The organism is Neochlamydia sp. AcF84, assembly GCF_011087585.1.
In the GTDB taxonomy this organism is placed as follows: domain Bacteria; phylum Chlamydiota; class Chlamydiia; order Chlamydiales; family Parachlamydiaceae; genus Neochlamydia.
The window spans coordinates 1-57,297 of the sequence record NZ_VJOT01000082.1; the positions used below are offsets into that span (position 1 = coordinate 1).

At 37.6% G+C, this 57,297-nt stretch carries 47 protein-coding genes; 32 read left to right on the forward strand and 15 right to left on the reverse strand.

Going from position 1 to position 57,297, the window contains the following annotated elements:
- Positions 1-1,495: 1,495 nt before the first annotated feature.
- The 4 genes from NEOC84_RS09425 to umuD all read right to left on the reverse strand — a co-directional run bounded on the left by NEOC84_RS09425 (position 1,496) and on the right by umuD (position 7,699).
- Positions 1,496-3,616 carry a hypothetical protein gene (locus NEOC84_RS09425; RefSeq protein WP_166158589.1) on the reverse strand — a complete coding sequence of 707 codons (2,121 nt, stop codon included), beginning with the start codon at positions 3,614-3,616 and terminating at the stop codon, positions 1,496-1,498.
- A gap of 190 nt (positions 3,617-3,806) precedes the next feature.
- Entirely contained in the window at positions 3,807-5,894 is a 2,088-nt protein-coding gene (locus NEOC84_RS09430) for a sodium-translocating pyrophosphatase (RefSeq protein WP_166158592.1), read from the reverse strand.
- A gap of 100 nt (positions 5,895-5,994) precedes the next feature.
- Complete coding sequence (locus tag NEOC84_RS09435; RefSeq protein WP_166158595.1) at positions 5,995-7,278, reverse strand: Y-family DNA polymerase; 1,284 nt, start codon at positions 7,276-7,278, stop codon at positions 5,995-5,997.
- Positions 7,256-7,699 (reverse strand): translesion error-prone DNA polymerase V autoproteolytic subunit, encoded by a 444-nt coding sequence (gene umuD, locus NEOC84_RS09440; protein ID WP_242678254.1) that lies wholly within the window; start codon positions 7,697-7,699, stop codon positions 7,256-7,258. The genes NEOC84_RS09435 and umuD overlap by 23 nt, the downstream gene beginning before the upstream one ends.
- A 942-nt stretch (positions 7,700-8,641) precedes the next feature.
- On the opposite strand from umuD, the gene NEOC84_RS09995 reads away from it, so the two are divergent.
- Positions 8,642-10,447, forward strand: coding sequence for an ABC-F family ATP-binding cassette domain-containing protein (locus NEOC84_RS09995; RefSeq protein WP_347566671.1), 1,806 nt, complete (start codon positions 8,642-8,644; stop codon positions 10,445-10,447).
- Between the two features lie 426 nt (positions 10,448-10,873).
- On the opposite strand, the gene NEOC84_RS09450 is transcribed toward NEOC84_RS09995, so the two are convergent.
- The 3 genes from NEOC84_RS09450 to NEOC84_RS09460 form a co-directional block, all read right to left on the reverse strand.
- Positions 10,874-11,215, reverse strand: coding sequence for a phage holin family protein (locus NEOC84_RS09450; protein WP_166158598.1), 342 nt, complete (start codon positions 11,213-11,215; stop codon positions 10,874-10,876).
- Between the two features lie 12 nt (positions 11,216-11,227).
- The gene (locus tag NEOC84_RS09455; RefSeq protein WP_166158601.1) at positions 11,228-11,395 is read right to left on the reverse strand and encodes a hypothetical protein; all 168 of its coding nucleotides are present in this window, start codon (positions 11,393-11,395) and stop codon (positions 11,228-11,230) included.
- An 815-nt stretch (positions 11,396-12,210) separates the two neighbouring features.
- Entirely contained in the window at positions 12,211-13,695 is a 1,485-nt protein-coding gene (locus tag NEOC84_RS09460) for a hypothetical protein (RefSeq protein WP_166158604.1), read from the reverse strand.
- A 191-nt stretch (positions 13,696-13,886) separates the two neighbouring features.
- Between NEOC84_RS09460 and NEOC84_RS09465 the strand changes: the two genes are divergently transcribed.
- From NEOC84_RS09465 to NEOC84_RS09480, 4 genes are all read left to right on the forward strand, one after another.
- Positions 13,887-14,060: a hypothetical protein gene (locus tag NEOC84_RS09465; RefSeq protein ID WP_166158607.1), complete on the forward strand. Its 174-nt coding sequence runs from the start codon at positions 13,887-13,889 to the stop codon at positions 14,058-14,060.
- A gap of 15 nt (positions 14,061-14,075) precedes the next feature.
- Positions 14,076-14,234 (forward strand): small basic protein, encoded by a 159-nt coding sequence (locus NEOC84_RS09470; RefSeq protein ID WP_079979899.1) that lies wholly within the window; start codon positions 14,076-14,078, stop codon positions 14,232-14,234.
- Positions 14,235-14,355: 121 nt separating this feature from the next.
- Positions 14,356-14,820: an rRNA maturation RNase YbeY gene (gene ybeY / locus NEOC84_RS09475; RefSeq protein ID WP_347566672.1), complete on the forward strand. Its 465-nt coding sequence runs from the start codon at positions 14,356-14,358 to the stop codon at positions 14,818-14,820.
- 105 nt (positions 14,821-14,925) lie between these two features.
- Positions 14,926-16,188 (forward strand): hemolysin family protein, encoded by a 1,263-nt coding sequence (locus NEOC84_RS09480; protein ID WP_347566673.1) that lies wholly within the window; start codon positions 14,926-14,928, stop codon positions 16,186-16,188.
- A gap of 473 nt (positions 16,189-16,661) precedes the next feature.
- Here NEOC84_RS09480 and NEOC84_RS09485 read toward each other — a convergent pair whose 3' ends face one another.
- Entirely contained in the window at positions 16,662-19,904 is a 3,243-nt protein-coding gene (locus NEOC84_RS09485) for a hypothetical protein (protein ID WP_166158610.1), read from the reverse strand.
- A 732-nt stretch (positions 19,905-20,636) separates the two neighbouring features.
- On the opposite strand from NEOC84_RS09485, the gene def reads away from it, so the two are divergent.
- Both def and NEOC84_RS09495 read left to right on the forward strand, forming a co-directional pair.
- On the forward strand, positions 20,637-21,260 hold the full coding sequence (def, locus tag NEOC84_RS09490) for a peptide deformylase (RefSeq protein ID WP_242678255.1): 624 nt from the start codon (positions 20,637-20,639) through the stop codon (positions 21,258-21,260).
- A gap of 285 nt (positions 21,261-21,545) precedes the next feature.
- Positions 21,546-21,995: a hypothetical protein gene (locus NEOC84_RS09495; RefSeq protein WP_166158613.1), complete on the forward strand. Its 450-nt coding sequence runs from the start codon at positions 21,546-21,548 to the stop codon at positions 21,993-21,995.
- Between the two features lie 45 nt (positions 21,996-22,040).
- On the opposite strand, the gene secG is transcribed toward NEOC84_RS09495, so the two are convergent.
- Both secG and tpiA read right to left on the reverse strand, forming a co-directional pair.
- Complete coding sequence (gene secG, locus NEOC84_RS09500) at positions 22,041-22,337, reverse strand: preprotein translocase subunit SecG (protein ID WP_166158616.1); 297 nt, start codon at positions 22,335-22,337, stop codon at positions 22,041-22,043.
- Complete coding sequence (gene tpiA, locus NEOC84_RS09505; protein ID WP_166158619.1) at positions 22,334-23,125, reverse strand: triose-phosphate isomerase; 792 nt, start codon at positions 23,123-23,125, stop codon at positions 22,334-22,336. The genes secG and tpiA overlap by 4 nt, the downstream gene beginning before the upstream one ends.
- A gap of 345 nt (positions 23,126-23,470) precedes the next feature.
- On the opposite strand from tpiA, the gene xseA reads away from it, so the two are divergent.
- The 17 genes from xseA (at position 23,471) to NEOC84_RS09590 (ending at position 42,332) form a co-directional block, all read left to right on the forward strand.
- Positions 23,471-24,826, forward strand: coding sequence for an exodeoxyribonuclease VII large subunit (xseA, locus tag NEOC84_RS09510; protein ID WP_166158622.1), 1,356 nt, complete (start codon positions 23,471-23,473; stop codon positions 24,824-24,826).
- The gene (locus NEOC84_RS09515; protein WP_166158625.1) at positions 24,819-25,070 is read left to right on the forward strand and encodes an exodeoxyribonuclease VII small subunit; all 252 of its coding nucleotides are present in this window, start codon (positions 24,819-24,821) and stop codon (positions 25,068-25,070) included. Before xseA ends, NEOC84_RS09515 begins: the two co-directional genes overlap by 8 nt.
- A 19-nt stretch (positions 25,071-25,089) precedes the next feature.
- Positions 25,090-26,991: a 1-deoxy-D-xylulose-5-phosphate synthase gene (locus NEOC84_RS09520; protein WP_166158628.1), complete on the forward strand. Its 1,902-nt coding sequence runs from the start codon at positions 25,090-25,092 to the stop codon at positions 26,989-26,991.
- Positions 26,992-27,000: 9 nt separating this feature from the next.
- Positions 27,001-27,852 carry an NAD(+)/NADH kinase gene (locus tag NEOC84_RS09525; protein WP_166158631.1) on the forward strand — a complete coding sequence of 284 codons (852 nt, stop codon included), beginning with the start codon at positions 27,001-27,003 and terminating at the stop codon, positions 27,850-27,852.
- Positions 27,853-28,521: 669 nt separating this feature from the next.
- Positions 28,522-28,707 carry a hypothetical protein gene (locus tag NEOC84_RS09530; RefSeq protein ID WP_166158633.1) on the forward strand — a complete coding sequence of 62 codons (186 nt, stop codon included), beginning with the start codon at positions 28,522-28,524 and terminating at the stop codon, positions 28,705-28,707.
- Positions 28,708-29,019: 312 nt separating this feature from the next.
- A complete protein-coding gene (locus tag NEOC84_RS09535; RefSeq protein WP_162180922.1) occupies positions 29,020-29,187 on the forward strand; it encodes a hypothetical protein in 168 nt (55 codons plus the stop codon).
- A gap of 424 nt (positions 29,188-29,611) precedes the next feature.
- A complete protein-coding gene (locus NEOC84_RS09540) occupies positions 29,612-30,745 on the forward strand; it encodes a DUF11 domain-containing protein (RefSeq protein WP_242678260.1) in 1,134 nt (377 codons plus the stop codon).
- Between the two features lie 270 nt (positions 30,746-31,015).
- Positions 31,016-31,336: a hypothetical protein gene (locus NEOC84_RS09545; RefSeq protein ID WP_166158639.1), complete on the forward strand. Its 321-nt coding sequence runs from the start codon at positions 31,016-31,018 to the stop codon at positions 31,334-31,336.
- Positions 31,337-31,361: 25 nt separating this feature from the next.
- Positions 31,362-31,946: a nucleoside triphosphate pyrophosphatase gene (locus NEOC84_RS09550; protein ID WP_166158642.1), complete on the forward strand. Its 585-nt coding sequence runs from the start codon at positions 31,362-31,364 to the stop codon at positions 31,944-31,946.
- Positions 31,936-33,645 carry a HEAT repeat domain-containing protein gene (locus tag NEOC84_RS09555; protein ID WP_166158645.1) on the forward strand — a complete coding sequence of 570 codons (1,710 nt, stop codon included), beginning with the start codon at positions 31,936-31,938 and terminating at the stop codon, positions 33,643-33,645. Before NEOC84_RS09550 ends, NEOC84_RS09555 begins: the two co-directional genes overlap by 11 nt.
- A 459-nt stretch (positions 33,646-34,104) precedes the next feature.
- Positions 34,105-36,291: a hypothetical protein gene (locus tag NEOC84_RS09560; protein ID WP_166158648.1), complete on the forward strand. Its 2,187-nt coding sequence runs from the start codon at positions 34,105-34,107 to the stop codon at positions 36,289-36,291.
- Positions 36,292-36,373: 82 nt separating this feature from the next.
- Positions 36,374-37,732 (forward strand): UDP-glucose/GDP-mannose dehydrogenase family protein, encoded by a 1,359-nt coding sequence (locus NEOC84_RS09565; protein WP_166158651.1) that lies wholly within the window; start codon positions 36,374-36,376, stop codon positions 37,730-37,732.
- Positions 37,733-37,782: 50 nt separating this feature from the next.
- Entirely contained in the window at positions 37,783-38,658 is an 876-nt protein-coding gene (locus tag NEOC84_RS09570) for a polyprenyl synthetase family protein (RefSeq protein WP_242678256.1), read from the forward strand.
- Positions 38,659-39,351: 693 nt separating this feature from the next.
- Complete coding sequence (locus NEOC84_RS09575; protein WP_242678257.1) at positions 39,352-40,038, forward strand: sugar transferase; 687 nt, start codon at positions 39,352-39,354, stop codon at positions 40,036-40,038.
- 411 nt (positions 40,039-40,449) lie between these two features.
- Entirely contained in the window at positions 40,450-40,707 is a 258-nt protein-coding gene (locus NEOC84_RS09580) for a hypothetical protein (protein WP_166158657.1), read from the forward strand.
- A gap of 1 nt (position 40,708) precedes the next feature.
- A complete protein-coding gene (locus NEOC84_RS09585) occupies positions 40,709-41,086 on the forward strand; it encodes a (2Fe-2S) ferredoxin domain-containing protein (protein WP_166158660.1) in 378 nt (125 codons plus the stop codon).
- Positions 41,049-42,332 (forward strand): replication-associated recombination protein A, encoded by a 1,284-nt coding sequence (locus NEOC84_RS09590; RefSeq protein WP_166158663.1) that lies wholly within the window; start codon positions 41,049-41,051, stop codon positions 42,330-42,332. The genes NEOC84_RS09585 and NEOC84_RS09590 overlap by 38 nt, the downstream gene beginning before the upstream one ends.
- Positions 42,333-42,682: 350 nt before the next feature.
- Here the strand turns inward: NEOC84_RS09590 and NEOC84_RS09595 are convergent, their stop codons facing one another.
- On the reverse strand, positions 42,683-43,231 hold the full coding sequence (locus NEOC84_RS09595; RefSeq protein WP_166158666.1) for a hypothetical protein: 549 nt from the start codon (positions 43,229-43,231) through the stop codon (positions 42,683-42,685).
- A 795-nt stretch (positions 43,232-44,026) separates the two neighbouring features.
- Between NEOC84_RS09595 and folD the strand changes: the two genes are divergently transcribed.
- Positions 44,027-44,917 carry a bifunctional methylenetetrahydrofolate dehydrogenase/methenyltetrahydrofolate cyclohydrolase FolD gene (gene folD / locus NEOC84_RS09600; RefSeq protein ID WP_166158669.1) on the forward strand — a complete coding sequence of 297 codons (891 nt, stop codon included), beginning with the start codon at positions 44,027-44,029 and terminating at the stop codon, positions 44,915-44,917.
- 150 nt (positions 44,918-45,067) lie between these two features.
- A complete protein-coding gene (locus tag NEOC84_RS09605) occupies positions 45,068-45,991 on the forward strand; it encodes an FAD:protein FMN transferase (RefSeq protein WP_242678258.1) in 924 nt (307 codons plus the stop codon).
- Here the strand turns inward: NEOC84_RS09605 and NEOC84_RS09610 are convergent.
- Entirely contained in the window at positions 45,981-46,169 is a 189-nt protein-coding gene (locus NEOC84_RS09610; RefSeq protein ID WP_166158672.1) for a hypothetical protein, read from the reverse strand. The two genes, NEOC84_RS09605 and NEOC84_RS09610, sit on opposite strands and share 11 nt — an antisense overlap.
- A 335-nt stretch (positions 46,170-46,504) precedes the next feature.
- On the opposite strand from NEOC84_RS09610, the gene NEOC84_RS09615 reads away from it, so the two are divergent.
- On the forward strand, positions 46,505-47,836 hold the full coding sequence (locus NEOC84_RS09615) for a hypothetical protein (RefSeq protein WP_166158675.1): 1,332 nt from the start codon (positions 46,505-46,507) through the stop codon (positions 47,834-47,836).
- A gap of 28 nt (positions 47,837-47,864) precedes the next feature.
- Here NEOC84_RS09615 and recF read toward each other — a convergent pair whose 3' ends face one another.
- Positions 47,865-48,899 (reverse strand): DNA replication and repair protein RecF, encoded by a 1,035-nt coding sequence (gene recF / locus NEOC84_RS09620; protein WP_166158678.1) that lies wholly within the window; start codon positions 48,897-48,899, stop codon positions 47,865-47,867.
- A gap of 21 nt (positions 48,900-48,920) precedes the next feature.
- Complete coding sequence (gene dnaN / locus NEOC84_RS09625; RefSeq protein ID WP_166158681.1) at positions 48,921-50,057, reverse strand: DNA polymerase III subunit beta; 1,137 nt, start codon at positions 50,055-50,057, stop codon at positions 48,921-48,923.
- A 223-nt stretch (positions 50,058-50,280) separates the two neighbouring features.
- Here dnaN and smpB point away from each other — a divergent pair, with 223 nt between their 5' ends.
- The gene (gene smpB / locus NEOC84_RS09630; protein WP_166158721.1) at positions 50,281-50,736 is read left to right on the forward strand and encodes an SsrA-binding protein SmpB; all 456 of its coding nucleotides are present in this window, start codon (positions 50,281-50,283) and stop codon (positions 50,734-50,736) included.
- 49 nt (positions 50,737-50,785) lie between these two features.
- The gene (locus tag NEOC84_RS09635) at positions 50,786-51,208 is read left to right on the forward strand and encodes a 23S rRNA (pseudouridine(1915)-N(3))-methyltransferase RlmH (RefSeq protein WP_166158684.1); all 423 of its coding nucleotides are present in this window, start codon (positions 50,786-50,788) and stop codon (positions 51,206-51,208) included.
- A 78-nt stretch (positions 51,209-51,286) separates the two neighbouring features.
- Here NEOC84_RS09635 and NEOC84_RS09640 read toward each other — a convergent pair whose 3' ends face one another.
- Positions 51,287-51,787, reverse strand: coding sequence for a hypothetical protein (locus NEOC84_RS09640; protein ID WP_166158687.1), 501 nt, complete (start codon positions 51,785-51,787; stop codon positions 51,287-51,289).
- Positions 51,788-52,322: 535 nt separating this feature from the next.
- On the opposite strand from NEOC84_RS09640, the gene acpS reads away from it, so the two are divergent.
- The 3 genes from acpS (at position 52,323) to NEOC84_RS09655 (ending at position 57,215) form a co-directional block, all read left to right on the forward strand.
- Positions 52,323-52,691 (forward strand): holo-ACP synthase, encoded by a 369-nt coding sequence (gene acpS / locus NEOC84_RS09645; protein WP_166158691.1) that lies wholly within the window; start codon positions 52,323-52,325, stop codon positions 52,689-52,691.
- A 370-nt stretch (positions 52,692-53,061) separates the two neighbouring features.
- Positions 53,062-55,512 carry a leucine-rich repeat domain-containing protein gene (locus NEOC84_RS09650; protein WP_166158694.1) on the forward strand — a complete coding sequence of 817 codons (2,451 nt, stop codon included), beginning with the start codon at positions 53,062-53,064 and terminating at the stop codon, positions 55,510-55,512.
- A 281-nt stretch (positions 55,513-55,793) separates the two neighbouring features.
- Positions 55,794-57,215 (forward strand): leucine-rich repeat domain-containing protein, encoded by a 1,422-nt coding sequence (locus tag NEOC84_RS09655; protein ID WP_166158697.1) that lies wholly within the window; start codon positions 55,794-55,796, stop codon positions 57,213-57,215.
- The last annotated feature ends 82 nt before the right edge of the window (positions 57,216-57,297 follow it).

The window sequence follows — 57,297 nt, forward strand, 5'->3', positions numbered from 1 at the left end:
ACCAAGATCAAATTCTCAAGAAAAATATATTCTTTGAAAACTTGATAAATGATTTATTTATCTCTGATTCTATTTACGAGATTAAAAGTTGCCTTTTAATCTTCGCACAAACTTTATGTTTGCTTGCACATTGTCTTTCTATCACTGTCAAATAGCTTTTTGCGTCACTCGCTGGTCACGCTTTTTTGTTCTTCTTCTTAGCTTTTCACTTAAGAAGCAGTAAACATACAAAATATCGAATTATTTCCGCAACTCCTATTTTCCTTTTTCTTTATTTTTTTCCTAAGCTTCTGAAAATTAGTAAGCTTTTCTCTTAATTATCCTTGGTACCTAGTTTTCTTTGCCTTATAGGTAAAGGTAAAATCATTAGCTTAAAAGAACAAATTAGAAAATATTATAAACGGCGAACACTTATTTAGAAGACTTAAACTGTGAGAGTTAGTATATCACAGTCTTTTTTTTATTCCACTATTATTTTGGCTACATCGTCTTTAGCACCCCCTTATAACTTTAACATGCGCCTTGCAAGTTGCTAGCAAAAGGAAGACAAATCCTTCATGAGTAATTCACTCGGACCTTTAAACCAATAAGCTTGCACTACTTATCATTTAACTCTTTGGCGTGAATAACAAAAGCTTTTCATAACAAAGAAATTTAGCTTGGTCTACTCTTTAAAACTTTCTTAGATTTTAGCCTTTTCTAAAGCTTTTCTTATAAAGCAGATTAGATGGCTTTTAAAAGTAACCTTGGGCAGCACTTAAGAAAAGGAAAGAGTCAGCTTCTAGGGTTAATCACCTTTCAGAGTAGGCATAAAGAGTTTATCTAAACTTTGTTAATCCCACATTCCACAAGTTAATCTCCTTCATCATCTAATTTGTGCTAAAGGGAACGAAAAACTGTCAAATCATGTCTCATTCTAGGGTTTAAATTAAGGATTAATTCTGGTGTGCTTTCATCTAAAAGACCTAAGGTAAAATTCAATAAAATGGTAAGAGTGCTTAAGCCATAAAATGTTAATTTTTTAGAGGTTACTAATATACTCTCTCTTGTTGGCTAAGCATTGCCTAGTTTAGACACAATTTAGCAAAAAAAGCTGCTGAAATAGAGGGTACAAAAAGAAATATTCAAAGAGCTTGGGGGAATTACTGACAATTACTAAGGTTGGCTTGAATAAAGAAATTAAAAAACTGAATGCAGCAGACGAGACAATAACAAAAAGATAATCATAGCTTTGCTTCAAAATTTTCTTGCAAAGTGGGGAAATATTTTATGTTTAGTGATTCTTACTCCTTAGATGCAAGTTAGGCAGACCAGAAGCTTTTGATAAAATTAACCTACAATGCATGGTCTTTTAATAATTTAGGAGGCCGCTTAATTTTTAAGTCCTTTTAACTACAGCTTATTGTTGAAGCAGCTACTAACCAAAATGGCCTTTTTTATAAAAGTTTTGCCAACGGCCTCTACCCTTTGTTGCCAAGCTGCTGTTTTAAAAGGTTTATTCAATAAAGCTTTCTTCATCATCAAGAGACTCTTCTTTAATGTAGCCCAGCTGAAATAAAGGGTCCATATTACTATAAATGTATTGGCAGAACCTTTGTAATTCATCTTCCAGCTGCCACAGCTTGAGTTCTTTAGCACTTACTTTGCTTAGGTCTCGAGTACCATGTTCTCTGGGAAACTTCAAATCGTACCAAATTTTGGTTACAAGCAGCCCATCGATCTTTGTTCTTGCTTCCACAGCATTATAAATGCTTTCACCGGGTAGGAAAGAAAAATGAATGGCACTGCGCATCATGTTAATGGTGTCTGCAGGAGAAATTCCTATTAATTTTATCGCTTTTCTTAATTCTTCCCGCAAGTTAGTGTCTACAATAGCAGGATCATCGGTATTTAAGCTAACGGCGATACCTTGTTCTAAGAAAGCTTTTAAAGGCACTTCCTCTATTTTAACACCTGTGGTGGCTTGTACAGTGGTCAGGCATATTTCAACCAATTTATTCCTTTTTAAAAGGTTTAAATTTTTTATTAGATTTGTTGTATCCGCGATCATCGTTCCATGCCCTATACGTTCAGATACCTTTAAGACACTAGAAAGCTCATCTTTCACATATTTTTGGATGCTATCATAATGCGAATTGGCAAATTCAAGAGTATGATAGGTAACTTTAACGGCAGGATAATGCTTACGCAAGGCTTTAATAATAGCTATTTGATCATAAAAATTATTTATTGAATTGGCAGTATTCTGAGGGCCATCCACTGTCAAGCCAACTATTCGTTCCTTTTCATCAGCTGCAATGTAGGCCGAAGCTGCCAATGCCCAAGCAAAAAATTCACCTAGCGAGTAATGACGCATAACTTCAAAAATTAATTTAATAGTAATGGGATTACTGGCATCAAATACATTCGGACGCAGTTTAATTTTCTGTTTTTTTAATAGACTATTAATCTGCTGATTAATATCTAGTTCAGCTTGATCAAGCTCATCATTCATCACTTTTTCGAAGGCTTCTACGTATGTCATGTTTAGCAAGCTTTTCCACTCTTCTTCCAGATTCTCCATCTTTTTCTGTGGATCTTGGCCTACTTTATCTCTCCACCTACCTTGCAGCTTTCTTTTAAACTTATTTTTTTCGCTATCCGTTAGTAAGACATCTAGGGTATGTTTGGGGTTAATAAGGTATCCGATAAATTGCTCAATTTTATCAATGGGCATTTCTTCAATGTGCTCATATTCATCAGCTTTAATTTGAAGTTCCACCTCTTCAATAAATACGCTAGGTACAGGCACTACATACAAGCCAAACATGAGCTCATTATAAATAATATTGCTTAGCTCTGCTTGATATAAGATAATCAAAAGCTGTTCACTTAGAGGGATTCTATCTAAGATACTGCCTATCGGTCCAAAGGTTGCATCAAATTTCCTACTTAAAAATTCCTCTTTAAACTTAAAAGATAATTGCTCAAGAAGGGGCTGGTTAACCGGCACGCAGCACAATTCGTGTAAAAATGTACCTAGCGGCATGCTATACTTTTCTTCAATTTCTTGCCAGGTAAGTCTAGTAATATCATGGCTTTCTAATCCATTTTTTGTTGGCGTCTTCTTCCTTCTCCAAACCTTCTTGTTTTCATCGTAATAAAGATTATATTTTTTTACTAACTTTTCAAGCTCCCAGGGTGGTATAGCACCCTCTGTATGCTCATGTAAATTTGCAAAAGGAAAAGGTCCTTCATCTTTGCTTCTTGCTCCATACATCGACTGAAATGAATACTCTTTTAGATGGCCCGTCGCCACTCTTACGTTATTATGCAATTCTTCAAGGATCCTATAGACAATTTTATTAACCCTTTCATCGCCTAATAATAAAACTTCTGAAGGAGAAATATCTTGACGATGGAGGCGCGAGGGGGGTAGAGATTTGGACCTTGTAGATTTGGATTTAGCGAAGGAACCTGCAGAATTTTTTTCTGAAGCTTCATCACTCCTATCTACCCGCGCACTAAGAGAGTAGCTAGAAAGCCTCATCCTCATTACATAATTGCTGAAATCAGCTGCATAACTAGCTGCACAACTATAAGTAGAATCATAGAAGGAAAAAAGCCAACTTATCATTTATTACTCCATCATACAATTTATAATAAATTTCAGCACACAAACGTTTGAGTTTGAATCTAAAGCAGTAGTTGACCATGGCACAATAGCCACTAATTAAATAATTTGCAATACTATTTTGATGCATGAATCATAGAATAGATTAACCCCCCTTTAATAAAAGGGGGTATCCTAAAAAGATTAAAAATGGTTAATTCCATGCTGCAAGAATAGCTAGCAAGAGAAGAGCGACAATATTAACAATTTTTATCATGGGATTAATTGCAGGACCTGCCGTGTCTTTATAAGGATCGCCGACAGTATCCCCGGTGATAGCAGCATGGTGAGCAAGAGAACCTTTTCCACCATAATTTCCTTCTTCAATTAGCTTCTTAGCATTATCCCATGCGCCTCCACCAGAGGTCATAGATAAACCTACGAAAAGCCCTGTCACTACTACCCCAAGAAGCATTGCGCCTAGGGTGACAAAGGCTTCATTTTGCCCTGCAACATATAGAATTACAAAATAGACTAGAAAAGGAGCGCATACTGGCAGCAAGGAAGGAACAATCATTTGTTTGATTGCAGCTTTTGTCAGCATGTCGACAGCTCTTCCATAATCCGGACGTGCAGTTCCTTGCATAATTCCTGAGATCTCTTTGAATTGACGGCGTACTTCTACGACTACAGCGCCCGCTGCACGGCCTACAGCCATCATACACATAGCTCCGAATAGATAGGGAAGAAGGCCACCGATAAACAAACCTACTACTGTATAAGGGTTTTGCAAATGGAAGCTCGCCATATTTTCAGGAAAATAGTGAGCCAAGTCTTGTATAAAGGCGGCAAAAAGGACAAGTGCAGCAAAGCCAGCTGAACCTATAGCATAACCTTTTGTTACAGCTTTAGTGGTATTTCCCACAGCATCAAGCGCATCTGTAGTTTTACGAATAGCTTCTGGCAAATTACTCATTTCTGCAATGCCTCCCGCATTATCTGTCACAGGACCATAGGCATCCAAAGCAACGACCATTCCGGCTAAGGCTAACATACTTGTAGCTGCCACCCCAATCCCAAATAAGCCTGCATTCAAGTAGGAGACGAGAATACCAGCACAAATTACCACGACTGGAAGGGCTGTAGCCTCTAAAGAGACAGCTAAGCCTTGGATAACATTCGTGCCATGTCCTGTTGTAGATGCTTCTGCAATACTTTTCACAGGCCTATACTTTGTCAAAGTATAATATTCTGTAATCCACATAAGTAGACCTGTTACCACCAGACCAGTAAGCGCACAACAAAAAAGATTAAATCCATTAAAAACATGATTGTTTGCTTGATAAGCAATATCAAAGCCTAGCAGCCAATGAGTCAACCCTGCAATAGCCATGGCAGAAAAGACTGCGGTAGCAAAAAATCCTTTATAAAGAGCTTTCATAATATCATGAGTAGTTCCAAGACGTACGAAAAATGTCCCGATAATAGAAGCTATTACGCAAACTGCGCAAATAGCTAAAGGATAATACATCATTTTTTCTAAGATAATATCTTGAAAAAACATGCCAGCAAGAAGCATAGTCCCTACGATGGTCACTACATATGTCTCAAAAAGGTCTGCTGCCATTCCTGCACAATCCCCTACATTATCCCCTACATTATCAGCAATAACAGCTGGATTACGGGGATCATCTTCTGGAATACCTGCCTCAATTTTTCCTACTAAGTCTGCACCGACGTCTGCTCCTTTAGTAAAAATTCCTCCTCCTAAGCGAGCAAAAATGGAAATCAAGGAAGCACCAAAACCTAAAGCGACGAGAGATTCAAGAAGTTCACGAGCAGGAATGGTAGAATTTTTTAAAAAAATGTAATATCCTGCGGTCCCTATTAAACCAAAGCCAACCACCAAAAGACCCGTAATGGCTCCCGATTTGAAGGATACATTTAAGGCTTGCTGAAGACCTTGCTTTGCAGCTTCTGTAGTACGAACATTTGCTCGCACAGAGATATTCATGCCAATATAGCCTGTTAGCCCAGATAAAACAGCTCCAATTAAAAAGCCCACGCTTACATACCAACCCAATAACCAGGTTAAAAGTGCAAATACTAAGATTCCCACTAGACCAATCGTTTGATATTGACGATTTAAATAGGCACGAGCCCCCTCTTGAATAGCTGCTGCTATTTCTTGCATCCTTTCATTACCTGTGCTTAGGGATAAGACAGAACGTATTGTCAAAATTCCGTAGAACAAGGCTAAAAGGCCGCATACGATTAAAAATCCATCTTCGTATGACAACATTAGTTTTCCTCTTTGATTTTGGTTAATGAAAAAAAATAAAAATAGTAGAGAGAGAGGAATTAGTTCAATAGGAAAAGATAAAACTGATGAAAGATAGATTTTATATCTGTATAGTTAAGATATCTTGCCAGCAGGTAGTATAACGAGGAGAGCAATTTTCTTGCCTAGCTTTCCATGGCTGCTTAATGCCTTCTGCAGCCATTTTTATTACTCGGCGGCCATATTGATGATTTAATTGATCTATTAGATTTATTAAGACTTGCTCTTTTTTATTGCTAAAATGATTTTCTTCAAAAAGGTCAAGTTGATAATCACCTTTTGATACTAGACCTCCCAGAGTCAAACCTGTCTTTTTATATAAAAAACCTTCGCGAAATAGGCGAGTTACACCTTCCTTAGCATAAGTGATCATTTTGGGTGTATAGTCGCTAGGTTGAGGTAAAGTAATTTGCATGTTATTGTAATAGTAAGGAGACTGATGATGCTTATTAGTCATCAAAAATACATCTATAAATGAAGCTTTGCTCTGCTGTTTACGCAATTTCTCAGCTGCTATGGAAACATACGTTGAAATAGCTTCTAGCAACTCATTTAAATCTGAAACAGCTTTACTAAAAGAGCGTGAACAAGTGATGGATTTTTTAGATGCCGGAGCTTCTTTTAAAGATAGGCATGATACTCCTCGCAGTTCCCATGCTATTCGTAAGCCTGTGACTGAAAGATTTTTTTTTATCCATAAGTCCTCAGAATTTTTAAACTCACTGGCTGTGTGTATATTCTGGCGATGGAGGTAAGAGGAAATTTTCTTTCCAATCCCCCAAATCTCATCAACAGAAAGTTGGCGCAGCACCTTTTCGCACACTTCCATAGTTTCCATGGAAAAAACATTTTGGCAAACAGAATATCTTTTAGCCATATCATTGGCTATTTTAGCAAGAGTCATGGTAGGCGCTAGGCCAATAGATGTGGGTATCCCTGTATGTTGGAGGATGATGCGCTGAATTTCTCTGCAATAAGCTTCCTTATCTACAGCATCTACCCTTAAAAAAGCCTCATCGATAGAGTATATATCTATTTCGGGTGAAAATTGCTGCAACGTGCGCATCACACGATGAGACATATCACCATATAGAGTATAATTAGAGGATAAAACTTTTACATCATATTTTCTAAATAAATCTCTATACCCAAAAGCGGGAGCACCCATTAAGATCCCTAAAAATTTAGCTTCTTTGGAACGAGCTATAATACACCCATCATTGCTCGAGAGCACTACTACCGGCTTTCCCATCAAATGTGGATTGAAAACTCTCTCACAAGAAACATAAAAATTATTACAATCCACCAAAGCATACATAAGTTTATTGCGGCCGATGGATGACATAAGTAACCACCCCCCATACTTGAAAATCAAGAGTAGCATTTACGTATAAAATCGAAGAGGATGGATGAGCTGAAACTAGCTGTATGCCTTGGGACCCTAATACATAGCGTCTGACCATAAATTCGCCATTTACAATAGCTACGATGATTTTGCCACTTAAAGGTGCTAAACTTCGGTCTACCACCAGAATATCTCCTGAACAAACCCCCGCTTCACGCATAGAATCACCTTGCACCCGTACAAAAAACGTGCTTGCAGGATGCTTGACCATCAGCTCGTTTAAATCCAAACGCTTTTCTATATAATTTTCTGCTGGTGAAGGGAAACCTGCCGAAACACTATCTTGGAATAAGGGAATCAATAGCTTTTTGGCAGCTGAAGAGCTTGAATAAAAAATTTCATCCATCGTCTGTGTTTTCATACAAGTTTCCCTAATAAAGCTACTTAAACCCTAGAGCATAAAATTTGCTTAGGTTTTTTAAAATTAACCACAGCTATATTAAAATAAAGGCACTAATAAAAGCATTTTTTAGTAACAGAGCCTTCTGGCAACTATCCATTAAATTAATTTCTTAAAACTCTATCAATTTTAGGAGGCTGACTTTAAAATTCTAATGAAAGGGATTTTTTATCAATCCACTATAAAGCAAAGCATCCGTTCCTATAAGACCTTAAGAAGGTTACCCTTCTTAACCCCCTCATGCTACCTTTCCAAGCATTAAGGTATTCTAGAAAATACTGGAAGGAGCCAACTTAAGTTATATAGCAAAAACTATTTCTTGCAGCTATACCTTATCTCGCATCTTTATCTAGATCTAACATCTTCTCTTGCGCAAGGCAAGTTACATTAAAAATGTTTATGAAAGCCGCTTGCCAAAACGCTACTTTTTTCCTATCTATTTCTATCATTATAGACTTTAAAAAACTTAGTCTGCATGCTCCACCTTCTGAAAGATATCCCTCTGCTTAGCAAAAGGAGCTTTATAAAGTATGAGACTGGATAAAAGAATAGATTAAAGGCGTATTATTATACTATTCATTCATTAATCCACAGCCTCGTGTAATTCTTCAACATTTTTAATCACTTTCTTTCTAAAAGCTAGGGCATAAATCTCCTTTTTGGATAGCTAGATAATATCTTTTGCAGCTTATCTCCTTTAAAGGAAGCTATTTTTACCTTGAAAATCTACACCTTCTTATTAGCTATTTTAAAAGCTTCCTAAAGCTTACCAAAAGTTTTTTAGTAGGACTTAAAGTAGGCTTTGGCTTCATTTGCGCTTTAACTTTAGCTTTTATCTAAATACTGCTTGTTTTGTGTTAAGCAAGCAGCTACACTTGTCATAAAAAAACCTACAGACGTCTCGTGAGCAATACCGTTTATATTAACTGTGACAATATAAGTAAATCCTTTGGAACTCATCATTTATTTAAAGGTATCTCCGCCGGCATTTTTCAAGGAGATAAAATTGGAATTATTGGGCCCAATGGGGCTGGAAAATCTACCTTTATGAAAATTTTGGCTGGTAAAGAAAGTGCCGACGAAGGGACAGTAGCGATTAGACGCAATTTACGGATTGCTTATGTCTCTCAAATGACTTCTTATCCAGATCAATCAATTTATGAAATTCTAAGAGAAACTTTAAACTCTAATGATCCTCATTTAGCACCTCATGAAGCAGCCATACGTATTGAATCTATTATGAGTAAAACTGGATTTCCAGACATCCAACAAAGTGCTAAACTTTTGTCAGGAGGTTGGAGAAAACGCTTAGATATTGCCAAAGGGCTTATTTGCGATCCTCAATTACTACTTTTAGACGAGCCTACTAACCACTTAGATCTAGAAGGCATTCAATGGCTTGAAAAATTGCTCCAGCAGGAAAATCTGACCTTTATGGTAATAAGCCATGATAGATATTTTTTAGCCAAGATATCGTCCCGCATGTTTGAATTAAATGCTCAATTTCCTAAGGGGCTATTTACGGCAGTAGGCAATTATGAAGACTTCCTACTGAGGAGAGAACAATTTTTAAGTGGCCAGGCGCAGTACCAAAAATCTTTATCATCCAAAGTACGTTATGAGCAGGAATGGCTAAAGCAATCTCCTAAAGCACGCACGACTAAGGCCCAGGCTCGCATTCAACAAGCAGGCAAGCTAATTGATGAGCTAGCAGATGTTCAAACAAGAAATAAGCAAACACGCTCTCTTATTAATTTTACTTCTACTGACCGTTTAACCCAAAAGCTGCTCGTTACCAAAAACCTCTCCAAATCTGTGGATAATAAATTGTTATTTTCTAAGTTAGATCTTACTCTTTCTCCTGGAATGCGCCTAGGAATCATTGGAGCTAATGGAACCGGCAAGACAACATTATTAAAGATGTTTGCAGGAATGATACCACCGGATGCAGGAACAATTAAATTGGCAGAAGGCTTGCGTATTGTCTATTTTGACCAACACCGTTCTCAGATGCCTGCTCACCTTACTTTGAGAGAAGCTCTAGCAACCAACGGAGAATATGTAAGTTATCGGGGACAACATATTCATGTCAATTCTTGGAGCAAGCGCTTTTTGTTTTCTCCTGATCGTTTAGATTTACCTATTAGCCAATTATCCGGGGGAGAGAATGCTCGTATATTGATTGCTCGTTTAATGCTACAGCCGGCAGATATATTATTGCTCGATGAACCTACCAATGATTTGGATATACCTACTCTTGAAGTCTTGGAAGAAAGTCTATGTGAATTTACTGGTGCGATAGTTCTTATTACACACGATCGCTACATGATGGATAAAGTTTGCAATGTGGTTTTAGGATTAGGGTTAAAGGAGCCTATTCAGCTTTTTGCTGACTATTCTCAATGGGAAAAATATAAAGCTAAATTTGATACTCTCGATAGCCTTAAAAAAGAAAAGCCAGCTGAGAAAGCTCATGATAAAACTGAGCCTTTAATACCTAAACTATCCTACAAAGAAAAATATGAATTAGAGCAAATAGAAGCGAGCATCATTAAATACGAGGGTCAAGAAAAAAAACTTCATGAAGACATAGAAAGTGCTTCGGATGCTAACTTGCTACAGAAAAGCTGTATTGAATTAAATCAGGTGCAAGCAGAGTTGGAAAAACTTTATGAGCGTTGGCAATTTCTTGCCAGTAAACAAACTTGATCAATCCTTTTCCAGCCAAGCAAGAAACAATTTTATAGATTCCCCCCAAGCCGTTTAAGAGGAGCTCCTCTTCGAAATCTCGCTCTCTCCTTAAAGACACGATTGCATAAAGGGCTGATTAAAAGCGTGTTAATTTATTCATGCCTCTATTAGATATGAGCTCATTGCCTTGTTCATCCCCATGTCAAATTTTTATCTAATTATTTAGAGAGTATTTTAAGAAGCCTTATCCACTACATTATTCGCTTTTTCTTAGGGAAATGCCTTAAAGCTAGCTATGTTTCACATAGAAAAATCACCAAATATAGAAAACAATTCTTTTGGCTATCCAATCAAGAAGCCCGCAGCTTAGGGTTTCATTTATCTATCTTCTCTTGTTTTTCATAGATAGTAGGTGAAGTTGTCTCTTTTAAAACTAACCAATCATTACCCCTTTTTTATAAAAAAGCTAATAAAAGTATTGATAATAGCCACTACCACAGCAAAAGCTAGCGCCGAAAACGCGTCATTTACAAAAAACCCTGGAACTATCCAAGAAGCTAACATAACGCAAAAAGCGGAAACAAATAAGGTGGATAAGCCTAATGTTAAGATTGTAAGAGGAAAAGTTAAAATTAATAAAAGAGGGCGAACAAAAGTATTGATAAGCCCTAAGGCTAGAGCAACACCTAGAGCATTTCTAAAATTTGGAAGGCGAATGCCAGGTAAAAGATTAGCAGTAATAAAGATAGCTACGCTGTTTACAATTAATGAAACAATTTTTTTCATATAAAATCCTTGCTAAGTAGTTAGTCCTGTAATATGTAGATGGATGGCTAAGCTCTCTGTCTGCTTAATAAAAGCTATTTTCTGATAGACATGAATCATTTGTCTGTTTCCAAAAGAATCGTTGCTGTAATTGTATGACCACCCTCTGGGCATGCTGCATTGATTAAATGCTTTATTCATTGCATGCCTAAACCCTTATGAAGGCAAAGATGACTGATTATTAACTTAAACTCTGCTTCGTAAGTTGCTCATGGCCCCATTAACATGCAACACTCATAGTACTTGAAGAAAACTTATTAAGCTCTTTTTTTCAGCTACCCGTACAAGATAGCAATCAAAAAAGTTTGCACAAATTTTTGCTAACTTTCTATAAGCAATTCAAATTTCTAAAACGATAACTTAAAAAAGTGGATGTTACATACTCTTTTCTGAAATTTCTCTATGAAGCTACTTAAGCCTCCTCCCCTTCTGGCCTTATAGGAGGGCTTATATATTGGATATCATCTTTAAATTGGGCTTGCATACCATAACAATAGGGAAAAAATGGGATAAAAGTATGATTGGCTAAAGCTAGACCGACGTTAAAGCTTCTAGGAAAGAACTCCTTCCTATTTCAATTGCCCCATTTGCTGAATGATCGCTAAAGCTTCTTAAGAAGCTCTAGACATTTCTTTCACTAAGGATAGAATTAAATTTTCAACCCTCTTAAAAGTCAAAGCCCTACTTGTTATTTGATAGATGTTTAAAGCTTATGCTAAAAGAAGAATTTCACAAAGCAGGAGATATTAGGAATAAATAATAGCCTATGCAGATCTGCTTACTTACTAATAAAAAGCCAAAGAGCAAGCATGCCTTCATATTTTATCCATGATTCCGCCCATTTTGCTGAAACACTGAAAAATCAATAGATTAAATTAATTTTGAAAAGTAAACCCCTAGGAGGAAGGGTGGAGTTTAGTAGCAGAAGCCGAATAAATATAATGTTTTTTAAGAAACTAAATTTTCTTAAAGCTATCACTTTCGAAAATACGTCCTGCTATCTCACGCAATTCTTGCCATGCTAAACGTACGAGCACGTAACTTAAGATAAAAAACCAGCGCATAAGATGATTGATCTGAACAAAAGAATTGCAGGCAAAAAGATAACCGCTGAAAATTGCTTTAGTAAGCCGCATGGGCAATTCTTTAAGCTGCTTACCGATTAAGAAGATAAACGTGTAAAATTTTTGCAAAAGCTTAAACAAACTTTTTTTAGAGGCTTCTAAAGCACTACTTAACAATTGTTTGGCCCCTCCCTGAATCTTCTTCACTTTCCCTAAAAAAAATTCTAGCATTTGTTGCCTTTTTTGCTTAAACCCGCCTTTAGGATTAGAAAATTGCTTAATAAAGCGAGGAACTATTATTTTAAAAACATCTTTTGCCCAATTCCCCATCAGATGTTGGCTAAAGCGCGATGCTTTTAAAGCCGATAAGGTTAAGTTTTGAATAATACTACTTAAGTGTGTCAAATGGTGGTTTAACTTTGCCCTGCCGCTTTGGAAAAGATTGACGCTCCATTGGATTTGCGGCCTAGCCCATCCAATAAAGGGAAGAGTCACATTGACCACAGTTGAAGCCATTATTTCTACATGTTTAGAAATCTTTAGTCCTAAAGTTTGTAGCGTCTCATTGATGCGCTTTAGCTGATGGATTAGGTTATCGTTAAACCTCTGGATTTCCAGGCGAGGTTTTTCTATCTGCTTTTTTAAATATTTCTTAAAGGCATTAAATCTAACCTTTAAATCATTGATATAAAGATTAAGAGAGCCAGAAAACTCTTCTTTAACTATTTTCCACATCAATGATGCAAATTGGCGGGCCATTTCTACCTGCTTATCGCCTCGCTGATAAGTCTTTTGTAAGAGCATTTTTGTAACTGCTTCCGCGGTTTGAATGCTTCTTTGCATGATAGGCAAATAAGGCTGCAACAAACGATAGCTTAAAGCAACCATAGAATGTTTCAGATGTACAAACAAAGCCTGGCTTGTACGTTGGATCCATTGGATATATTCTATAGTATGCTTAAAGGCATGCGAAAAAAGATTTTTCATATTATGAATAGCATTCTTGCTAGTTTCATGACTTTTAAGTGTGTGCCTTAGCTTGTGATGCATCATTTGGAAAGGTTTTAAGGAGAAATAAAATAAAAGAGGGACAGTATTTTCAACCATCCATTTAGGTAATCCGTATAGCAATAAATAAGGAGGTAAAGTGAATGCCAAAAAGATGTATTTGCCTGCGCGTGCAACCACTAGAAAATTCTGCATAAATTTGCCAATCTTAGCCGTTGCTTCTCTTTCAAGACGCAAACGAGAAGATCTTATTGTATCTACGGGCTTTACCACGGGCGCTACCCTTGCCGTAGGATTACGGATCATGGCATAGAGATCATTGCCTGGCGTACACCTTCCTATACTGTCGCGCGCTACAGGGCCTTTCATGTATCTTTATATTTTGGTTAATTTAGTCTAGACACTTATATTATTTATAATAAATTTTAATTGAATTTTGCATTTATTATCAAGTGAAATAATCGTCTATAAGCTTTCTATCCCTCTAAATTTTCATTTTACTTGCATCAATTGGCTTAAATCCTTATAATCAGCTTGCTTTATGACTTTAGGAGTATAAAATGGTTCGTATTAGTAAACAAGCAGAAAGACGCAGCAAATCCCACCGCAAGCCTAGCCCTCCTGCTAAAAAAACTGGACCCCGTAAAGAAAATTTGAAAGAGGGATTTAAATCTCACTCAAATGCTTTGGAAGGCACGATTGCCAAACAAGCTTTTATTCCAAAAATTAAGTAATCTAAGGATCGAGTTATGTCAAGACATCCAAGCTTTGGAAAAGCCAACAAAGGGGCCACCAAACGTAACGTTTTAAAAAGATTTGAAAGAATCGATGTATTAAAAAAATTAGGACGCTGGGATGCGGAAAAGAAAACTCGCATAACAGGTTTACCTAAAACACCAGTTCTTTAGAAGAGTTACGGAGCCACTACAGGCTCCTGGCTTTCCATCTTTTAAAAGTTTTTTATTCTTTCCCTTGCATTCGATAGGTCTTTCTGTTAACAAATTAGCTTTTAACCCATTTATTATCTTTGTGCAAATACACGTCTACAATAAGCAAAAAAACTTTTCTTTTTCTCTTCGGTTAGTCAAAAAAATTGCTGATGCTGTTATTAAGCTAGAAAACCAAAGGTGTGATGAGCTATCTATATATTTTGTAACACCTCTTGTAATTTCTAAGCTACATCAGCAATATTTTGATGATCCCTCGATAACTGACTGTATCTCTTTCCCTATGGATACGAATGATCATGGAGAAGCTCCGGAGAAATATAGAATTTTAGGAGAAATTTTTGTTTGCCCTCAAACTGCATTTGAATATGCTAAAAAACATTTAGGCGATCCTTACGAAGAATGTACTCTATATATTGTGCATGGGCTGCTTCATTTGATGGGATACGAGGATACGGAAAGAAAGAAAAAGCTGATTATGCGAAAAGCAGAAAAAAAACACATGATTAACTTAAAGAAACTTAATCTGTTACTATTACCTAAATAGATAATAAAGGAGAGATAGTTGTTTCTCATTTGGATGTTCTTTTTAACACTTTTCTTCCTCATCGGATCTTTTCTTCTCACAGCAGTGATTAGCTCTTTCCGTCGTATGCATAAAAAAGATGCTCAAAAGCAAATCAAAGCGATGGATTCTTTTTTTTTGTACAGATCCTTTCATCATATTTTTTTTCCACATCATGAATACGAAAGCCTATTTTTCACAGCAATTTGTGCACAGAACTTAGTGCGTTTTGGTTATACAGCGTGCGGCATTATTTTTCTTTTGCAGACGAGCCTCTTTGCCTCCCTTCACCAAAGGCCTCATTACCTGAATGCATCATGGATAGTTATAAGCCTTCTCATTTTAATCCTAGCCTCTTTTGTTTTGGGGGATTACCTACCAAGATTATTAGGTACACATCTACCGGAAAAGGCTCTCAAAATAGGGCTTTCTTTTTCATCTGTTTACTTTTTCCTTGCGTTTCCTCTAGCCTTTATTTTTCTAAGAATCTCCCATTTAAGATCTTATGATTTATACTTCGATTCAACACAGGTACCTAGTGCTCAAGCTAAAAAAGAAATTATTGAATTAATTCAGGAAGCAGAAGTTAGTCCCATCCTCAATCCTCTTGATAAAAAGCTTATAGAATCTGTGTTAACTTTTAAGGAACGCTGCGCTCGTGAAGTGATGGTGCCCCGCCTCAATATGTTTAGCTTATCCGCAGACACATCTATCAAAGAAGCAGCCCAGCTTTTGCAACATGAAGGGTATAGCCGTACGCCTGTGTATCGCCATTCATTGGACAATATCGTAGGAGTACTTATGTATAAGGATATTTTGAAAAAATACATGGAATATGAGGAAAAAAAAGATCCTAAGATTCTAGATACACCAATTGAAGCTATACAAAAAAGCATTTTGTATACTCCGGAGACAAAGAAAATTTCCAATCTTTTACAAGAATTTCGCCAAAAACAAGTTCATTTTGCTATTGTGGTTGATGAATATGGGAGCACGGAAGGGGTCATCACTATAGAAGATATATTGGAAGAAATTGTAGGAGAAATTGCAGATGAATATGATCAAGAAGAAGAAACTGTTAAACAATTAGCGGACGGCTCCTGGATTATTGATGCTAAAATGAGCATTTTCGATGTAGAGGCGCAGCTTGGCATTCAAATTCCCCAGGAAGAAGAATATGATACCGTGGGCGGCTATGTATTCCATGTGGCTGGCGCCATTCCCTCTACGAATTTTATCATCCATCATAATAATTTTGAGCTAGAGATTTTAGAATCTAGCGAGCGCTCAGTAGAAAAAGTGCGTATCAAACCCGTTGAATCTTCTCCTCCTCTAAATGAGAAAGAGTAATCTACTAAAGGAAACCTCTCCTACTCCAGTCCTAGCTTTATCTTCCAGCCCTATTTCAATCCTAGGCTCAGCGAAGCTGACGGGCATGCTCTCTTTTATTACAGCTCTTAATTTATTATTCCCACATTTATAAGCTTTCTTTTTTCCCCTAGTTTTTATTTTTTAGCTCCTTCGTTGTGCAGTAAAAAGCTACTGAACATGTATTTCTACAGGCCTCTTTACTTTTGTAATTAACTATCCCGGTAGATTAAAAAACATTCTTCATTTTCATTAACTTTCCTTAAGAGGATTTTGAGAAATACCAAGGCCAAATTTTTTACTGCTAGTTAATTTAATAAAGAAAAATTTAAAGTTCAGCAAAAAAATATGCTCTTTTCTTCTTATGGCTCAGGTCATTAAAAAATTAATTTAAAACAATCTATGTAAATACAAGTTTAACAATTTGATAATCAAGCTTGTATAATTTTTTTAGATTAATGGCCTGGACGTACAAAAGCTTTTGCCCCTGCAAGAGCATATTCTTTAGCTTCTTTGTCTCCTGGATTGGCACAAACTCCTATATTCATTCCCAAAGGACATCCTAAATTTGCCTCAGGAATTACATCAAGATTGCCTGAATCTATATATAGCTGATGTCCTATCTCTTTAGCCATAGCCCTTATTTTAGGCTCATTCACCTCTGCCTCTAATGAAGGATAATCTTCTAATGCATGAGTAAGTTGTAGTAATTTGTCTACCTCCAGATTAGCTAAGCCCGTACGATCCTTGCCACTTCGACATCCAAAGTGTACCCCATCGCTTACTAAGCTAGTTAGCATAAGTACCCGAGAGGCTAGAGCATAATAATTATTACCAAAAGCTTCTAATTTTTTACCTTCAGGGATATTTAATATAAATTCTACATCTTTCAAAAGTTTTTGTAAGATTTTAACTTTCATTATTTTTGCTTTTAAATTAGGAGAAGTATTATTCTCCTTCATTTCTTTTTTCACAGCTCGTTCATATTCTAAGACTTTTTGCGCTAGGTGTTTTATAGCTATTTGATTGGCCTCCCGTTCTAGCGCATAAGCCTGCGTTGACCATTCTAAAGATTTAAAATAAAGGTCATTGCAGGGTATGTTCATATAGGTAATTTGAAATTGAAAATTTTGGCCTTCTACGACTAAAGATTTTCCATGCCAATACTCGTAAGCCCCTTTTGCTTCTTTTAGAAGCATGGCTTCATTATCTGCGTTAGCCAATTTTCCAAAATAGTTAGCCCAATCTAATACTGATGAGGGAGATAATAAAGTGACGGCTACAAAATCTAATTTTATAGGAGTTTCATCGCTTGCTTGCCCAGAATGTTTTTTTAAATATTCTAACGCATGTTCTTCTAGTATTTTTTTTATAATTTGCCTATTAATTTGCTCGCGAATTTCTTTGTTTGTCTGGTCAAACTCCACCGGAATAGCCGAACGAGTCACATTGTCCATTTTGATCGCTCTCATGCCCGAGGTAGGAGAGGATAGATAAGGAAGGTAGGTTGTTCTAAAGAAGTTAGGGACAGCAGGGTTTTGAGTATCTTGGCGATTGCGCGGGGCCGCTGAGCTATAAGGTTCCCCCACAGCTGTTAGCTGCACTTGAGCTGAGCCGAGCTCCTCCTTACTAAAATTGATTGTTTTATCGTACATTTCTCTCCACCAATGGTTAAAATGTACCACCCCTTGAAAATAGGCGTTTTGATAAATTTTAAAGCATTCGTCCGTTAAAGAAAGGAGATCTTTATTATGCAAAGGCCATTTTTCAGCAGCCTGCCTACATGCATTCTGTAACGCATTCATTATCTCGTTTTCATATTCTTTCGCAAGCCTTTTTCCTTTCCCCACAATAGGATCATTCGGTTTAATGAATTGCTCGATGTTATCGCTGTTAATGCCTAATTTTTCGTGGATTAAAAGAGCTTTTTGTCGTATCTGCTCATTAAAATTTAAGATTAATTCAGAAAGAAAAGCAGGAGGAATTTCAGAGTTAAGTATTTCCTGTATCCGTTTTGCAAGATCATCTGCGGCATGATTGCCTGCTGTCAGAACCTGTTGAATATAGGTATCAATATTTTCCCTTTTATAACGCGAGGGGAATTTACCAGCAAAATTTATTCCTTCATCTTCTGTTTTTTCTTTAACCGCAATTAAAGTCCATTCTGCCATTTCTCCGGAATCTGTCACTTGAGAGATATGATCAGGAGAAATATTACCCGCTGAATGTATAGACCTACTAAGATTTATAGATCTATCTAAAGAAGGAAGCGTCTGAGCAAATTTGACGAATTCAATTTGCTCTAGCAAATGGTCTCTTTGTACTATAATTTCTGCTAACTTACGCTCTAGCGCTTCTAATTCTTGTTTTAAAGGTAGTTCATCATTTAAAGTCTGATATTTACTTTTTAAATCCTTATATTTTAACTTCAGCTGCTCAATTTGAGCTACATGTTCTCCTATCGACGCTTGGGCCTGTGATAATTTACTTCTAAGACCCTCACGTGCTTGATGCTCTTCTTTTAAAAATTCGCTCATAAAGCTTTCCTGGCTGGCAAGCTTTTTTCTTAGATCCATGGCTTCTTGCTTATTTAGCTCTAGCTCATCAATCCTCTGCTGTAACTTCAGGTTTTGTTGCTCACGAGCTTTCAAATGACTTGTAAGATTCATTATTTGATGCTTTAGCTCGCTATTTTCTATTTGCGTACTTTCTACCGTTTTTTGAGCATTTGCTAAGCTTTCATGAGCCAGTTGCGAAGCTCTAGTTGCTGCTTCAAGGACGGTTTCTTTGCGCTGCAAGCTCTCTTGCGTATGCTGCAACTGCTGAATCAGATCATTTTTTTCTTTTTCAGCGTTCTCTAAATTTTGTCGTATAGAATTTGCTTTTCTTTCCAATTCTTCCACTAATTTTTGTTGTCGATGCAAATCCTGATTTAATTTCTCCAAGTCTTCCGTTGAACCAATGCTAGGATGTTGTTGAGCAAATGTTTGCTGTTGAGCTAGAGCTTTTCTTGCCTCTGCCAAATTGGCATAGGCTTGTTGCAATTCCTCTTGCGAAGTTTGATAGATATTTGCGGCACCTGTAAGTTCATTATTTTTATTCTCTATCAAAAGTTGAAGCTTCTCTTTCTCGCTAATAAGATTTTCATTTTTTCTTCTAATCTTTTCAATTTTTTTACTTAGCTTTCTATTTTCATCTTTTGCTGCAGCTAGTTGATTGTCTAATTTTTCTATTGTTTGCTCGTGACTTCTAATTACTATATTTTGTTGCTGAATAAGAGCTTCTTTATTCTTTAAAGCCCCTTCAAGTTGGGCAATTTTACTCTTAAAAAGCTCTTCTGTCCTGCTTATTGTATCCAACGTGGAAGTAATATAAGAGTCCGATGAGGTAGGCAATTTTTGCTCGCGCTTAACTTCATGATTTTTATGGCAAAAGTCATGGATACCAAGAATAATATTTCCTACAATAGGCACGAAGTCTAGTAAACCTCTTGTTCCGTGCCCCCAGCTATCTGAAGAAATAACCTGGATATCGCGCTCACTTAATGGAGCGTTAGACCCATTTTTTTTTGTCGAAAACTTTTCAAATAAGAGGATAGCAAAGTGAGCAATCGCTGATCCTATGCTTACAATAGGAATATAATCAAAAAATTTATGAATATTGGATACAGGAGAATTAGGGGTAGAACCATGCAGCATATTATCTCCTCTTTTTTATTTAATAATTATTATATTTTATATTAAAAAAATAAATAAAGCTAAATTTTAACAAATCAATTTAAATTATTTTATAAAACAAAATTTAACATGGATTTTATTACAAAAACAAACCAGCAAAATATTTTTCTTCCTAATTTAGTGGATAATGTATTTCTCTTCAATGATTTTTATATTTTCCTTCTTAGCCTCTTTATTTTTTTAATCTAATCAAGAGACATTAGTTAAAGTATCCTTTAAAAGCAGCTAGCTGGATTTAATAATTTATAAATTATTATACTACGCTTTAAAAAATTTAGCCTGCATACCCAACCTTCTGAAAGATCCGCCTATGCTTAACAAAAGGGGCTTTATAAAGTACGTGAGTGCATAAAGAGTAGATGAAAAACGTATAATTTGCAAAAAAACTATAATAGTTAAATATAAGATTATAATGAAAAATTAATAAATATGTGATTAATTAAGCCCAAACCGCTAGAAAAAAGCTAGCTTTTTGGTTGAGTAATTAAGTGAAAGAGTTTGATGAGGGTAGGCAAGCTGATTTGAGCTAATCGCGATAAAGAATTGATAGAAAGATAGGTTCTGGCTTTCTAACTTCCCCCCAGGTTGCTTTAAAGCATCTTATTAAGAAAAAGTTTGATAGGGTAGATCGATTTAAATTTTACAGGTAGAAAATATTATGCACCTCTTAATAAAGAGAAAACTTTTCATTTTATGGTTATTAACCTAGCAATTAGGATTGCAAAAAAAATTGTAGTGAGTTATCTTCCCTTATTATTATCACTTTTATTCACAGCTTTTATGATTTTACAGCTTGCCTACTATGGAGATCCTATTCTTCGTAAAAAAACGGAGACCATTAAAGAAATTAATTCTGATTTACGCCAGCTTGCAGCCAATATGTTAGATACGATGTATGCAGAAAAAGGCATTGGGTTGGCAGGCCCTCAAGTCCGCCAATCTATTGCTATATTTGTTACCTGCGTCCCTACTTATATCAATGATGAGACTAGCCTTCCTGGAGTGGAAAGAATTTTTATTAATCCTAAAATTCTTTCCTATAGCGAAGAGAGCGACACATTACCAGAGGGCTGTCTTTCTATTCCTAAAGTTTCAGGGTTAGTTACGCGCCCTCTAAAAATTGTGGTACAAGCGATGGATTTAGATGCCAAAACATTTACCGAAGAATTTGTAGGTTATGAAGCTCGCTGCATTTTACACGAAAATGATCATCTCAATGGAAAATTATTTATTGATCGCATGGCAAGCCGAACAGACCGTCAGAATATAGAATCTAAACTTCGAGAAATTAAAAGGAAATATTCTTTTAAAAGCTAAATTTTATATATTTTAGCTGGCTTTCAAAAGCCTGTACTTTTATAAAATTGCTCCGCCTCCAAGGCGCTATCATAAATTCTACAAGGTTGTTCATAAGAGAAAGCTAAAAAACTGCTCCCTTTTCTCCTATTAAAACTTTGCAAAAAGGCAAAATTTAGCTCTTTATCGAATAAGCAATTTTTATAAAAGCTAAGACCTCCTTTTTCTCTAAAACACCTATAGAGGTAGTTTTTTGAAGTGTGTCCTTTGCAAAAATTGTTAAAACTGATCAAGGCAGGAGTAAAAATGTTTTCCCCAGACACTATACGTGACGGAATGGATACAACCCATCGTCCTGCCTTGCTGAATAACAAACCTCTTTTTCAAACTCAGCTAAATTTTAAAATTTTATCACTCACTCCTCTTATAGGCAAATTTGTTACCAAATATATCCTCAAGACCCTTGACAAAGAACTTCGAGAAGTAAATGTAAATAATAATTTACGTAGAAATTCTCTTTATAATATACGGCTTTATTACAGTAAGATTGAACAATATCATGATTCTAGCCTGGTGTCGAATCTAGCAAGCTTAGTAGCAATTATCGCTCTGGTCACTTTAGTCGCCTCCAAAATTATTTTCATCGCAGCGACTTGCCTAGTGGCAGGAGCAGTTTTCGGTGTCCTTATGGCTGCCCCCTTGCGGCAGATTAAATGGATTGATCAGTCGATAAAGCAGATTAATCAAGAGATATGAAAGCATGCATAAAGTTTATAAACTTTATGCATGAAGCTTTTTATATTAATGAGCTTCGGTGTTTTCTAGGGTAAATGGCACGCTTGGCACCTGCTTGGCACGGCCTATGGCATTAGTCCATAAAGAGAGAATAATACAAGCAGCAAAAAAGATTACGGCTAGCCAAGCAGTAAATTTTTTCAAAACGTCAGCGGTAGATGTTCCAAATAATGATTCGCTTGCTTCCCCCCCAAAAGAGGCTCCTAGCCCTGAGCTTTTGCTTTCTTGGATCAAAATGACAAAGCACAATAAAGCACATAGCATCATGAAAAAAACCATAGTGGTGTAATATAAAAATGTCATTTAATCATCCCTTCTTCATAAATAGAGTTATAACAATTAATAATTTGAGCAAAATCTTTTGCTGAAAGAGAAGCTCCCCCTACCAGTAAACCATCAACATCGGGCTGCTCTAAAAATTTTTTTGCATTTTCTGGTTTCACCGCTCCCCCGTACTGAATAATAATCTGCTCAGCAGCTTTTTCACCCCAGCCTTCTTTTATTAACTGGCGGCAAAATGCTTGCGCTTCTTGGGCAGTTTCAACTCCTGCGGGTTGAGGCATACCTATAGCCCATATAGGCTCGTAGGCTATAATAATATGTTTGAGCTGTTCTGCTGAAATATCCGTCAGCCCCTCTTTGAGCTGTCTAGCCAGCACTTCATGAGTCTGTTGCGCCTCTCTCTCTTTTTTTGATTCACCCACGCAAAAAATTACTTGTAAATTATCCTGTAAAGCCCTTTTAACCTTTTTATTGATAAGGACATCTGTTTCATGGAAAAGGCGCCGCCGCTCGGAGTGACCTACGATCACAAATTCGGCCCCTGCATCTTTTAGCATTTTCCCGGCAATTTCCCCGGTAAAAGCCCCTTCAGATGCATCATTTATGTTTTGGGCTCCCACGACTAAAACAGTATCTTTTGCTGCTTCTGAAGTTGCTTTAATAGCAGTAAAAGGTACCGCTAAATAAATTTGGGCTTGAGGGGTATTAAGTAGTGACACTAGCTCTTGAATAAAAGCTATAGCCTCCTCAATTGTTTTATACATTTTCCAATTGCCAGCAATGACTACTGGACGGCTTGCGGACGTCATGAATTTCCTTTTTTTAAAAGTGATATTATCATTTTTTCTACCTAAAAAGCAAGCCATGCCTACGAATGTTTTGCTTCATCTTAAGAGGAATAGTATAAGGCACACAATTTAAGGAAAATGAATAATCATATACTTTATTCTACCACCAATCTTTTTAACTTAATGAGGTTTATTAAGTTTCTTTTTTGCTCTTGAATGCACTTTTCTTTTTCTAGCATACACAACATTTTATAGCCAAACCACGAAGGGAGAGATAAAATTACCTAGCCTCTCTTTTCTCTTAAATACAAACTTCTTTATACTCTATATTACCTTAAGAAAAAATAGGATATAAATTTCATTTCCATGAATCTCCCCACCTCAGAACCAGTAGTTTTATCTGTCACCCAATTGACTCAGGCAATCAAACTGTCTTTAGAAGGCACTTTCCCCAATGTATGGTTACAAGGAGAAATTAGCAACTGTAAACCTCATTCTTCTGGGCATATATATTTCTCTCTTAAGGATGCCCATGCGCAGATCAACGCTATCATCTGGCGGCAAGAAGCTGCTTTATTGCGATCCCCTCCCAAAGACGGTATGCAAGTTTTAGTTAGGGGGGCAATTAATGTCTATCCTACACGAGGAAATTATCAGATTGTGATCTATGAGATGAAGCCAGTAGGCCTGGGAGAGTTATTGATAAAGCTAGAAGAACTAAAACAAAAAATTCATCGCTTTGGATGGTTTAAAAAAGAGCATAAAAAGTCCCTTCCTTGCATGCCTAATCGTATAGGTATAATTACTAGTCCTACAGGAGCAGCTATTCAAGATATTCTAAACATTTTAACAAGACGTTCGGGAGGGCTTAACCTTCTTATTAATCCGGTGCGAGTTCAAGGCGAAGAAGCAGCACAGGAAATCGCCCAAGCGATCCATTTTTTTAATGAGCATAATTTAGTAGATGTAATAATTGTAGGCCGAGGAGGGGGAAGTATTGAAGATTTGTGGTGCTTTAACCAAGAAATTGTAGCGGAAGCAATTTTTTATAGCCAAATCCCCATTATTTCTGCAGTAGGACACGAGACAGATCATTGCATTGCCGATTATGTTGCTGATGTTCGCGCTCCTACGCCTTCTGCAGCTGCAGAAATCGTCATTGCTGATAAACTTGAGCAACTTAAACACTTAGAACAAATAAAAAAAAGGCTTACGCAAAACATTTCTCACAAAGTGCTTCAATCCAGGCAACACTTAAGCGCATTTCTTAAGCAGCCGATGCTTTCTTCGCCTTATTATCTGTTAGGACCGTGGATCCAAAGGCTGGATGATAACCGTCAGCAGCTCGATTATTTAATCAAGCAAAAAATTTTTAGTCTTCGCCTTATCTTAGAAGCTTCTAATAAAAGGCTGCAAACTCTCAAACCTTCATCTCAAATTGTATACTTGCAAGAGAAAATAAAATATTGGGATAAAAATATTTACCATCAAATAAGGCATATTATAGATTCCAAAAAAGAGCAATTAGAAAGTATTTCAGTAGCTTTGCACCTAATCAATCCTAAAAACCTTTTAACCAAAGGTTATTCTATTCTCTTTTCTGAAAAGGATGATTCAGTTATAACTTCCGTAACTAACATCCATAAGAATCAAGACCTTCGGATATATTTATCAGATGGGGAAGTTCTTTCAACTGTAAAGGAAATTAAAGCCAGTGAATGAAAAAGACCTTAGCTTTGAAGCCGCTTTTGTACGGCTGGAAGAAATTTTAGAGAAAATGAATTCAGGGGCAATTAGCTTAGATGAATCATTAAAGCTATATGAAGAAGCCGATAGGCTTATTTCTAGCTGCCAAAAGAGGCTATTAGAAGCAGAGCGTAAAATTGAAATATTAGTGAAAAATCGTAATGGTGAGGTAGTATTAGATCCAGATAAAAAGCCACTCACGCAAGAATTTAATTCATAGTAAGGAAAGAAACAATAAAATGAGCACGACTATCCTGGAGACAATTCAATCCCCCGAAGACATAAAACCGCTTCCTTTAGCCGCCTTAAACACGCTTGCAGATGAGATCAGACGGCGTATTATTGAGGTCATGTCAATTAATGGAGGGCATCTTGCTTCCAATTTAGGAGCTATTGAACTAACTCTTGCCTTACATAAAGCATTTTCTTCCCCTGTGGACAAATTTTTATGGGATGTAAGCCACCAGACCTACACGCACAAAATTTTAACGGGACGCAATCAACTATTTCCCACCATCCGCCAGTACAAAGGATTGTGCGGCTTTAGCCATCCTAAAGAATCCCCCCATGATCACTTTTATGCAGGACATGCTGGTACCGCGCTATCCTTAGGTTTGGGGCTGGCAAAAAACCGCGATCTAACCAAGCGTTCTGAGTATATCCTCCCTATTATTGGCGACGCTACCCTTACCTGCGGCTTATCTTTAGAAGCATTAAATAATATTCCTCGAGATTTAAAACGTTTTATTGTGATCTTAAATGACAATGAAATGTCCATCTCTAAAAATGTAGGCGCTATTACGCGAATTTTAAGTCGTTTACTTAGCAACCCAACTACCGATAAGATTTATCAAGAGCTAGATACTCTGGTTTCAAAAATCCCTAGCTATGGACCTTTTTTGGCCAAACAGAGCCATAAAATTACTGAATCAATGAAAAATTTAGTAAGCCCTGCGGCTTTCTTTGAGCATTACGGACTTTCTTATATCGGTCCCATTGATGGCCATGATATCAAAAAAATGGTAGAAGTTTTTGAAGAAATTAAAGATGCAAAATGGCCTGTCCTTCTCCATATATTAACTAATAAAGGGCAAGGCATGGAAGAAGCCGTTAAAAATCCCATTTCTTATCATGGAGCTCGGCCCTTCAACCCAGGCACAGGTAAATTTTTACCAGCATTAACCGCCAAACTTACTTTTCCAAAAATTTTTGGAAGCCATCTTTTAAAGATGGCTGAAAACGATCCGAGTGTAGTGGCCGTCACACCTGCTATGTCTGCAGGTTCATGTTTAGAAGACTTTATGAAGAAATTTCCTGAGCGTTGTCATGATGTCGGAATTGCCGAATCTCATGCAATTACTTATTGTGGAGGCTTAGCATATGGTCGTAAAATGAAGGTATTTGCCTCTATTTATGCGACCTTTCTTCAAAGAGCTTTAGATAATGTCTTTCACGATGTATGTCTACAAGAGCTCCCTGTCATCTTTGCCGTAGATAGAAGTGGAATTTCAGGCCCCGACGGCGCTACTCATCATGGAATTTATGATCTTTCATTTTTAAATGCTATGCCCAATATGATCATCAGTCAGCCTCGTGATGGCCATATGTTACGCGAGCTGATGGAATCAGCACCTATATGGGGCCATCCAGCTGCGATACGTTATCCTAATATGGTTACAGAAGATAGGGAAGAACCTTTAAATTACCGCTTTCCCGGGAAAGGAGAAATTCTAGCGGAAGGTGAAGATATTTTAATTATTTCTTTAGGACATATGAATACTATAGCCTTTCAAGTACGTGAGATTCTCCAACAGCAAGGCTATCATCCTACTATTATGGACCCTATTTTTGTAAAACCTTTAGATGCAGATCTTATTTGTAAATTGCTGATGTCTCATCAAAAAATTGTCACTTTAGAAGAACATTCTGTCGCTTCGGGAATGGGTAATGTTATCAATCATTTTTTACTTTCTAATGGCTATACAAATATTCAAGTATTAAATTTCGGTATCCCAGAAATTTTTCTTGATCAAGGGAGCCATGCAGATATTATCCAGGAAATTGGTTTAACCGCACCCCAAATTGCTCAACGTATTCTCTTACATTTTTCCTTGCAAACAACTCAGAAAGCTCACGCTTAAGGTATAGACATGCATATTGCGCTTTTTCCTAATATGATAAAAAAAACATCAGGGGAAATTGCGCAGCAAATTGCTGCTTTTCTTAAAAAAAGAAACGCGTGTGTTTATGCGGAAGATGAGATAGCTGATGAGGTTGATGCAGCCCGCCTATCAAGTATTTCGCCTGAAAAGATTGATTATATTATTTCTTTAGGCGGTGATGGAACTATTCTTCGTGTGATTCAACGTCATCCCGAACTAACAGCACCTCTAATGGCCATCAATTTTGGTGGCTTAGGATTTATGGCCGACATACCTATTCAGGAAACTTATCAAAGTCTTGAAAACCTTTTAGCAAATAAAATGGTTATAAGTGAACGCATGATGATGGCTGGGAGAACAGAGGATAATCGAACATGCTATGCTGTGAATGACATTATTTTCCACCGGGCTGAAAATCTTTCCCTTATCGAAATTTCAATTTTTGTCGATGACATTTATTTAAATACTTACTGCGCCGATGGAATTATTGTGGCAACACCTAGTGGTTCTACAGCTTACTCGATGGCCGCAGGAGGCCCTATTTTAGCTCCTAACTTAAGAGCTTTTGTCATTACTCCTATCTGTCCTCACACTACTTCCAATCGCCCTATTGTCCTTCTACCCTCGCATCAAATCCGTATTGAATACATAAGCAAACTCAAACCCATTGAAGTTACTTATGATGGATTTTCTAGCTTCCGAATGAAAACTGGGGAAAAATTTTATTTAAGTTGTGCTAAAAAAAAGTTTCGCTTGGTTAACCTGCTCCATCATGATTTTTACTCTACACTGCGTTCTAAGCTGGGTTGGTCAGGAAAATTGAAGACAGATGAAATATGAATACTCTTAGAAAACCCTCCAATTTCTTCATTATTTTCCTTCTTTTATAATTTTTTAATACTTCTATATTTACTCTTCAAGCATAATAGCAATCAAGAAACTGTCTTTTTTAAGGCACTATTTTTGAATCTTAACAAGGCATCTATTAAAATTAGTTTCAAGCTAAAAAAAATTTAAGCATTTGTTTTTAAGAAGATTATGAAAATTTTATCCCCAAAAATTGATGAAACTAAAGATTCTAGTGGAAAGTTTATTAGCTAATGCGTATCTAAAAAGGGTAAATCCTTTTTTTTCGAAGTATACAAATTGTAGTACGGAAAGGAATGAGACAAAAAAAATTACCTAATCAATAATGATGGTGCAAAGTAAATTAAATTTAAACCCAAGGAGTTAGTATGAAACAAGCTATAAAATTCTTTTCATCAATGGCCTTATTTGTAAGTGTAGTTGCATTAACGAGCTGCTGTGGAAATCGTGCTGGCTATGAGACATGTGCAAAACCTTGCTCTCCACAGCCCTACTATACCAAGCCTTATGTTAAAAATGCTCCTAGACCATGTGCTCCAGCACCAGTCTGTGACCCTGTTTGCTATTAAGAAATTAAGTAAAAAACTAAGCATTTTCTTAAATTGCGATTAATGACTATTGAAACAAAATAGAAGGAAAAAAATGAAAAGAATCTTTAACTTATTATCTTTAGCAATAGTGGCCACAGCATTAACTGGCTGTGGTTGCGGCTGGTGGTCTAACAGCGAGACTGACACTTCATGTGCTCCAAGAATCTGTGAGCCTCGTCAAGCACCTTCCCCCTATATTTGGGAGAATACTACCAATAGTGATACAACCTATTATTAGTTATGATTCCGGCAGCTGTAAGGCTGTCGGGACCTAATGGGTGTCACAATAATTGCCCCTTTTCATGGCTTAGGCCTTAACTTAAGCTAAAAAAAAGGGCGATTAAACTAAACGACATATAAATATGTTAAATGCAGAGATAAACAAGGAAAAGCAGAATCGAAGGGATCTCAATATATTTTGAGCCAGTCGAAGCCATCATTAGATTAAGGTTTGAGATTAAATGATAAGCTCTTAGATCCATGATAACTTATCGCTAAAATTCACGAACACGCTCTCTACAATAAAAAATAGTGAAGGTTTTGTTCAATCGTGTTATATACATCTACTGCAGAAACGAGATTAGACCAACATTTAAGTTATTTAATCTACTATGACCAAAAACAAACGAAAGGAGTCATCAATGAAGAAACAACTAGGAATAATAGCCTCGTTGCTTTTTTTGTGCACTACCGCACTCATGTGGGTAGGTTGCGCTGATAACAGAACCAGCAATTCAGCCCCTGTTTATGAACAGCCAGCACCAATTTATCAAACAAACCAAGCATCTGAGGGAGTAACTTCGACTTCACCAGTTGCTGCAGCAAAAGCATTTTTCGCATCAAAATTCTCTAGCAAGCAAGCTAGTTCTGATGTTCAATGTGAGCCAGAGTGCAAATCTCCAGCTCGTTGCAAGCATCCTTCTGGAAGTGAACTTGTCTGTAAAGACGGTCTGATTGTGACTGCTCATAACCCAAGAATATGCATGCTAAATGATCAATATCCTTTGGAATTTGATGTTAAAGCTTGCGATGATCTTTGTGAAGCAAATGTAACAACTACATTACCAGATGGCGTTACCTACATTAGAAGCCAGCCTGAAGGACGCGTTGAAGGACGTAAAATATCATGGAATTTTGGTTCTATGAGTAAAGGCGAATGCCGCCCAGCAAAAATATGGTTAAAGTGTGATATCGAAGGTGAACTTTGCGCCTGCTTCTGTGCTACAGCAGTACCTGTTCGTTTTTGTTCCATCCTTTGTGCTAAACCAGTTCTTACTTGCAAAAAATCTGGACCCGAGCAAGTAGCTCCAGGCGAGCCTGTTGAATACGCCATTACTGTAACAAACCATGGAAGCTGCACAGCAGAAGATGTGGTGGTCACAGATAACCTCCCAGAAGGTGTAGAGCATGTAAGCTGCCAAAAAACTTTAGTTTATAAGCTTGGCTCTTTAGAACCTTGCCAATCTAAAACTGTTAACATCTGCACTACAGCTGTTAAACGTGGCAAGTTCACCAATACTGCCGTTGTGACTGCCTGCAATGCTGATTCGGTATCTTGCGAATCAACAGTATGCATTTCTTGCTGTCAAATGGAGTGCACAAAAGTAGGACCAAAAGAGCAGCAAATCGGCAAAAACGCTGATTACCAAATTATAGTCATGAATACAGGTGACCTACCTTTGACAGATGTGGTAATCGTTGACCATGCGCCTCCTTCAACATCGATTGTAACTGCTAATGGAGCAACAATTAGCGGTAATACAGCGACATGGAGATTAAGAGAAATGAAACCAGGTGAAAAAGTATCTTTCAATACTACACTCACCACCTGCGTAGCGGGCTGCTTTACTAATAAGGTAGATGTTACAAACTGTCAGAATTGCAATGGTCATTGTGAATCGATGACTCATTGGAAAGGACGCCCTGCCTTAAACGTGTCAGTAGCTCAGACAGAGAATCCTATCTGCATTGATGACTCTACAGCTTACAATATTGTAGTTGTGAACCAAGGTTCAGAACCTGACAGTAATGTACAAGTTGTAGTTACCTTCCCAGAGGAAGTTCAAGCAATAGGAGTATCTGGTGATGCTTCAGGCCAAATTTCTGGTAATACAGTTAAGTTTGCATCTGTTAAAAATGTAGCAGCTAGACAAACACTAAGATATCGTGTGGATGCCAAAGCTAAAAAATCTGGCGATGCACGCGTTAAATTTGAAGTTTCTTCAGATGCAATCAAGACACCTATCGTTCAACAAGAAAGCACGATAGTGAACTAATAAAGTAGTCATTAGGCTCTTTATATAAAGGCTGGCTCTTCAAAAGCCAGCCTTTTTTATTTTTATTCCTTGAAGATTTATGTGCTTTAAAAAAATAATTGCCAGCGTAAAAAAGGAATTAGCCTTTATATGGTATCGCTTTATTTAATGTGCTTTAAGCTTTTCAAAAATTCGATTTCCTAAGAAGCTGCCTAAGAGCATAGCATTGTTCTTTTAAGCTTCTTTTTATCCCAACCTTTACAAGTTAAAGAAAGGTATGTTAATTTTCTTATGCATATGTCAGAGCTAAAAGATGGAGTTAACCTTAAAATTTTTATAGGATGTTTAATCACTTCTGAATTGCGCATGCATCTTAATCAAAGCTTATTATGGAAACAAAACAAGATAGTGCCAGCGCTAAATAGTGCTTTACGAGAAATACATTTTAAGGATAAAGATTATATAGGCATTTATTCAACTACAGATAAAATTTCCTTAATGGATTTAAAGAAAATAGAAAAAGAAATTTTACAATTACTGGCCACCTACTGCCCTCTATTGCTGACAGAAAAAATCCAAACACTTATATTTTCGCAAGTTTTTATCTCGTAAAAGATCATCACGGGGACTCTATTGCATGGCGCACCTTATTCTTGCTTCACAGTCAACACGTCGTAAAGAAATACTAAGTTATTTCAATCTGCCTTTCAAGCAAGTTTCCCCATCCTTTGATGAACATAGTGTTATTTATAAACGTGACCCTATAAAATATGTTTCTTCAATAGCCGAAGGTAAAGCACAAGCGGTAAAAGAGATTTGCAAGCATGAGGCAATTTTAGCAGCAGATACAATTGTATACCGCTCAGGTAAAGTTTATCATAAGCCCCAAACTGAGCAAGAAGCTTTTAATATGCTCTTGAGCCTAGCAGGCAAATGGCATAGTGTTTTTACAGGAGTCGTGCTCTTATACAATGCGAATTTATACACGGGTTGGGAAGAAACCCGCGTTTTATTTAATCACCTAACAAAAGAAGATATCTACCGTTATCATCAAAAAATTCATTGGGCCGACAAAGCGGGTGGCTACGCAATACAAAGAGCGGGCAGCTTAATCGTAAATAAAATTGATGGGTGTTACTATAATGTAATGGGGCTTCCCCTTAACACCCTTCGCTCTTTGCTAAAAAACTGTGGAATAGACCTGTTGGATTATGTACCTTAAGATAAAAATTAAGTGGTTGTATGGCTTACTATGCTTTTTATTCCCTTACACCTCTATAATAGCAGATAATGATAAAGAACATACCGAGTATAACCACTCACATTTGTTGTTTCTTGTACGTATGGGGAATGTTTCTCAAGCTATAAAAGCTTATGAGTGTCACCACAAGCGAACTGGGAAGCATGATTTTGAGTTCCTTCAAGAAATGGCTCTTCTTTTATTAGACCAAGGTTATCGCTGTTCTGACTTTGACACCCGCCTGATGACTTTATTTGGAGCAGGCATTAGTCTTAATGAAAGATCCCTTTATATCTTGAAAGAAGGAATAAGCAGCGGCATCCCAGAACTACAACTTATTAGCCTTAATTTCCTTTCTCAGTATCAAAATGATCAAGCGGATGAAAATTTACAACGCGCCTTAAACACTAGGCATCCATTAATTCGTTTAGAAGCCGCCTATCTTTTAGCGCAAAAAAAATCTCCTCGTGCCTATGCCTATGCGGAAGCATTAATGTATCGTTGGGAAGGAATTCTGGAAGACTTATTTCCTGAATTCTTTGCGATGATTGGTACTCCCGAAGCCCTCCATATGCTATGCAAATTAATGAGTCATCCTCATGAAGAAGTACGTTTAGCTGCCATCATTAATGCCGCTAAATATGGCTGCGATGAACTTTTATATAAAATTCATACTCTTGCCACTCATCAAGAAAAAGCACAGCAAGAAGCCTCAGCATTTGCCTTAGGCCTACTTAAAGATGATACCTCAATTCCTGCGCTTAAAAATTTATCTTGCTCGAATGTATCCTATGTACAGCTTACTGCCTGGAAAGCTTTATATGATCTAGGCTGTAAAGAATACAAAATACTTATAGAAAATGCAGCTAAGCAAAAGGATATCTATGCCATTTTTTTGTTAGGTGAACTGCAGGAAAGCCAGGACTGTTTAGCCCTATTAGTTAATGACCCTAATATACAGGTAAGAGTTAATGCAGCAATGGCGCTGCTTTACCTTCAAGATCCACGTTGTTTAAAAGTCTTGCTACAAGATATTTTAATTACCAATCACCAAGACATGTGTTATTCCTCCGTATGTTCTCCAGGTAGAAGCCTTACGGCTTGGAGAGCAACTCCTTGCGCACACCAGCATTTTAAGGATAACCTCTATGCTTTTGAAAGATCGTTAAAGATGAGAGAATCAGCCCTAGCAAAAGCTCTTGACCTTCCGGAACAAGCTTTTTTACAGGTAGCTAAAATGCTATTCACTTGCCAGCAAAACGATCTTATCCCTAGTTTGACAGATTTACTTAAAAAATTAAATACTCCTGCCGCCATTGCTTTACTTAAAGGGCATCAACAGCAAATAGGCGCCCCGCTTATCCGTAATTACTGTAATCTAGCTCTCTACTCTTTGAAAGTAAAAGGCCCTTATAAGGAGAATCTCTATAGTTGGGTTGTCAACAGCAAGAAAAATGAGCTTCTTCAATTTCGCCCCTTTTTACCTAGCCAATTGCGTGATTCAAAAGATAATTACCACTTAACCCTTGAAGAGCATTCACAACTAGCGATCGCTTCCTTTGAAGCTCTTATACAAAATAAAGATGAACAAGCTGTTAATCTTTTATTAGAGGCTATGCAAGATGGAAATTCTATCAATAGGTACGCATTCGCAGGACTGCTCATGCGTGCTATTCATTAAAAGCTTTTTATCTTGCATAAAGCTTGAAGGATTAATCATTAGTGGTTTTTATTAGTTTAATGCTATTTTAAAATTGCACTGTATAAAATGTTTTATCTTTTGAAAAATTTACAATTTAATCGGAGGAGTTGGGAGCAGCAAAGGCTAGAAAAAGATAAACTGCTTTTTAGTCCTTTAACCAGGGAAATGAAGGCCTTGTAAACATACCTAGTATGACTATCGGCAAACCTTATAGGTAAGCTACAATGCCAATAAAGTTACCTTCTTCAAAAACTTCCTTCTTAAAAGCGCCCGTTCAACTTTTTTTCCAAAATAAAAGCTTGGCGGGGGAAAAGCCATCTATGTACCTAACTAATACAAGCATTTTTCTCTTAATTTAAAAGTTAAAGAAAAAGCCTATTGCACCGTCTAAGATAAATAGCTAAACTATTCCTTTATTTTCTTAGACCGGTAGATAGCATGAGCTTATCGCTAGATGTTAAATATTTTATTCCTCTTTTTCTTATTCTCACGATCGCTTCTCTTTTTAGCACTTCCATTGAAGAAATTAAAAGCCTGCATAGCAACGTAGAGAAAGAGATTAAAGTAGATCTACGCAGTCCCGTTTTCGTAGAGGGTGTATTATCTACTTCTGAAGGAGGTGTTATTACAGGCCCAAATCTACGTATTCAAGCCCGTCATATTATTTACACCCGCAAGGCTACAAAAGAAGGACTTATCTTTCAGGTGACAGCCAAAGGAGACGTAGCTTTAGACTGGGGAGAAAATTTTTTTATAGGAGAGTCTCTTGAGTACAATTTTTTGACTAAAACAGGGAAGATCTATGAGGCACGGTCTGCCGTCGAACCCTGGTATTTCGGAGGACGTGCGATCGAGCTCTATGCCGATGGTTCCTACCTTATCCATGAAGGCTTTGTCACCACTTCAGAAAATTACTATACTGATTGGCAAGTAACAACAGCCAAAGCGCGACTTCGCGAAAAGCACCTTTTTGATGCTAAAAACATTCAATTTCATTTTGTCCACTTTCCAATTTTGTGCCTTCCTTCATTTAAAGCTAACTTAAACGCCATGTTCGATAACCCTCTACGCTTTAATGTTACATGGCGCGGAGGACAGAATACTCGCCTTGAAATGCAGTATAAACTATTTTCTTGGGGAAGCCTTAAAAACTTTTTGCGGCTTGATTATAGAATTAAGAGGGGCTTAGGAGGGGGCTTCTATACCCTTTATCATTCAGAAAACAATCAAGAAAAACTCGAAATGATCAATTATATAGCAAGAGATTCATCGGTAGATCAACCAAGCCAACGCACGCGCTATAGATTCCAGGGTGCATATACTAAAATATGTGATAGAAAAGGAGTCAGTATCCATACAACTTGGGATAAACTTAGCGATATCGATATGGCTACAGACTATATGGATAAAAATTTAGATATTGAAACGGCAGGCAAAACCCAATTGCAAGTTAAATTTCAGCAGAGTGACGCTTGGAAAGCTAATTTTTTTGCTCGTATACGAGCCAATACTTTTCAAACGGTTAAGCAAGAATTACCCTCTTTGGAAATAAGCATTCGGCCTTTTTCTCTGGGTTCTACCGGAATAATATCAGAAAATTTTTGGCGCCTTTCTTATCTAGACTTTCAGTATGCTAAGCATTCCCAGCATGTTTATAATTTCAACTCTACGCGTGCGCAATTTTATCATAAATTATACCGCTCGTATCGAACCGGTCCTTTTACCACCACTCCTGAAGTTGGAGCTTCGGCGATCTATTATGGAAGCAATCCTCACGCACCTAACCATTGGGTGACCCTAGGAATGTTTTCTGTGGAAACAAATACTCAGCTTAGACGCCATTATTCTGGTTTCAAGCATGTCATCAAACCTTACGTAAAATATAAGTACTATACTAGACCGGGTATAAAACCCAATAAACATTACATTTTTGACATACAGGATGGATGGTACCAGTTGAATATGCTTACTTGGGGAGTCGATCACAGCTTTTATTATGCTCGCCAAGAAAAAGGCTTAGACCTCTGGATGCGATGGCAACTATTTGCTCATACTTTTATTAACACGCCTACCATTAAACGTGCGACTCCTAAAATTTACAGTCGTTTGACCTGGAATTTGCTTCCCACCTTGCGTCATACTTTTACTGCAGGCTGGGATATGCAACGCCATCAATGGGATCATTTCAATTTTCGCAACGAATGGACGATTAATCGCCAGGCGGCCTTATCTTTAGAATGGAGACATCGCGGATCTTTTGCTTGGCGTAAAGCTGATCAATGGAATTTCATTTTAGATTCTTTTCATTCGGAGAAAAAGTTAAAAGGCTCTCAACTTTCTGATAGAAGAGATACTTTGCTAATCCATCTATTTTATCGATGGCACCCCAACTGGGCGGTAGAATTTGAATCGCGGCATGGATGGAACCGTCGCCATGAACCCAATTACAGTGAATATGAAATCGACATTTTAGCTACTGTACAAAAAGCATGGAATATTAAGTTATCTTATCAAAGGAAAGAATATGATAAGAAAGATAACCGCATAGCCCTTTATTTTAATCTAGGTTTAAGTCGGCCCAGCCATACCCCTTATCCGCCTGCCGTGCCCCTATTAAATCTTTAAATTCTAAAGCCTTTCTGCTTTTAGGATTTTAAATCATCTGGTAAGATGTGTGGGCTTAAATTGAATATAGCTAGAGGCTTTTATGGAACTGCTCATTATTGGAACAGGATATGTAGGTTTGGTGTCAGGGACTTGCTTGGCTGAAATGGGTCATCATGTGACATGCCTTGATATCAATGAAAAAAAAATTCATCAGCTTAAACAAGGCTATATTCCTATTTACGAGCCTGGCTTAGAGGAAATGGTTAAAAGAAATGTGAAAGCGTCGCGTTTAAAATTTTCTACTAGCTACGCTGAAGCTCTAGCCAATAGCCAAGTGTGTTTTATCTGTGTAGATACTCCTCATCAGGAAAATGGCGAAGCTGATCTGCGTTTTGTCCATCATGTAGCCGCAGCCATTGCAGAACACATGACAGATTATCGAGTAATTGTTAACAAATCCACAGTGCCTGTAGGAACTGCTAATTTCGTCTCTAGCGTCATTGCTGCAGGCCTGCAAAGAAGGGGCCTGTCAATTGATTTTGATGTAGCCTCCAACCCTGAATTTTTAAAAGAAGGCTGTGCTATCCAGGACTTTATGAAGCCTGATAGAGTGATCATAGGAACTGATAAGGCGACGGTAGCTCAAATCATGCAAGAAATTTACAGTCCTTTCATGCTTAGTCATGAGCGTTTGATGATCATGGATATTGCTTCTGCTGAAATGACTAAATACGCTGCTAATGCTATGTTAGCTACGCGCATCTCTTTCATGAATGAATTAGCTGGCTTATGCGAACATTTAGGAGCAGATATAAATAAAGTGCGTAGAGGCATTGGAGCTGATAATCGTATTGGCTATAAATTTTTATATCCTGGCCCAGGTTATGGAGGCTCCTGCCTACCTAAAGATATTTCGGCATTACGCAAGCAAGCTGATCAAGTTAGCTATGACACACCGCTTATTGATGCAGTAGCCTATGTCAATGAACAGCAAAAACAGCTAATGGGATATAAAATTATTGAATATTTTGCTAAATATTCTGGCTTGGCTAATAAAACTATTGCTATTTTAGGATTATCTTTTAAGCCCGATACAGATGATATGCGAGAAGCTCCCTCCTTAGTCTTAATTCAACAATTATTGCAAGAACAAGCACACTTGCGCTTATTTGATCCCGTAGCTATGGAAAATGCTAAAAAAATCATCGCCCCTCATTCCGCTATCCTCTGGTGTAATGACGAAATAGAAGCCGCTAAGGGAGCAGATGCAATCGTGTTGATGACCGAATGGAAGCAGTTCCGCTTTTTGGATTTCGGCGCTCTCCTTAAACAGATGAAAGGCAGAGCTTTTTTTGATGGCCGCAATCAATATAATCCTTTAGAAGTAGTTAAGAAAGGATTGGATTACTTAAGTATAGGTCAAAAGCCGTATTACAGAGAAGAAGTGAAACATGCTTAAAAAGCTTTATTTATGAGACAGCGCATCGACAAGAAATTAAGCCAATGAATATGAAAAGCGTAGAACCCAACATCCCTGACTATTTTCACGATAGATGCAAAAGCATAGAAAAACGGCTTGCTGAACTAACTGCCGGAAAGAATAGGGCTTATTTCAATCTTTTAGAGGCTACTCGCTATTCTCTACTCGCTGGGGGCAAACGCATACGTCCTCTTCTTGTATTAGCTACTGCTACAGCTTTAGGAGGCTCAGAAGATTTAGCATTGGATCCAGCTTGTGCTTTGGAAATGATCCATACTTATTCTTTAATCCATGATGATCTACCCTGCATGGATAATGATGATTTTAGACGGGGTAAACCTTCGTTACATAAAGCTTTTACCGAAGGACATGCTGTTTTAACGGGTGATTATTTACTTACTTATGCTTTCGAGATCATTGCAAATGGAACCGGCCTTCAGGCTCATCAAAAAATAGAATTGGTAAATGTTATAGCCAAAAACGCCGGGGCCGAGGGAATGATTGGTGGGCAAATCATGGATATCGAGTCTCAAGAAAAGGCTATCGACCTTCATTTTCTACAAGAGGTTCATCGACGTAAAACAGGGGCTCTCATCACTGCCTGTATTGAATGTGGGGTTATCATAGCAAATGGCAGCCCAGCAGATCGGGAAATTTTAAAATCGTTTGGTCAAAAGATAGGCCTTGCTTTTCAAATCATTGATGATGTGTTAGATGTAACTTCTAACAAAAACTCAGACATAAAAAACCATAAAACTACCTACGCTACTTTATTGGGGCTCTCCAAAGCTCAAGCATTAGCCTTTGAATATGATCAGGCAGCTAGGGTGCTGCTGAAAAAGCTACCCTATGATACAGCCTTGCTCGTCTCTCTTGCAGATTTATTGGTTCATCGAAACTGCTGATAGATCATCGAGAAAAAAAGGTGCTAGGGTAAATAATTTGAATAAAAGAGCAACCTTTCCTAGCTCTAGTAGGCCAGCGATAAACTTAAGTCACTCAATCAACGATCAGAGAAAGATAAGAAGTTATATTTTTTGCCTCCTTTATTTTTTGTCACCCAGGTCTCTTAAGCATCTGATCTCTTCCCCTATTTAATAATGCCGTTTGAAAGACTCTCTCAATAAAACCAAAAAAGGAAGCGCCTTTCTGGCAGCTCCTTTCTTTTAAAAGAGATTCTTAGCAAGTACAAGTATATGATTGCTTAAAAAACTGCCTAACAGCGTATAATTGTCTAGCCGGATGCCAAGATTTTTTCAAAGGAATATACAAAAAGCGTTTAGGCCTTTTATAGGATTGTGCCATGAAAAGTGTCATTACCCCCAGAAATCGTAAAACTCTTACTTAAAGTGGGACGGAGGCAAAAAAAGTTTATTATTTTAAAAATGATTAATATCACCTAGCTTCATTTAAGTTTAAAAATTTTAACATTTTTTTAACATTACAAACAAATAGGCAAATGTTTATGAATAATTTTGCTATTTTTTTATTTGCCTAAAAATTACTTTGAATGCTATCTAAGAAGTCTAGTCGGTAGCATTACCTCTATACAGAAAATATTTGCATAAAGTTAAAAAATGGTTGGCAAGCAAAAAATTATGAATAATTCCCCTCAATGGATGCAAGAATCTACAGCTCTAAGATTCTCCCCTTCTCTGGGTTTAACGGTTAAACGTAATCCAACTAAGCGCTTGTTTGATATTATTTTTAGTCTTTGCGTGCTTATTATTACCTTTCCCGTATTGGCAATAGTCGCTATTTCTGTCTATTTTTCCTCGAAAGGTAAAATTATTTATGCTCAGGAGAGAATAGGCCGAGGTGGCAAACCTTTTCGCTGTTATAAATTTCGCACCATGTATCCTGATGCCGATGCAAGGCTGCATGAAATTCTAGAAAGCTCTTTGGAATTAAAAAGGGAATGGGCTAATGCTCATAAACTAAAAAATGATCCACGCGTTACCCCAATAGGCAAATTTCTTAGAAAGACTTCTCTTGATGAATTTCCTCAATTTGTAAATGTTTTAAAAGGAGATCTTAGTGTGGTAGGCCCTAGACCAGTCGTTCAGTACGAAGTGATTCGACATTTAGGATATAAGGCTACAAAAATCTTATCTGTACGTCCGGGCCTAACGGGTTTATGGCAAGTTTCAGGACGCAGTGATATTAGCTATGCTAATCGCATTAAACTCGATGAGCAATACATAGAATCTCAATCTTTACTGCTCGATATAAAAATTATTGCTAAAACTATTCCCATCGTATGCTTCCCAAGAGGAGCTTATTAATTTTTGGCATGCTTTTTAAATAGAGAATCAAAGATAGCGAGGAGAATACTAGGATTTATGGGAAAAGAGCCTATATGGTGAGTGTAACCCCAGAAAATAACCTCTTTTTTCAGGAAAAACTATACATCTCATCTAAGTAGCCTTTTAAAATTTTATAAATTTCTTATGCATTTAAGTAGAAAAAACTTATTTCTTACATTTTTCAGCGGCTTGTTACTTACCCTTGGCATGCCAGCTATAGCTCCTAGTATCCGGCTGATGTTTTTGGTGCCTTTCCTTATTGTTTCATTTTATCAAAAAACCTTCTCTGTCTGCCTCTGGTATGCATTTTTTTGTGGGTTGCTCCTCGACTTACTGTCAGTACAGCCTCCTTTCGGCTTCTATGCTAGTAACTATACTTTAGGAGCCGCGGTGATTTATCCTCAAAAACGCCATTTTTTTGCCGATCATCTAAGTACGCTACCCATTATGACCTTCCTTTTTTCCTTTACTATAACTTTCTTCCAAGTTATTTTTCTTTATATATTGGGAACACCCCTTTCTATAGGCATGCGATGGATAGTTTCCGACCTTTTTGTAATGCCTTTAGGCGATGCTCTTTTTGCTTTTCTATATTTTATTCTCCTTCCTTTAAGCTTACAAAAAAAATCCCGACCCAGGAGTATTTAATATGCAACAAAATCTTAACGAAAGGTTGATAAAATGTGGGGTCGATACCCTTAAACGCCACATCTTTCTATGCAGCGACCAAGCAAATCCACGCTGCTCTAGCACAGATATAGCCTACGCTTCTTGGCAATATTTAAAGCAAAGGCTTCAAGAACTGAACTTGACAGGAGCGGGAGGCATCTACAGAACAAAAGTAAGCTGCTTAAGAATTTGTCAAAAAGGCCCTGTTGCTGTCATCTATCCTGATGGAATTTGGTATCATTCCTGTAACCCAGAAGTTTTAGAGATCATTCTTCAACAACATCTTATCGGTGGTAAGCCGGTAAAAGAATATATTCTTTATGATCACTCCAAAATCGCCTATAGCTCCTCTTGCTGAGCAGATGCGTCCTGCCTCTATTGAAGAAATCGTAGGGCAAGAGCATCTGATAGGGCCAGAAGGTTTTATAACTAAAATTATCTCTGCAGGCAAACCCTTATCTATTATTCTTTGGGGGCCGCCGGGATGTGGGAAAACATCTATCGCTAGGCTATATGCGAAAGCTTTTAATATCCCTTTTTATTCCATAAGCGCTATCTTTAATGGAATTGCTGATCTCAAAAAGCTTATAGAAGAGATAGAGAACACTCCCCTACTCCATCAAAGAGCTGTCTTATTTGTAGATGAAATTCATCGCTTTAATAAAGCTCAGCAAGATGCTTTTTTACCCTACGTGGAAAAGGGAACCATTGTTTTAATCGGCGCAACCGCAGAAAATCCATCTTTTCATCTCAACAGTGCGTTGCTTTCACGGCTGCGGGTGTTAGCGCTTCGGCCTTTAAATGAAAAGTCTTTGCAGCAGTTACTACAACGCTATGAATCTCGGAAAAAAGCATTGCCTCTTACCGAGGAAGCCCGTCAGCTTTTAATTTTATCAGCTCAAGGGGATGGCCGTTTCCTCCTCAATCTAATTGAGAATCTCCAAGATGTTAATGAAAATATTATTTTGGATGTCCACACTTTGCAAACATACTTACAGCAACGCACGGCTCGTTATGATAAACAAGGCGATCAACATTATCAGTTAATATCTGCTCTTCATAAAGCGGTGAGAGGGTCTGATCCTGACGCAGCTTTATACTGGCTGGCGCGTATGTTAGAGGGTAAGGAAGATCCTTTATTTTTAGCGCGAAGAATTATCAGAATGGCTAGCGAAGATATAGGATTAGCAGACCCCCAGGCTTTATCTTTATGCATCGCCGCCCGCGATACTTATGAAATGCTAGGCTCTCCTGAAGGTGAGCTGGCTTTAGCTCAAGCTGTCGTTTACCTTGCTTTGGCACCCAAAAGCAATGCTCTTTACCAAGCTTATGAAGAAGCCAAGCAATTAGCTGCGCAAACAACTTACATGGCACCTCCTTCCATCATTATTAATGCAGCGACTCCTCTAATGAAACAAATGGGATATGGAAAAAATTATCTTTATGATCATGAAGTAGAACATGCTTTCTCAGGGCAAAATTATTTTCCGGAAGAATTACCACCTAGAAAGTTTTACTGCCCTGTGGAACGCGGTTTTGAGCGTGAAATGAAAAAAAGACAAAGCTATTTCGATAAGCTAAGAATGATCAAGAAAAACAAATAATTTTTTACAATAAAGCATTGAGGATAGCAAAGAAGCTATATACTTTTTGAGCAGCCTTTCATGCAGACTTAAAAGCTATGAAAAATCATGCCTTTGGACAAAAAATTCACTTTACGGGGTTAATTTTTTTAGATCTACCCACCTACCTTCATGAAATGGCATTGATTTTAAAACAAAAGATTGGCTTTAGCTTCTCTATTCATAGAGGGCGAAATAAGCCTTTAAAATTTTTAGAAGGATTTCCATCCTCTATAGAAGCCTGCCCTTTTAAAAGAAAATAAAACTTTCACTATTTACCGAGTGAATAAAAAATAAGAGGAGATCACACTTTTTTTCTCCTCTTATAAATGTTAATTCTTATCTCCTAAGGTGGCTGAATTTTCAGCTTTGTTTTCGCCTTTAGTGTCTTCGGATGATACTCTTTGCATGCACATAGCAAAACGTTTAGCTTTTTGTTGTTGAATATCATTCAACATATCGGTAATTTGCTTTCCATCCTTTATTCCATAAGCTTTCATGGTCAAAGCAAATAAATCTGTCAAAGTTTCTCTAAATAACCTGACGGCAGCTTGGCGCTGCTGAGGGTCTTTAAGAGGGTTTGGATCTAATTTAGCTGCTTTTTCCTCCACAGTTTTGATGACTTGCTTATCTTTCTGGGCAAGTTCACTAGCTATAGCCTCCCACTTATCTTGGGGGACGTTATACTTTTTTAAAGTCTCTAGTACAAACACCTTAGGAAAATAGGAAATAAGCAATTCCTTAGAGCATTCATCGCTCAACCCAACAGGAGTAGTGGGTGGTGTTTGTAAAGGAGCGTTTTGTGCAAAAGCATGCGTAGAAAGTAGAGCACCAAATCCTAAGAGTGACACTACACAGGTCTTGAAGACCGATTTATACATATTTCCTCCTAAAAAGGTTCTTGTCATCAACAATTCTTCCAAAGTTGTAAATCCACGTTACAATATACTATTATTTTTTTGCACTCTTTTGCTTTTCTAAAGCTTTTTTTTCTAGAAAGCAAGGATTGCTTTAGAGAAAATACTCTTACTGTAAATTTTTCTAACTTTTCTTAAGGCTTTTGCTTGTATGCTTTAAAAAAGCTATCTTTTGGCTAAAAACATTTATCCTTCCTGTTTATGTGGTAAAGCCTAGTTCTTAGGGTACATGATTACATAAAAAAACTGCTTACCAATCTTATTTAAGCTAAAAAAAAGACTTTTATCTTAAAGAAAATTCTCTTAATTTTTTTCTTCTTCATCCCTTATTTTTTAAGTCAGGACAGATTCACCTTCTTCTTTTTTCATAAAAAGGAGCTAAATTTCACTACCCAAATCTTAAAAAACATTTAGCTTTTAGAGAAACTAGACCCTCTTGTTCCTATTCTTTATCCTCAGCCCCATTCTTCCAAAAAGACCCGTATAAAGAAAGAAGAGAAAAACATTATAGGATATTTCCTCTTTATCTAAGGCTATTTATAAAGAGTAGATGGCTCTTAAATTTTGCCAGAAAAGAAGAAGCAAAAGTTGGCTTATAAAGTAAAAATGGGTTATGCTAATCTATCTTATGCAAACATAAAAAATGTTTTAAACACTCTTTCTTTGCTTATAAGAGTAGTAACCTTTTTTACCTGCAGCTTAAAGTCTAACTCCTAATATTTTATTGAAATCATAAAACACGACAGTTAAATTCCCCCTATGATTATAAATGGAAAAAAAATTGCTCAAGAAATTGAACAAGAGATTAAAGTTACACTTTTAAATATGCATGGCCGTCCGCCATGCTTAGCTGTTATTATTGTGGGCGACCATCCAGCTTCTCAAATCTATGTCCAACGGAAAACCCAAGCTTGCAAAAACGTAGGAATTTTATCCTTAAAAATTCATCTACCCTCCTCGTTATCAGAAAAAGAGCTCCTCGACAAGATCCATGCTCTTAATTTAAATTCCACAGTCGATGGCATTCTTGTGCAATTACCTTTGCCACCTCACATTAACCCATCGCTTGTTAATTTAGCCATCTTACCAGAAAAAGATGTCGATGGATTTCATCCTTTTAACGTAGGCAAAATGTTAATGGGGGAAACGGATGGATTTTTTCCCTGCACGCCGCTAGGCATTCGTGCCCTTCTAGCCAGATCCCAGATAGAAGTAGCAGGACGCCATGTGTTAATTGCTGGCCGCAGCAATATCGTAGGAAAACCTATGGCCGCTATGTTAATGCAGAACAACTCTGAAGGTAATGCCACTGTTACCATCGTCCATAGTAAGACTAAAAAGCTAGATAGCTTAACCTCTCAAGCTGACATTATCATCTTAGCTATGGGACAACCTTTATTTCTTAAAGCAGAGATGATTAAAGAAGGGGTAACAGTGATTGATGTAGGAATAAATAAAATTAACGATTTAAGCCGTCCTGCCGGGTATAGGCTGGTGGGCGATGCAGACTTTGATCATATTAAAGACAAATGTGCCTATATTACTCCTGTACCAGGAGGAGTAGGGCCTATGACGATTGCTATGTTATTGAGCAATACTCTTAAGAGCTACTCTAAGCGATTGAAGCCAAACCTTCAAAAGGCTCAATAAATGCTTAAGATGAAGATGGAAGTGGGGTATTATACAAAGGGCAAGTTAAAGAAATATTATGCATTTAGCCAATTTTTCATTCTCATTTTCTTACTTTATGCTTGCTCAAATTTCACGTATGAAAAATTGACGCTTTTTTCAGGGAGTGAGATGACGATTAACTATCGTATTCTCATTGGTCATCCGCTGACCGCATCAGAAAAAGCCCTTGTTTCTAATATTATCCGAAATACTTTTGAAGAGGTAAACCATATTTATAACAAATGGAATCCTTCCTCAGAGCTTTCTTGTCTTAATCGATTAAAAGCAGGTACTGTAGTATCCATTTCTGCCGAGCTTGAGCAACTATTAAATTTAACAGAAAAAATAGTTTTATTATCGGAAGGACGCTTTGACCCTACCATAGAACCTCTGCAAGCTCTGTGGAAAAAACATCTTGAGCAAGGACAAATTCCTTCTGAAGGCGAAATCTTATTTGTAGCTACTAAAATAGGATGGAATAAAATTCATTTTGGCCAAGGAAAATTTTATAAAGATTTAGACGATATTCAAATAGATCTTGGAGGAATCGCTAAAGGCTATTGCGTAGATTTACTTACCGATAGACTTTATGAAGCAGGCTATACCAATCTATTTGTGGAATGGGGGGGAGAAATAAAGACTAGCGGTAAGCATCCTCAAGGTAGGCCTTGGAATATTTTTATTAGCCGCTTGGGAAATAATAATCCAGAAAACGCTATTGCTAAGGTAAGTTTACGCAATCAAGCAATTGCTACCAGTGGGGATTATTTTCAAAGCTGGACGATAGAAACTAAAAAAGGCGACACTGCTTATCCAACTATTACCTATTTTCATATTTTTGATCCCGCTAGACTTACACCTCTCATCATAACGAGGGAAAATGTGGCTAGTGCAAGTGTTCTAGCCCCCTCTTGCGCACTAGCTGATGGATTAGCCACGACTGCCCTTATGTTCCGTTCTAAAAAAGAGGCCCAGCGCTGGGCAGATAAAATTACCAACGATTATCCCGAAATCGTGTTTTGGATTGTTTCCCGCCAAGATCTTAATGAATAGATTCTTTTTCAAGCTCCTTGACTAATAAGCAATATCCTTCCGCAAAACGCCGTTTAAATCTTTCAGGGCAATTATAGAAATGGCTCCTTAAACGATGGGCGTAAGCCTCGAAAGGGTCGGCATGCTGTACATCTCTTTTTAAAAGAGCTTCTGTTATTAACTCTGCAAATTCTATCATCAAATCCTTTGAGGAAAGAGGAAATTCTTCTGGCGCCACTTAAGTTTACACTTTTGTTAAATTTTAATTAGGCCCTTCCACCCTACCGGGGTAGATAGTTCAACAAAAAGGATTATACAAAAAATATTTAATAAATCAATTTTTTTGCCAGGCTTAAACGCTCGCATTTTCAAAATGCCTAGCCAAATAAAAGGGTTGTCAATAATAACATTTTAAAATACAATGTTTTCAACAATTGAATTGAACTATCCCTATGCTTTTGTAAACCTTCTTCACTAACTTTGAGCGCTAACGAGCTTTCCAGCAAGAAACAATAACTCCTTTAAAGAAAGCCTATGCCCACTTTTACTACTCGAAAAAATAAAATTGTTCTAACTGATTATAACTATCGTAGAGACATTGAAAATCGTCTCTTCATGGCCGAGCTATCGATTTTAGAAGTCGATGTGTTGCAAGAAATTATTAATGGTTCTTTGAAAACTACCCTCACTACCCTTGCAGATAATTTGGAGATCACTCCTTCTAAACTTCGTCCTATTTTAGATAAATTAGCCAAAAGCGGCCTTTTTCAAATCCAAGGAAATGAGATACTCGTTGATAAAGAGATGCGCAAGTATTACGAGGCGCATATCATCAAATTTGATGATGACTTTCGTCCTGATATGGAGTATTTACAAGGACTATTAAGTAAAGCACCCATTCATGCCCTTCCCTCCTGGTATGCCATCCCTCGGAGCTCAGACAATATCTTTAATTCTATTATAGAAAAGTTCTTGTTCACTCCCAAAATTTATGAACGTTATTTACAAGATCTTGTTTTCGATAACCCTATCATAAGCTCGATTGCAAAACAAGTATTTGCTGCCCCCGACTATAAAATGAGTGCATGCGCACTTATAGAAAAATTTGGACTTACTAGGGAGCAATTTGAAGAGTATATGCTCTTCTTGGAGTTTAGCCTAGTTTGCTGCCTTCGCTATGTTAAAACTCAAGATGTGTGGGAAGAGGTCGTTACTCCTTTTCATGAATGGCATGAATTCTTATTATTCGTGCAGAATACTAATCCAGGCGCGATTCAAGAGGCTACCTCTATTACCCCTGTCTATGAAAAAGAGTTTGGATTTTTAAATGAATTGAATGCTTTTGTAAAAAAGCTGCTTAAAAAAAGTATTTCTTTTACCCAAGCTCCTAAAGATTTATTAGAAATAGCTTTTTTATTGGAAATTGCCAAGCAAGAAAAGCAAAAAATTGTGGCATCAGCTTATACGGAAGCCTGGCTTAAGAAAACGCGCGCAGACCAAGCCATCATCCTCTATCGACAGTCACTGAACCGCTTGGCCGCTAATGACCAATTTTCATCTTTTTCTGAAAAAGATTTACGCGAGGTCGAGAAAAGCCTTAAGAATTTTGCTCATGGAAAGTGGGTTTACTTCGAGGATTACATCAAAGGTTGTTTAGCTGCCGTAGGAAGTGTAGCACCTACTTCTTTAGTTAATAAAGGTAGAAGATGGAAATATAGCACTCCTAATTATAACGAAGATGAGAGACAATTTATAAAACTTATAATCTGCGAATATCTCATGCAAGCAGGTATGGTGGCTATAGGCTATCACCAGGATAAGCTGTGTCTTTGCTTAACTCCTTTTGGTCGTCTCTCTTTAGGTTAGCAGACAATACGAATGATAAACCTCTTACTCAAAGTTCTTCGGTGGAGGTTATAAAAACTTGCCCTAAAGTTTTTAAGTGGATCAAAAGTTTTTGCCGGCGTGTAGTATCTAAGCTAACTCCTATATCGTCAATCAGCATCAATGGCAGTTCTTGGCTTAATTCCCGTAGCCGCTGCCATTCCGCTAATCGAAGAGCCATGACGCAACTACGCTGCTGCCCTTCACTTGCAAACAAACGTACTTCGCGATCTCCTATCTTTATTAATAAATCATCACGATGGGGGCCATATAAGGTCATTCCCACTTCTTTTTCGCGTAAACGAAGCTTATCCCATTGCTGCAGATAATGTTGACGCAAAAGCTGCAGATCCTTTATTTGGCGGCTACTATTTTTGTATTCCAAACTCAAAGGGGTAGTCTCTGCAGTTAACATTCCGTACAATCCGTTTCCCCATTTTTGTAGGTCTGCAATCGTTTGCTCTCTTTGCAGAGTCACATAAGCCGCAGCTCCTGCCATCTCTTGCTCCCAAGTTTGGATAGCAAGCATTTCGTTCCTCTTTAATAAAGCATTACGTTGCCTCATAGCGCCTATATAGCGCGTCAAATAATGTACATATAAAGGATCTATCTGGGCAATCTGCAGATCGAGAAAATGTCGCCGCAATAAAGGAGAACCTTTTATTAAAGAAGTGCTATCAGGAGTTAAGACGACTCCTTGCAAAATGCCTAATAAGTTAGCTACTGACGAAAAAACTGTACTATTATGTATAATTTTTCGTTCACTGCCATCATAAAAAATTTTGAGTGTTTGCGCTATACCTTGCTTAATAAAGCATGCTTCAATATGAAAATACTTTTGCCCATATTGAATCATATCGGAAATTTGCTGGGTACGGAAAGAGCGACCATTTATCAGCAATTGTATCGCCTCTAAAATAGTTGTTTTACCGTAAGCATTAGGGCCTACAATCGTATTAATGGTGGGGGTAAAGTGAAAAGTGGCCTCCTCGTAACGACGGAAATATCGTAAATATAGCTTTTGAAGAAAAAGACCACTACTCAAATTTATCACCTCTTATTTTAGCTAATCTTCACTCAAGCGCATCGGCATTAGTACAAACAGCGAATTTTGTTCTGCTTCTTTTTCTTCTTCATTTTGATCATCATTAAAGTCACTAATCAAGCCAGGATTATAAGGATCGGTAATTCCAAGAGAAATAGTTTCATTTTTACTATGACGCAAAATATCTAAAAAGAAATGAGGGTTAAAAGCAATTTCTAACTTCTCCCCTTTATAATTTACCGGCATACTTACTTTACCTTCTCCTATTTCCATCGTGTTGGCTGTCAATTTCAACTCCCCTTCGTTAAAAGTAAAACGAACGGAATGATTATTTTCTGCAGCAAAAAGGGAAATCTGGCGCAATAAAGTCATCAATTCTTCACGGTGGAGATTAACGGTTATCCCAGTTTGAGAAGGAATGACACGGTTAACATCAGGATACTCCCCTGATAATAGTTTACTAATAATCGTCGTATTAGAAGCTTTGATAGCAATTTTGTCCTGCATTAAAAACACTATAGCTTCGCCCTCTTCTTCCAGATTTTTAAGAATTTCCTCTACCGCCTTAAGTGGAATCACATAAGTACCTTGGAAAGATGGATCGATATTAAGGGTAGTTTGGGATTTTGCTAAGCGCTTTCCATCCGTTCCAATAAAGGAAGCTGTTTTTCCCTGCACTTGCAAACATACTCCCGTAAGCACATAACGATTGTCTTCACGAGAAACTGCAAAAGCTGTGCGGTAAAGCATATCTTTCAAAACTTTTTGTTTAATTTTAAAATGCACGGCATCTGTCACATTAGGTAAGGCGGGAAACTCATTTTTATTCATTCCATTTAACTTAAAGCGCGAAGTTTGGGCATTAATTTCAGTGATTTCATTTGCTGAAGTAGAAATTTCCACATTGGTTGCTGTCAACTCGCGTATTAACTGGGCCAAGCGCTTTGCAGGCAATGTTGTTGACCCCTCTTCAAGAATTTTTGCTTCAGTAAAGCAGCGGACCCCTACTGTTAAATCCGTAGCTGTAATAATAAGTTCATTATTAATAGCTTCGATTAAAAAGTTGGAAAGGATAGGGATGGTAGATTTTTGAGCTACTGCATTAAGACACTTATTAATTAAATAATTAAGCTCTTGCGTGGCTATGACGAATTTCATGAATAATTCCTTAAGCTAAATAAAAGAGAGACTCAAGATAAGTGACCATAAGCTCTTTGTCAAGCAATAAACATAGGGCTCTCGATGTGTTCATGCTTGCCTATCTAAAAAATCAAGCAAGGAAAGAATTTATAGACTTGAGGTGCCTGTAAAGGCGCTAAGAGAGATGAATTCTGCAATCTCTCTTGCTTCGTTTATGCGCCTTCATTTAATATATTTGCATATGAATAATAAATCTTCCGATCTCGTATCTAATAAACGCGCTTTCCATCATTTTGAAATCCTCGAAACCTTTGAAGCAGGTATTGCCCTAGAAGGCACGGAAATCAAATCGCTAAGAGATAATGGGGGGAGCCTGCAAGAATCTTATATCAAAGTGATTAACAGGGAAGCATGGCTTATTGGATCCCATATTGCTCCTTATAAGTATGGCAACATTCACAATCATCTGGAAACTCGTGATCGCAAGCTTCTTTTACACAAACGAGAGATCTTTAAACTACGCGAGAGCGTGCAGGAAAAAGGTTTAACGATTGTAGCCCTGGCCCTTTATTTAAAAGAGGGAAAAGTGAAAGCAAAAATTGCTATTGCTAAAGGAAAAAAGTCTGCTGATAAACGAGAAGCCATTAAAGAAAGAGACGAAAAACGCTATATGCAAAAAATGCTGAAAAGCCGTTAATTCCCTAAGGTTTACGGAAAGCTTTCTTTGAATTTTTATATATAATTAAATGCTTAGACTGAAAATTATTTCTATTGGTAAAACAAAAGAAGAATGGCTCAATGACGCCATCCAAGAATATGTTAAACGTCTATCCTCTATTTTAAAATTTGAATTTGTAGAAGCTAGAAATAATGAGCACCTCCAAGAACTCATTTTAAAAGAAAAGCGAGTGATCTGTTTGGATGCGGCAGGCAGGCTTTTCGATAGCGAAAAATTTGCCAGCTTCCTGCAGGTGCAATTTATAGAAGGTGGCTCGCGCTTAACTTTAGTTATCGGGGGAGCAAGTGGATTGCCAGAGAAAATCAAACTTTCCTATCCTTGCCTTAGCCTCTCCCCTTTAACCATGACTCATCAAATCATTAGATTAGTACTCATAGAACAAGTCTATCGTGCTTTTGAAATTGCTAAAGGCACTCCTTACCATAAATAAGCTAGACGTTTCTCCATCCACTGGCTAGTCTACCCACTCTAAAGAAGCACGCTTTATTTATTACCCGTGAGCTCTCTATTAACTTCGATCTTCTAGAGGCTTTGTAAAAGCAAGCCTAAAATAGATCATGGCGCCATTAATGAGAGCAGAGCCTATGGCTACATCGATTAAGCCGCGGATGTCGGCAGGTATGCCTAAATATTTCATAGAGAAGCCAAGCCCCATCATCCCCGCTAAAAGAATATAATATTTGGAATCATATATATTCTGTAAATAGGTAGGATTAGGCAAAGAATAAATCCTTTCTACCCCTTTAACAGCCGCTTTACCCAATACATAACGTCCTTTGGAGTAGCCTATAATCAATCCTAGAGCAATCAAAAACACAATAGTATTTTCCGCATTTGAAAAAATAGAAGAAAAAAGATTAAGCAAAGGATAACTATTTTTTTCTAGAACAGGCATATCTTGGGCAGCGTGAAGTAGAAAATTTAGCCCCAAGGAAAGTAAAAAGCTTCCAACCGCTAACCAGATGATTCCCGAAAAAACAATTAATGCTTTATGGCTTAATTTTAACATATTTTCCTCTCCTACATGGTATTCATAAAAAAGAAATTTAACCTATTGAAAGATATAAGATAAAGAAAAAAGAAAGGGTTAAATGATAGACAAATAAAGGCCATTTTTTTATATCTTTTCTACATTTAAGAAAAAAGCTCTGAAGTTATACCCACTCATTCTCTAGTTAGAGGTGCTAAATTTCAAAATTCATTACTCAAGGCAGTGAGTGAGATAAGCCTTTCCCCTCACTTCATTGGCCTCCTATGTGAAGTGGCACCACCCTTAATTTTAGGGTATATATTCCTGCCACTTGGTAAGCTATTGGCTATCTTAAAATTAAAGCTGTGAGGAAGGAGGCCAATGAAGGTGCTTGAGCCTATTAGAGAGTGCATTAAAACGCAAGTATGGACGTTAAAACATAGTCCCTCAGAACGTTTGATAGCGTGTAAGCTTCTTTTAAATAGAATTGCAGCAAGCTTTATCGCAGATGTTGACTTACCTTCTTTTAAAAAGGGATATATTTTTTTACTGGATAGATTACAAGGCAACTAAAATGATTCGTGGCATTGGTATTGACATTATTGAAGTGGCTCGTATTGAGGCAAACATACATAAGTATGGCCAAAAGTTTCTTGATAGGGTTTTTACCGAAGAAGAGCAAAAATATTGCCAATCCTTCCGGCAACCGAGTAAAAACTTTGCAGGTAGATTTGCTGCTAAGGAGGCGGTTGTAAAAGCATTAGGTACAGGCTTAACTGGAGGCCTGAGTTGGACAGATCTTGCTATCCTCAATAATGAACAAGGTAAACCCTATCTTGCTCTTACAGACACCTTCAAAAAACATTTCAAAAACCCTCTTATTCATATATCCATTAGCCATTGTCAAGCATACGCGACTGCCACAGCTATTTGGGAAGAATGAATTTGCAAAAAGAGACTGCGTTTGCCGTCCTATCGTCTAGCCTATCCATTCAACAAAATACGCTCCATACAGCAAAAATTAGCTTCCTAATTTCGCTAGAAGGCATCTGTTATAAAAAGAGGTTAAAATAGTAAGCGCTTGTTAGAAGGCAGGAAATGGTAAGTTGATGCTAAGGTTAAAACAGGTAAATTGAATGGTTATCGCAAAGCTTACCGAAATTGCTATAAAGTGGCTGCTTAAAAAAATTGCCAATACTTTTGTTTACACCCCTTAATAGCCTATTCCTCATATTCTCTTGCATGTTTTATTTCTTTCTTATACTTTTTAAAAAGTTATCATAAACATGCATGACATTTAAAGAGGTTGTACAGTGAATCCTAGTCCTTCTATCAGCATTGAAAGTCTACCTAATGAGATGCTCACACACATTTTGAAGTATTGCGCCACACCTTCTTTATCTAGCGTGTGCAGAAAATGGCGTGATCTTTTAGCTAATGATAGTGAAATAATGCGATCTATCTATAAGCAAATAGTTGAGATTCATGTCCCTCGAGGAAATGTTAGGGAGCATGCTGTTATCTTAAACAAAATTTATAAGCTAGATAATGAGCTTCTTCCAGGACAAAAGGTAAAAGCAATCTTTAAACAAATCTTTACTCTAGCTAAACCTCTCTCACCACTAAGATGGAAAGATTACCCTAAAGAAAATATATATTTCACATCAGCTAATTACTCCTCTTATGTGGTAAATATTAGTCGCCTGTTGATGTGGAATAAACTCCCTGGGGGAAAGAAATACTTAGATCAACAAAGAATCAAGCACTTGCCTATAGCAAGAAAAGGAGAACTTTTTAAAGGATGGATTGAAAGATATGGCAAAGACATTAAAAACTTAAGTTTAGCAGGAACAGGATTGACTTTTTTACCTCCTGAAATAGGACAATTATCTCAGCTGCAAGCCCTTTACCTAAACGATACCCAGCTGACCATTCTTCCTGCAGAGATAGGACAACTCTTGCAGCTGCAAAGGCTTGAGTTAGCCGATAATCACCTTACTACCCTTCCTTCAGAGATAGGGCTACTGTCTCAGCTGCGAAAGCTTGACTTAAACAACAACAAACTTACTTTCCTTCCAGCAGAGATAGGGCAGCTATCTCAGCTACAAGCGCTTGGCTTAGACCACAACCAGCTTACCTCTCTTCCGATAGAGATAGGGCAGCTATCTCAGCTGCGAAAGCTTGGCTTAGCCGATAATCACCTTACTACCCTTCCTGCAGAGATAGGTTTACTGTCTCAGCTGCAAACGCTTGATTTAAATAGAAACCAGCTTACCTCTCTTCCGGCAGAAATATGGCAGCTGTCTCAGCTGCAAGTACTTAATTTAAATGACAACAAACTTACCAACCTTCCTACAGAGATAGGGCAGCTATCACAGCTAAAAGCGCTTGGCTTAAATAACAACCAGCTCACTACCCTTCCGGCAGAGATAGGACAGCTATCTCAGCTGCAAAGACTTGGCTTAGATCACAACCAGCTTACCTCCCTTCCTCCAGAGATAGGACTACTGTCTCAGCTGCAATTGCTTCGCTTACTCAACAACCACCTCACCACCCTTCCTGCAGAAATAGGGAAGCTCTCTCAGCTGCAAGCACTTGGCCTAAATGACAACCAGATCGATACCCTTCCTGCAGAGATAGGTTTACTGTCTCAGCTGCAAACGCTTGATTTAAATAGAAACCAGCTTACCTCTCTTCCGGCAGAAATATGGCAGCTGTCTCAGCTGCAAGTACTTAATTTAAATGACAACAAACTTACCAACCTTCCTGCAGAGATAGGGCGTTTATCCCAGCTCAGTAAACTTTACTTAGACAGCAACCAGCTTACCTCTCTTCCGGTAGAGATATGGCAGCTGTCTCAGCTGCAAGCGCTTGATTTAAGTAGCAACCAGCTTACCTCTCTTCCGACAAAGATAGAGCAGCTCTCTCAGCTACAAGTACTTAATTTAAGCCACAACAAACTTACCTCCCTTCCTACAGAGATATGGTATCTATCACAGCTACGAGCGCTTGGCTTAAACAACAACCAGATTACTACCCTTCCTGCAGGGATAGGGCTACTGTCTCAGCTGAAAAAACTTTACTTAAAGGATAACCAGCTTACTACCCTTCCGGTAGAAATAGGGCAGCTATTGCAACTACAAGATCTCGACTTAAAAAGTAACCAGTTTACCAATCTTCCTGCAGAGATATGGCAGCTCTCTCAGCTGCAATACCTTTACTTAGACGGCAACCAACTTACCACTCTTCCTTCAGAGATATGTCAGCTATCTCAGCTGCAAGTGCTTGGATTAAGCAGCAACCGGCTCACCGCACTTCCGGCAGAGATAGGGCAGCTATCTCAGCTGCAAGTACTTAACTTAAACAACAACAAACTTACCACCCTTCCTACAGAGATAGAGCAGCTTTCTCAGCTACAAGTGCTTCGTTTAAGTAGCAACCAACTTACCTCTCTTCCGGTAGAGATAGGGCAGCTGTCTCAGCTGCAAGTACTTAACTTAAACAACAATCAGCTTAACACTCTTCCTACAGAGATGGGGTATTTATCCCAGCTCAGTAAACTTTACTTAGACAGCAACCAGCTTACCTCCCTTCCGGTAGAGATAAGGCAGCTATCACAGCTACAAGAGCTTGGATTAAGCAACAACCAACTTACCTCCCTTCCTGTAGAAATGAAGGGGCTGACTGCTTTAAAAAAGCTCCAGGTGAATGGGAATCCGCTGCAAAGCATTCCAGATGAAATAAGGGAGCGTTTTTGCCTTTAGCTGAAAAAGTCTGTTCCTTCATCACCCAATAAGCTAAAGAAACATATTGATATTCTTGGAAAGTTTTAAGGATATAAATAAACCTTCCGGCCTATCAAGAGACATTAACATCGAAAGTTTTCTTTATTAAAGATTCTTTATCGGCCTATTGCATTTCTCTATTTTTAAATTTAAAGGCTAAGAATCTGTCTCTAAAATTTTCTTGTACATTCTGTTTTATTCATGTATGTTTTGCTCTAAAAAACTCATAAAACATGTCTGGCACTTAAAGAGACCCTATAATGAATCCTAATTCTTCTATCACCATTGAACATTTACCTAATGAAATACTAACCCCTATTTTAAAGGCCTATGCTAGCCCTTCCTTATTTAGCGTGTGTGGAAGATGGTACCATCTCCTAGCTAATGAAGTCATGCCTTCTCTTTATAAGCAAATAGGTAAAGTGCATGTTCCTCAAGGAGATGTTAACGAGCAGGTTCTTGCTTTAGATAGGATCTATAAGCTAGAAGAAGAGCTTTCTAAAAAAGCAAAGGTAAATGCAATCTTTAGGCAAATCTTTACTTTAGCCCGCTCGCTTTCACCTTTAGAGTTTAAAGAAGGACTTGAGGAAAATAGATATTTCACATTGGCTAATTACTCCTCTTATCTATTAAATATTAATCGCCTCTTAATGTGGAAAAAATTACCTCGTGGAGAGAAATACTTAAGTCGAGAAACAATTAAGTACTTACCTTTAGAAAAAAAAGGAGGGCTTTTTATTAATTGGATTAAAAGGCATGGCAAAAAACTTACGAAGCTAGACTTACAAGGAATTGGCTTAACCTTTTTACCTCCAGAGGTAGGACAATTATCAAACCTGAGGGATCTGGACTTAAGCGACAACCAGCTCACCACTCTTCCGGTAGAGATAGGGCAGCTATTGCAGTTACAAAAGATTATCTTAAGCAGCAACGAGCTTACCTCCCTTCCGGCAGAGATAGGACAGCTCTCTCAGCTGCGGCGGCTTGACTTAAACAACAACAAACTTACTTTCCTTCCTTCAGAGATAGGACGACTCTTGCAGCTGCAATGCCTTAGCTTAGATCACAACCAGTTTACCTCTCTTCCGGTAGATATATGGCAGCTCTCTCAGCTACAAGAGCTTGGCTTAAGCAGCAACCGACTCACCACACTTCCAGTAGAGATAAGGCATTTGTCTCAGCTACAAGTGCTTGGATTAAGCAGCAACCGGCTCACCGCGCTTCCGGTAGATATAGGGCAGCTGTCTCAGCTACAAGTGCTTGGTTTAAGTAGCAACCAGCTCACCACTGTTCCGGCAGAGATAGGGCAGCTATCTCAGCTGCAAGTACTTAATTTAAATAACAACATACTTACCAACCTTCCTAAAGAGATAGTGCAGCTCTCTCAGCTGCAATGGCTTATCTTAGGCAGTAACCAACTTACCAACCTTCCTCCAGAGATAAGGCAGCTATCACAGCTACAAGCGCTTGACTTAAATAACAACCAGCTCAACACCCTTCCTGCAGAGATATGGCAGCTATCTCAGCTGCAAAGGCTTGATTTAAGTAACAACCAGCTCAACACCCTTCCTGCAGAGATATGGCAGCTATCTCAGCTGCAAAGGCTTGATTTAAGTAACAACCAACTTACCAACCTTCCTCCGGAGATAAGGCAGCTATCACAGCTCAGCAATTCCCGCTGAAAAAAATTCCCTCTGTGATAAACTAAAAAAGAAATTTTTTTTCGTAAACCATTAGATGAGGTTAGTTATGGGAATGTGGGCG

Excerpts from the sequence above, each read along its gene's own strand:
- NEOC84_RS09425 (WP_166158589.1), bottom strand. The coding sequence starts at position 3,616 with ATGATAAGTTGGCTTTTTTCCTTCTATGATTCTACTTATAGTTGTGCA.
- NEOC84_RS09430 (WP_166158592.1), bottom strand. The coding sequence starts at position 5,894 with ATGTTGTCATACGAAGATGGATTTTTAATCGTATGCGGCCTTTTAGCC.
- NEOC84_RS09435 (WP_166158595.1), bottom strand. The coding sequence starts at position 7,278 with ATGTCATCCATCGGCCGCAATAAACTTATGTATGCTTTGGTGGATTGT.
- umuD (WP_242678254.1), bottom strand. The coding sequence starts at position 7,699 with ATGAAAACACAGACGATGGATGAAATTTTTTATTCAAGCTCTTCAGCT.
- NEOC84_RS09450 (WP_166158598.1), bottom strand. The coding sequence starts at position 11,215 with ATGAAAAAAATTGTTTCATTAATTGTAAACAGCGTAGCTATCTTTATT.
- NEOC84_RS09455 (WP_166158601.1), bottom strand. The coding sequence starts at position 11,395 with ATGAATAAAGCATTTAATCAATGCAGCATGCCCAGAGGGTGGTCATAC.
- NEOC84_RS09460 (WP_166158604.1), bottom strand. The coding sequence starts at position 13,695 with ATGAAAGGCCCTGTAGCGCGCGACAGTATAGGAAGGTGTACGCCAGGC.
- NEOC84_RS09465 (WP_166158607.1), top strand. The coding sequence starts at position 13,887 with ATGGTTCGTATTAGTAAACAAGCAGAAAGACGCAGCAAATCCCACCGC.
- NEOC84_RS09470 (WP_079979899.1), top strand. The coding sequence starts at position 14,076 with ATGTCAAGACATCCAAGCTTTGGAAAAGCCAACAAAGGGGCCACCAAA.
- NEOC84_RS09480 (WP_347566673.1), top strand. The coding sequence starts at position 14,926 with ATGCATAAAAAAGATGCTCAAAAGCAAATCAAAGCGATGGATTCTTTT.
- NEOC84_RS09485 (WP_166158610.1), bottom strand. The coding sequence starts at position 19,904 with ATGCTGCATGGTTCTACCCCTAATTCTCCTGTATCCAATATTCATAAA.
- def (WP_242678255.1), top strand. The coding sequence starts at position 20,637 with ATGGTTATTAACCTAGCAATTAGGATTGCAAAAAAAATTGTAGTGAGT.
- NEOC84_RS09495 (WP_166158613.1), top strand. The coding sequence starts at position 21,546 with ATGTTTTCCCCAGACACTATACGTGACGGAATGGATACAACCCATCGT.
- secG (WP_166158616.1), bottom strand. The coding sequence starts at position 22,337 with ATGACATTTTTATATTACACCACTATGGTTTTTTTCATGATGCTATGT.
- tpiA (WP_166158619.1), bottom strand. The coding sequence starts at position 23,125 with ATGACGTCCGCAAGCCGTCCAGTAGTCATTGCTGGCAATTGGAAAATG.
- xseA (WP_166158622.1), top strand. The coding sequence starts at position 23,471 with ATGAATCTCCCCACCTCAGAACCAGTAGTTTTATCTGTCACCCAATTG.
- NEOC84_RS09520 (WP_166158628.1), top strand. The coding sequence starts at position 25,090 with ATGAGCACGACTATCCTGGAGACAATTCAATCCCCCGAAGACATAAAA.
- NEOC84_RS09525 (WP_166158631.1), top strand. The coding sequence starts at position 27,001 with ATGCATATTGCGCTTTTTCCTAATATGATAAAAAAAACATCAGGGGAA.
- NEOC84_RS09530 (WP_166158633.1), top strand. The coding sequence starts at position 28,522 with ATGAAAAGAATCTTTAACTTATTATCTTTAGCAATAGTGGCCACAGCA.
- NEOC84_RS09540 (WP_242678260.1), top strand. The coding sequence starts at position 29,612 with ATGAGTAAAGGCGAATGCCGCCCAGCAAAAATATGGTTAAAGTGTGAT.
- NEOC84_RS09545 (WP_166158639.1), top strand. The coding sequence starts at position 31,016 with ATGCATATGTCAGAGCTAAAAGATGGAGTTAACCTTAAAATTTTTATA.
- NEOC84_RS09550 (WP_166158642.1), top strand. The coding sequence starts at position 31,362 with ATGGCGCACCTTATTCTTGCTTCACAGTCAACACGTCGTAAAGAAATA.
- NEOC84_RS09555 (WP_166158645.1), top strand. The coding sequence starts at position 31,936 with ATGTACCTTAAGATAAAAATTAAGTGGTTGTATGGCTTACTATGCTTT.
- NEOC84_RS09560 (WP_166158648.1), top strand. The coding sequence starts at position 34,105 with ATGAGCTTATCGCTAGATGTTAAATATTTTATTCCTCTTTTTCTTATT.
- NEOC84_RS09565 (WP_166158651.1), top strand. The coding sequence starts at position 36,374 with ATGGAACTGCTCATTATTGGAACAGGATATGTAGGTTTGGTGTCAGGG.
- NEOC84_RS09570 (WP_242678256.1), top strand. The coding sequence starts at position 37,783 with ATGAAAAGCGTAGAACCCAACATCCCTGACTATTTTCACGATAGATGC.
- NEOC84_RS09575 (WP_242678257.1), top strand. The coding sequence starts at position 39,352 with ATGAATAATTCCCCTCAATGGATGCAAGAATCTACAGCTCTAAGATTC.
- NEOC84_RS09585 (WP_166158660.1), top strand. The coding sequence starts at position 40,709 with ATGCAACAAAATCTTAACGAAAGGTTGATAAAATGTGGGGTCGATACC.
- NEOC84_RS09590 (WP_166158663.1), top strand. The coding sequence starts at position 41,049 with ATGATCACTCCAAAATCGCCTATAGCTCCTCTTGCTGAGCAGATGCGT.
- NEOC84_RS09595 (WP_166158666.1), bottom strand. The coding sequence starts at position 43,231 with ATGTATAAATCGGTCTTCAAGACCTGTGTAGTGTCACTCTTAGGATTT.
- folD (WP_166158669.1), top strand. The coding sequence starts at position 44,027 with ATGATTATAAATGGAAAAAAAATTGCTCAAGAAATTGAACAAGAGATT.
- NEOC84_RS09605 (WP_242678258.1), top strand. The coding sequence starts at position 45,068 with ATGACGATTAACTATCGTATTCTCATTGGTCATCCGCTGACCGCATCA.
- NEOC84_RS09610 (WP_166158672.1), bottom strand. The coding sequence starts at position 46,169 with ATGATAGAATTTGCAGAGTTAATAACAGAAGCTCTTTTAAAAAGAGAT.
- NEOC84_RS09615 (WP_166158675.1), top strand. The coding sequence starts at position 46,505 with ATGCCCACTTTTACTACTCGAAAAAATAAAATTGTTCTAACTGATTAT.
- dnaN (WP_166158681.1), bottom strand. The coding sequence starts at position 50,057 with ATGAAATTCGTCATAGCCACGCAAGAGCTTAATTATTTAATTAATAAG.
- smpB (WP_166158721.1), top strand. The coding sequence starts at position 50,281 with ATGAATAATAAATCTTCCGATCTCGTATCTAATAAACGCGCTTTCCAT.
- NEOC84_RS09635 (WP_166158684.1), top strand. The coding sequence starts at position 50,786 with ATGCTTAGACTGAAAATTATTTCTATTGGTAAAACAAAAGAAGAATGG.
- NEOC84_RS09640 (WP_166158687.1), bottom strand. The coding sequence starts at position 51,787 with ATGTTAAAATTAAGCCATAAAGCATTAATTGTTTTTTCGGGAATCATC.
- acpS (WP_166158691.1), top strand. The coding sequence starts at position 52,323 with ATGATTCGTGGCATTGGTATTGACATTATTGAAGTGGCTCGTATTGAG.
- NEOC84_RS09655 (WP_166158697.1), top strand. The coding sequence starts at position 55,794 with ATGAATCCTAATTCTTCTATCACCATTGAACATTTACCTAATGAAATA.